At 66.8% G+C, this 56952-nt stretch carries 50 protein-coding genes and 1 pseudogene (2 of these 51 running past the window's edge); 20 read left to right on the top strand and 31 right to left on the bottom strand.

The genetic code is table 11. The annotated features are described in order from the left end of the window. Positions 1 to 122 carry the 3' portion of a heme ABC transporter ATP-binding protein gene (locus ACV229_RS08140; protein ID WP_448082598.1) on the top strand. Its footprint begins 700 nt before the window's first position, so only the last 122 of its 822 coding nucleotides appear in the window; the start codon falls outside the window, past its left edge; its stop codon occupies positions 120 to 122. 36 nt (positions 123 to 158) lie between these two features. Here ACV229_RS08140 and ACV229_RS08135 read toward each other — a convergent pair whose 3' ends face one another. After that, a complete protein-coding gene (locus ACV229_RS08135; protein ID WP_448082597.1) occupies positions 159 to 770 on the bottom strand; it encodes a trimeric intracellular cation channel family protein in 612 nt (203 codons plus the stop codon). Between the two features lie 11 nt (positions 771 to 781). Continuing rightward, positions 782 to 2902 carry a penicillin-binding protein 1A gene (locus ACV229_RS08130; RefSeq protein WP_448082596.1) on the bottom strand — a complete coding sequence of 707 codons (2121 nt, stop codon included), beginning with the start codon at positions 2900 to 2902 and terminating at the stop codon, positions 782 to 784. Between the two features lie 669 nt (positions 2903 to 3571). Here ACV229_RS08130 and ACV229_RS08125 point away from each other — a divergent pair. Continuing rightward, positions 3572 to 4135 carry a hypothetical protein gene (locus ACV229_RS08125; protein WP_448082595.1) on the top strand — a complete coding sequence of 188 codons (564 nt, stop codon included), beginning with the start codon at positions 3572 to 3574 and terminating at the stop codon, positions 4133 to 4135. Between the two features lie 112 nt (positions 4136 to 4247). Here the strand turns inward: ACV229_RS08125 and ACV229_RS08120 are convergent, their stop codons facing one another. From ACV229_RS08120 to ACV229_RS08100, 5 genes are all read right to left on the bottom strand, one after another. Beyond that, entirely contained in the window at positions 4248 to 5084 is an 837-nt protein-coding gene (locus ACV229_RS08120) for a bifunctional allantoicase/(S)-ureidoglycine aminohydrolase (protein WP_448079196.1), read from the bottom strand. Positions 5085 to 5788: 704 nt separating this feature from the next. Then, complete coding sequence (locus tag ACV229_RS08115) at positions 5789 to 6226, bottom strand: hypothetical protein (RefSeq protein ID WP_448082594.1); 438 nt, start codon at positions 6224 to 6226, stop codon at positions 5789 to 5791. Between the two features lie 405 nt (positions 6227 to 6631). Beyond that, a complete protein-coding gene (locus tag ACV229_RS08110; RefSeq protein WP_448082593.1) occupies positions 6632 to 7291 on the bottom strand; it encodes a methyltransferase family protein in 660 nt (219 codons plus the stop codon). 295 nt (positions 7292 to 7586) lie between these two features. After that, entirely contained in the window at positions 7587 to 7751 is a 165-nt protein-coding gene (locus tag ACV229_RS08105) for a hypothetical protein (RefSeq protein WP_185732302.1), read from the bottom strand. A 279-nt stretch (positions 7752 to 8030) separates the two neighbouring features. Beyond that, a complete protein-coding gene (locus ACV229_RS08100) occupies positions 8031 to 8450 on the bottom strand; it encodes an HIT family protein (protein WP_448082592.1) in 420 nt (139 codons plus the stop codon). A 285-nt stretch (positions 8451 to 8735) separates the two neighbouring features. Between ACV229_RS08100 and ACV229_RS08095 the strand changes: the two genes are divergently transcribed. Beyond that, positions 8736 to 9932, top strand: coding sequence for a hypothetical protein (locus tag ACV229_RS08095; protein WP_448082591.1), 1197 nt, complete (start codon positions 8736 to 8738; stop codon positions 9930 to 9932). Between the two features lie 352 nt (positions 9933 to 10284). After that, positions 10285 to 11703 carry a serine hydrolase domain-containing protein gene (locus tag ACV229_RS08090; protein WP_448082590.1) on the top strand — a complete coding sequence of 473 codons (1419 nt, stop codon included), beginning with the start codon at positions 10285 to 10287 and terminating at the stop codon, positions 11701 to 11703. Between the two features lie 94 nt (positions 11704 to 11797). Here ACV229_RS08090 and ACV229_RS08085 read toward each other — a convergent pair whose 3' ends face one another. From ACV229_RS08085 to ACV229_RS08070, 4 genes are all read right to left on the bottom strand, one after another. Continuing rightward, positions 11798 to 12421: a glutathione S-transferase family protein gene (locus ACV229_RS08085; protein WP_448082589.1), complete on the bottom strand. Its 624-nt coding sequence runs from the start codon at positions 12419 to 12421 to the stop codon at positions 11798 to 11800. 263 nt (positions 12422 to 12684) lie between these two features. Beyond that, a complete protein-coding gene (locus ACV229_RS08080) occupies positions 12685 to 13155 on the bottom strand; it encodes a DUF2269 family protein (RefSeq protein ID WP_448082588.1) in 471 nt (156 codons plus the stop codon). Continuing rightward, a complete protein-coding gene (locus tag ACV229_RS08075) occupies positions 13152 to 14405 on the bottom strand; it encodes an SDR family oxidoreductase (protein ID WP_448082587.1) in 1254 nt (417 codons plus the stop codon). Before ACV229_RS08075 ends, ACV229_RS08080 begins: the two co-directional genes overlap by 4 nt. A 188-nt stretch (positions 14406 to 14593) precedes the next feature. Continuing rightward, positions 14594 to 15127 (bottom strand): GbsR/MarR family transcriptional regulator, encoded by a 534-nt coding sequence (locus tag ACV229_RS08070; RefSeq protein ID WP_448082586.1) that lies wholly within the window; start codon positions 15125 to 15127, stop codon positions 14594 to 14596. A 326-nt stretch (positions 15128 to 15453) separates the two neighbouring features. Here ACV229_RS08070 and fabV point away from each other — a divergent pair, with 326 nt between their 5' ends. After that, positions 15454 to 16656 carry an enoyl-ACP reductase FabV gene (gene fabV, locus ACV229_RS08065; protein WP_448082585.1) on the top strand — a complete coding sequence of 401 codons (1203 nt, stop codon included), beginning with the start codon at positions 15454 to 15456 and terminating at the stop codon, positions 16654 to 16656. Positions 16657 to 16726: 70 nt separating this feature from the next. Here the strand turns inward: fabV and ACV229_RS08060 are convergent, their stop codons facing one another. Further along, positions 16727 to 17431 (bottom strand): SDR family oxidoreductase, encoded by a 705-nt coding sequence (locus ACV229_RS08060; protein WP_448082584.1) that lies wholly within the window; start codon positions 17429 to 17431, stop codon positions 16727 to 16729. A gap of 347 nt (positions 17432 to 17778) precedes the next feature. Between ACV229_RS08060 and ACV229_RS08055 the strand changes: the two genes are divergently transcribed. Continuing rightward, positions 17779 to 18375, top strand: a complete 597-nt coding sequence (locus tag ACV229_RS08055; protein WP_448082583.1) for a TetR/AcrR family transcriptional regulator — start codon at positions 17779 to 17781, stop codon at positions 18373 to 18375. A gap of 22 nt (positions 18376 to 18397) precedes the next feature. Here the strand turns inward: ACV229_RS08055 and ACV229_RS08050 are convergent, their stop codons facing one another. The 4 genes and pseudogenes from ACV229_RS08050 to ACV229_RS08035 form a co-directional block, all read right to left on the bottom strand. Then, on the bottom strand, positions 18398 to 18982 hold the full coding sequence (locus tag ACV229_RS08050) for a hypothetical protein (RefSeq protein ID WP_448082582.1): 585 nt from the start codon (positions 18980 to 18982) through the stop codon (positions 18398 to 18400). 291 nt (positions 18983 to 19273) lie between these two features. Then, positions 19274 to 20068 carry a YhfC family intramembrane metalloprotease gene (locus ACV229_RS08045; protein ID WP_448082581.1) on the bottom strand — a complete coding sequence of 265 codons (795 nt, stop codon included), beginning with the start codon at positions 20066 to 20068 and terminating at the stop codon, positions 19274 to 19276. A gap of 110 nt (positions 20069 to 20178) precedes the next feature. Further along, positions 20179 to 20763 (bottom strand): annotated as a pseudogene (locus ACV229_RS08040) (class I SAM-dependent methyltransferase); the annotation flags it as partial. Then, positions 20764 to 21168, bottom strand: a complete 405-nt coding sequence (locus tag ACV229_RS08035; protein ID WP_448082580.1) for an OsmC family protein — start codon at positions 21166 to 21168, stop codon at positions 20764 to 20766. 776 nt (positions 21169 to 21944) lie between these two features. Here ACV229_RS08035 and ACV229_RS08030 point away from each other — a divergent pair. Then, positions 21945 to 22385 carry a hypothetical protein gene (locus ACV229_RS08030; protein ID WP_448082579.1) on the top strand — a complete coding sequence of 147 codons (441 nt, stop codon included), beginning with the start codon at positions 21945 to 21947 and terminating at the stop codon, positions 22383 to 22385. A 198-nt stretch (positions 22386 to 22583) separates the two neighbouring features. Here ACV229_RS08030 and ACV229_RS08025 read toward each other — a convergent pair whose 3' ends face one another. From ACV229_RS08025 to ACV229_RS08005, 5 genes are all read right to left on the bottom strand, one after another. Next, positions 22584 to 24821: a TOMM precursor leader peptide-binding protein gene (locus tag ACV229_RS08025; protein ID WP_448082578.1), complete on the bottom strand. Its 2238-nt coding sequence runs from the start codon at positions 24819 to 24821 to the stop codon at positions 22584 to 22586. 95 nt (positions 24822 to 24916) lie between these two features. Beyond that, positions 24917 to 25273, bottom strand: coding sequence for a BMA_0021/BMA_0022 family TOMM bacteriocin (locus ACV229_RS08020; protein ID WP_448082577.1), 357 nt, complete (start codon positions 25271 to 25273; stop codon positions 24917 to 24919). Between the two features lie 19 nt (positions 25274 to 25292). Beyond that, the gene (locus tag ACV229_RS08015; protein ID WP_448082576.1) at positions 25293 to 25637 is read right to left on the bottom strand and encodes a BMA_0021/BMA_0022 family TOMM bacteriocin; all 345 of its coding nucleotides are present in this window, start codon (positions 25635 to 25637) and stop codon (positions 25293 to 25295) included. A gap of 33 nt (positions 25638 to 25670) precedes the next feature. Continuing rightward, positions 25671 to 29735: a TOMM system kinase/cyclase fusion protein gene (locus ACV229_RS08010; protein WP_448082575.1), complete on the bottom strand. Its 4065-nt coding sequence runs from the start codon at positions 29733 to 29735 to the stop codon at positions 25671 to 25673. Beyond that, the gene (locus tag ACV229_RS08005) at positions 29732 to 30733 is read right to left on the bottom strand and encodes an FHA domain-containing protein (protein ID WP_448082574.1); all 1002 of its coding nucleotides are present in this window, start codon (positions 30731 to 30733) and stop codon (positions 29732 to 29734) included. The genes ACV229_RS08010 and ACV229_RS08005 overlap by 4 nt, the downstream gene beginning before the upstream one ends. Before the next feature lie 763 nt (positions 30734 to 31496). On the opposite strand from ACV229_RS08005, the gene ACV229_RS08000 reads away from it, so the two are divergent. Beyond that, positions 31497 to 32135 (top strand): 2-hydroxychromene-2-carboxylate isomerase, encoded by a 639-nt coding sequence (locus tag ACV229_RS08000; protein ID WP_448082573.1) that lies wholly within the window; start codon positions 31497 to 31499, stop codon positions 32133 to 32135. 703 nt (positions 32136 to 32838) lie between these two features. After that, positions 32839 to 33531 carry a phosphatase PAP2 family protein gene (locus ACV229_RS07995; protein WP_448082572.1) on the top strand — a complete coding sequence of 231 codons (693 nt, stop codon included), beginning with the start codon at positions 32839 to 32841 and terminating at the stop codon, positions 33529 to 33531. Positions 33532 to 33636: 105 nt separating this feature from the next. Here the strand turns inward: ACV229_RS07995 and ACV229_RS07990 are convergent, their stop codons facing one another. The 3 genes from ACV229_RS07990 to ACV229_RS07980 all read right to left on the bottom strand — a co-directional run bounded on the left by ACV229_RS07990 (position 33637) and on the right by ACV229_RS07980 (position 36368). Then, positions 33637 to 34296: a glutathione S-transferase family protein gene (locus ACV229_RS07990; RefSeq protein WP_448082571.1), complete on the bottom strand. Its 660-nt coding sequence runs from the start codon at positions 34294 to 34296 to the stop codon at positions 33637 to 33639. A 169-nt stretch (positions 34297 to 34465) separates the two neighbouring features. Then, positions 34466 to 35536 (bottom strand): MBL fold metallo-hydrolase, encoded by a 1071-nt coding sequence (locus ACV229_RS07985; protein WP_448082698.1) that lies wholly within the window; start codon positions 35534 to 35536, stop codon positions 34466 to 34468. Between the two features lie 178 nt (positions 35537 to 35714). Next, a complete protein-coding gene (locus tag ACV229_RS07980; protein WP_448082570.1) occupies positions 35715 to 36368 on the bottom strand; it encodes a peroxiredoxin in 654 nt (217 codons plus the stop codon). 519 nt (positions 36369 to 36887) lie between these two features. Here ACV229_RS07980 and ACV229_RS07975 point away from each other — a divergent pair. Next, positions 36888 to 37361 carry a hypothetical protein gene (locus ACV229_RS07975; RefSeq protein ID WP_448082569.1) on the top strand — a complete coding sequence of 158 codons (474 nt, stop codon included), beginning with the start codon at positions 36888 to 36890 and terminating at the stop codon, positions 37359 to 37361. A 67-nt stretch (positions 37362 to 37428) separates the two neighbouring features. Then, positions 37429 to 39594: an Agd3-related carbohydrate deacetylase gene (locus ACV229_RS07970; RefSeq protein WP_448082568.1), complete on the top strand. Its 2166-nt coding sequence runs from the start codon at positions 37429 to 37431 to the stop codon at positions 39592 to 39594. 104 nt (positions 39595 to 39698) lie between these two features. Here ACV229_RS07970 and ACV229_RS07965 read toward each other — a convergent pair whose 3' ends face one another. Together ACV229_RS07965 and ACV229_RS07960 are read right to left on the bottom strand one after the other, a co-directional pair. Beyond that, complete coding sequence (locus ACV229_RS07965) at positions 39699 to 40640, bottom strand: LysR substrate-binding domain-containing protein (RefSeq protein ID WP_448082567.1); 942 nt, start codon at positions 40638 to 40640, stop codon at positions 39699 to 39701. Positions 40641 to 40652: 12 nt separating this feature from the next. Next, on the bottom strand, positions 40653 to 42098 hold the full coding sequence (locus ACV229_RS07960; protein WP_448082566.1) for a purine-cytosine permease family protein: 1446 nt from the start codon (positions 42096 to 42098) through the stop codon (positions 40653 to 40655). Between the two features lie 366 nt (positions 42099 to 42464). On the opposite strand from ACV229_RS07960, the gene ACV229_RS07955 reads away from it, so the two are divergent. The 4 genes from ACV229_RS07955 to ACV229_RS07940 all read left to right on the top strand — a co-directional run bounded on the left by ACV229_RS07955 (position 42465) and on the right by ACV229_RS07940 (position 47454). Next, positions 42465 to 43613: an aromatic ring-hydroxylating oxygenase subunit alpha gene (locus tag ACV229_RS07955; protein ID WP_448082565.1), complete on the top strand. Its 1149-nt coding sequence runs from the start codon at positions 42465 to 42467 to the stop codon at positions 43611 to 43613. A 37-nt stretch (positions 43614 to 43650) separates the two neighbouring features. Next, positions 43651 to 45111, top strand: a complete 1461-nt coding sequence (locus ACV229_RS07950) for an NAD-dependent succinate-semialdehyde dehydrogenase (RefSeq protein ID WP_448082564.1) — start codon at positions 43651 to 43653, stop codon at positions 45109 to 45111. Positions 45112 to 45255: 144 nt separating this feature from the next. After that, complete coding sequence (locus ACV229_RS07945) at positions 45256 to 46221, top strand: PDR/VanB family oxidoreductase (protein ID WP_448082563.1); 966 nt, start codon at positions 45256 to 45258, stop codon at positions 46219 to 46221. A gap of 162 nt (positions 46222 to 46383) precedes the next feature. Next, entirely contained in the window at positions 46384 to 47454 is a 1071-nt protein-coding gene (locus tag ACV229_RS07940; RefSeq protein ID WP_448082562.1) for a PAS domain-containing protein, read from the top strand. Positions 47455 to 47628: 174 nt separating this feature from the next. On the opposite strand, the gene ACV229_RS07935 is transcribed toward ACV229_RS07940, so the two are convergent. Next, on the bottom strand, positions 47629 to 48708 hold the full coding sequence (locus tag ACV229_RS07935) for a tartrate dehydrogenase (protein ID WP_448082561.1): 1080 nt from the start codon (positions 48706 to 48708) through the stop codon (positions 47629 to 47631). A 191-nt stretch (positions 48709 to 48899) separates the two neighbouring features. Here ACV229_RS07935 and ACV229_RS07930 point away from each other — a divergent pair, with 191 nt between their 5' ends. Next, the gene (locus tag ACV229_RS07930) at positions 48900 to 49808 is read left to right on the top strand and encodes an HTH-type transcriptional regulator ArgP (RefSeq protein WP_448082560.1); all 909 of its coding nucleotides are present in this window, start codon (positions 48900 to 48902) and stop codon (positions 49806 to 49808) included. A gap of 66 nt (positions 49809 to 49874) precedes the next feature. Here the strand turns inward: ACV229_RS07930 and ltaE are convergent, their stop codons facing one another. The 3 genes from ltaE to ACV229_RS07915 form a co-directional block, all read right to left on the bottom strand. Further along, on the bottom strand, positions 49875 to 50888 hold the full coding sequence (gene ltaE, locus ACV229_RS07925) for a low-specificity L-threonine aldolase (RefSeq protein WP_448082559.1): 1014 nt from the start codon (positions 50886 to 50888) through the stop codon (positions 49875 to 49877). Positions 50889 to 51106: 218 nt separating this feature from the next. Beyond that, entirely contained in the window at positions 51107 to 51631 is a 525-nt protein-coding gene (locus tag ACV229_RS07920) for a hypothetical protein (RefSeq protein WP_448082558.1), read from the bottom strand. A gap of 13 nt (positions 51632 to 51644) precedes the next feature. Beyond that, positions 51645 to 51983, bottom strand: coding sequence for a hypothetical protein (locus ACV229_RS07915; protein WP_448082557.1), 339 nt, complete (start codon positions 51981 to 51983; stop codon positions 51645 to 51647). A gap of 564 nt (positions 51984 to 52547) precedes the next feature. On the opposite strand from ACV229_RS07915, the gene ACV229_RS07910 reads away from it, so the two are divergent. From ACV229_RS07910 to ACV229_RS07900, 3 genes are read left to right on the top strand one after another with little or no spacing between them, the layout of a single operon-like run. Continuing rightward, the gene (locus ACV229_RS07910; RefSeq protein WP_448082556.1) at positions 52548 to 53960 is read left to right on the top strand and encodes a cytochrome ubiquinol oxidase subunit I; all 1413 of its coding nucleotides are present in this window, start codon (positions 52548 to 52550) and stop codon (positions 53958 to 53960) included. 32 nt (positions 53961 to 53992) lie between these two features. Continuing rightward, on the top strand, positions 53993 to 55000 hold the full coding sequence (gene cydB, locus ACV229_RS07905) for a cytochrome d ubiquinol oxidase subunit II (protein WP_448082555.1): 1008 nt from the start codon (positions 53993 to 53995) through the stop codon (positions 54998 to 55000). Next, positions 54972 to 55139, top strand: a complete 168-nt coding sequence (locus tag ACV229_RS07900; protein WP_448079233.1) for a hypothetical protein — start codon at positions 54972 to 54974, stop codon at positions 55137 to 55139. Before cydB ends, ACV229_RS07900 begins: the two co-directional genes overlap by 29 nt. 106 nt (positions 55140 to 55245) lie before the next feature. Here the strand turns inward: ACV229_RS07900 and ACV229_RS07895 are convergent, their stop codons facing one another. Further along, entirely contained in the window at positions 55246 to 55842 is a 597-nt protein-coding gene (locus ACV229_RS07895) for a hypothetical protein (protein ID WP_448082554.1), read from the bottom strand. Between the two features lie 215 nt (positions 55843 to 56057). Between ACV229_RS07895 and ACV229_RS07890 the strand changes: the two genes are divergently transcribed. Then, a protein-coding gene (locus ACV229_RS07890; protein WP_448082553.1) for a LysR substrate-binding domain-containing protein crosses the window boundary here: on the top strand, positions 56058 to 56952 show its 5' portion. Its footprint extends 14 nt past the window's final position; only the first 895 of its 909 coding nucleotides appear in the window; the start codon lies at positions 56058 to 56060; its stop codon lies beyond the right edge, outside the window.

Below are 56952 nucleotides of genomic sequence, written 5' to 3'. Positions count from 1 at the left end.
TCGTCGCGCACGGCGCACCGCGCGACGTGATGACACCCGCGCATATCGCGCGCTGCTACGGATTTCCGGTAAGGATGGTCGAGACCGGCGACGGCTCGCCGCCAGTGATGGTGCCTGCATGAGGGCCCATTCACGCCGGCAACGGGCTTGCGCCTCCGTCAATGCTCGACGTCGGCGACACCAAACGTGCGCATCTTCCAGCCGAGCCGCACCGCGAGCATCCGTATCGTGAAGCCGGCCACGAGCGCGACCACCGTCGCCACACCGGCATCGACACCCAGGTGCTGCATGCCGACATAGAGCGTGCCCGTGAAGAACGCGACGCTCGCATACAGCTCCTCGCGCAGGATCAGCGGCATTTCGTTGCACAGCAGGTCGCGCAACATCCCGCCGCACACGCCGGTAATCGCACCGGCGAGCACGACGATGATCGGCGCGCTGCCCGTCTTCGCGCCGATGTCGCAGCCGATGATCGTGAACGCCGCGAGGCCGACCGCGTCCACAGTGACGAACAGCGTCTTCATTCGCGCGACACGTCGAGCGACGCCCGATGCGCACGTCGCCGCGGCCAGCGTGATCACGAGATACTCGGGATGCGCGATCCAGCCGAGCGGATAGTGGCCAAGCAGCACGTCGCGCACGGTGCCGCCACCGAGCGCCGTCACCGCGCCGACGAGCGCGAGCCCGAAGCGGTCCATGCCGCGCCGCATCCCCATCAGCGCGCCCGACATCGCTTCCGCGACGATCGCAATCAGATAAAGCGTATGCATGTCGCGTCGCCTCAGTCGTCGGTACGGAACAGGTCGAGCACGCGCTCGCGCTCGGCCGCGTCGACCGCGGCGGGCATCGCATCGCGCGGTGGCACATGCATGGCGGCGTCGGCATCGGATGCGACGCTCGACGGAGGTGCGCCCGCACACGCGAATTCGCTGCGCACGAACGGCGGTACGTCGGACGTGCACGTGCCGCGCGTGTATTCCGCGTAGACGAAATCGCCGTCGACGACCGCGACGTCTTGCGGCTGCACGGCGCCGGCCGGCGCGCGTCCAACGACTGCCGTCTTCATGTAGTCGACCCATACCGGCAGCGCGAGCGTCGCGCCCGTCGCGCGGCCCACGCCGCGCGGCGTGTCGTAGCCGAGCCATGCGACCGCGACGACGCCCGACGAATAGCCGGCGAACCACACGTCCTTCGAGCCGTTCGACGTGCCGGTCTTGCCGGCCGCATCGTCGCGGCGCAACGCGAGCGCGCCGCGCCCGGTGCCCGCGCGCACGACGTCGCGCAGCATGCTGTCCATCACGAACGCGTTGCGTGCGGAAATCACGCGCGTGCCGGCCGCGGGCGGCGCTTCGAACAGCACGCCGCCGTGCCGCTGCTTCACCGATGCGATCAGGCGCGGCTCCAGCCGCATCCCGCCGTTCGCGAATACCGCATACGCGCTCGCCAGCTCGAGCGGCGTGACCGCGCCCGCCCCGAGCGCGAGCGGCAGCGACGCGGGATTGCGGCGCGCGTCGAAACCGAAGCGCATCGCATGCTGCTGCACGTATTGCGGATCGGCCGCCTGCATCAGGCTGACCGCAACGAGATTCTTCGAGCGCACAAGCCCGCGCCGCACCGCGATGAAGCCTTCGTAGCGGTTGCCGAAATTGCGCGGTCGCCACGGCTGCGCGCCGGTTTCCGCGCGGGTCAGCGTGCGCTGCGTGTCGTCGACGAGCACGCCCGGGAAATAGCCCTTCTCCAGCGCAGCCGAATAGACGAACGGCTTGAAGCTCGAACCCGGCTGGCGGTATGCCTGCAGCGCGCGATCGAACACGTTGCGGCTGAAATCCGCGCCGCCGACCAGCGCCAGCATGTCGCCGCTCGCGGCATCGATCGACACGAGCGCGCCTTCGAGCCCGTTGCGCGCATCGCGCGCCGCCGGCGGGCGCCGCAGCACGCGTGCGAGCGCGGCTTCGGCCGCGCGCTGGTCGCGCATCGAGATCGTTGTCGTGACGTCGAGACCAAGCGTGTACGCATCGTCGTGAAAGCGCTCGACCATCATGCGCCGCGCGCGTTCGGCGACGTAGGGCGCCGCGAGAATGCCGGGCGGCGGCGTGGTCGACAGCGCGATCGGCGCATCGACGGCCGCGCGATACGCGGCGTCGTCGAGCTGGCCGAGCGCATGCATGCGGCCGAGCACGTAGTTGCGCCGCGCGGTCGCGCGCGCCGGATTGACGACCGGGTTGTACGCGGACGGCGCCTTCGGCAGGCCGGCCAGCACCGCGGCCTCGCCCGCGCTCAGCGCGTCGAGCGGCTTGCCGAAGTACACGGACGCGGCCGCCGCGAAGCCATACGCGCGCTCGCCGAGGTAGATCTCGTTCATGTACAGCTCGAGCAGCTTGTCCTTGCCGTATTCGCGTTCGAGCTTGACCGCCATCAGGATCTCGGCGAGCTTGCGGCTCAGCACCTTGTCGCGCGTCAGGTAGAAGTTGCGCGCGACCTGCATCGTGATCGTGCTGCCGCCTTGGCCCGGCTGGCCGGTCACGAGATTCGCGAACGTCGCGCGCCCGAGCCCGCCCGGGTCGACCGCGCCGTGCCGGTAGAACTGCGCATCCTCGGCCGCGAGCAGCGCGTGCCGCATCAGCGGCGGAATGCGCTCGAGCGGCACGAATTCGCGGCGCTCGACGCCGTATTCGGCGAGCAGGTCGCCGTCGCGCGAAAAGATCCGCAGCGGCAGCGCCGGGCGATAGACGGCGAGATGCTCGACGGACGGCAGTTGCGTCCAGATGCGGTGGATCGTCCACGCGCCGATGCCGGCGCACGCGACCGTCAGCCCGAGCAGCACGCCCGCGAGCGTGCGCCAGATGCGGCGGCGGCGCGGCGGGGCGGAGCCCGGCGGCGGGGAAGCGGTGGTGTCGGTCATGTCGGGTTCCTTCTTCGATGCGGCGACGGCATGGCGCGCAAGCAGGCGCCATCCATCGCGAAAGGCGCGCATTGTCGAAGGGATACCGCGAATCCGGAACAATCTTTAGCCAATGTTGGGCTGGCTAAATTTTATTTAGGGATAGGGCGCGGGCGGTTGGCGGCGCTCGCTTATGTGCGATACGTCGTGAACCACAAACGAAACTCACTGTTCTGAGAGAGAATCAATATAAGCGCCATCCCAATAGGTTTCCGCCTTCACACCCGAAACAATAGAGACGAAATAGTAAACTACAGAGAACGGAATCTGGAATTAATATCGACGCACTTGCTCAGCTTCTCATTGCCCCAGCAGTTCTTGCGGTACCTCTCAAATACGCCTTTGATTTTTTTTGACGGCGTGCGAAAGGAAAGGCGCGGCGAGAAGGGACTTGCATTTGTATGCTGGCACGGGCCACATCGACGTCCGCTCAATTTGCCTGGCTGGGTAAGATTTGTCGCTTCGAAGATCAGGAACTGCCTCCGGAGTCGGGGTAGCCAGCCGACACAGAATACGCTTTCAACAAACAAGGCCATTGGTTTCATCTTCAATAGCGGGCAAGTTCCGCTCAATGCTGATGACCTTTTCAAATCCAAGCCGCTCAGACTACTCCTCTCAGGCGGTGGCGAATTGACTGACGTCAGGGTCCGTTTCGAAAGCGACCAGATCGCTGGCATCAGATTGACAGGGGGAAAAAAGTTTTTGCGTCGGCCAAAACACCACTTGACCGAGAGAGCCATTGAGTTTGCATACATGGCACCCGGTCACGGTGTGGCCGTGGAAATCGAATACAGTGCACGAGGTCCGGTAAGCTTTAACCTTTCAGGACCGGTGAACGGGATGCGGCGCTCGATTCAGCAACAAGTCCTGTTTGAAGTGGATATTGAAAGCGGCCAACATCGACAACGGCAGCGGAGATCTGCAGTTGTAAGACTATGGTTCGGAGGACTGTTGATGGTGGCCGCAATTACCAAGACACTCATTGATATTCTTGTCAATAGCGACCATTTCACTCCCGCTAAAGACTGGACCTACTGGCTGTCTATGGGGTCTTTGGCGGTAGGTGAATCGATGGCCCTTATGGCTTGGGACCACTTCAGGCAACCGAAGAAGATTCCGGCCGCACTTCGATACTGGGATCCTGCGAAGAACGAGCCCGTCATTCCGGTTGACCAACGAACAGCCGGTCAGTAAATCATCCTCAGTCTCCGTACCGTGTTCCCTGACAATCCTCGGCGATCCAGACAAAAAAAGCCCGCCGGCTTGCACCGGCGGGCCTGTCCTGCGGACACGCAATACGCGCGGTTCAGCGCGGCGCGTTCAGCGTCAGGTTCATGTGACGGTTCACGTCCTTGTACAGCAGGTAGCGGAAGCGGCCGGGGCCGCCCGAGTAGCACGCCTGCGGGCAGAACGCGCGCAGCCACATGAAGTCGCCCGCTTCGACCTCGACCCAGTCCTGGTTCAGGCGATAGACGGCCTTGCCTTCGAGCACGTACAGGCCATGCTCCATCACGTGCGTTTCAGCGAACGGAATCACGCCGCCCGGCTCGAACGTCACGATGTTCACGTGCATGTCGTGGCGCATGTCGCTCATGTCGACGAAACGCGTCGTCACCCAGGCGCCGTTGGTGCCCGGCATCGGGATCGGTTCGACGTCCTGCTCGTTGGTCACGAACGCTTCCGGCAGCGGGATGCCGTCGACGGCCTGGTAACGCTTGCGGATCCAGTGGAATCGCGCTGCGGCGTCGCTGACGTTGTGCAGCGTCCAGTTCGCGCCCGGCGGGATGAACGCGTAGCCGCCCGGCTTCAGCACGTGCTTCGAGCCCTGCAGCGTCAGTTCGGCCTCGCCTTCGACGACGAACAGCACCGCTTCGGCTTCCTTGTCCTGCTCGGGCTTGTCGCTGCCGCCGCCCGGGTTCACTTCGACGATGTACTGCGAGAAGGTTTCGGCGAAGCCCGACAGCGGGCGCGCGATCACCCACAGGCGCGTGTTGGTCCAGAACGGCAGCCAGCTCGTGACGATATCGCGCATCACGCCCTTCGGAATGACCGCGTACGCCTCGGTGAACATCGCGCGATCGGTCAGCAGATCGGTCTGCGGCGGGTGGCCGCCATGCGGCGCGTAATACGTTGTCTTAGACATAAGCATCCAGGCAATGGGTTGGTCCGGTTCCGGCGCACACGATATCCGGGGCGCACGCGCGTGGGGTACGCATGCGGCGGCGGGACACCGGTGCCGTGAACACTTGAAAGCGGGTCGGCTTCCGGTCGGTCGGCCAGGTCTCGCGACGGGCCCGCCCGGTTCGGCGGGTGGGTGCGGCTATGCTCAGCGGCCCGCTCGATCACGCCGGTACGCAGCGGCGTCGGGCGGCATGGCACGGCGGGCACGATCTGATTCCGTACGCGAGCAGCATTGACGATATCGGAGTCGGTCGCGATTCACCAATTAAATGTTGCGATGGATTGCATTCGATTTTGCACTACCTGTGCGGCGCGTGAGCGTGTGCGAGCGCTTGAGCACTTGAACGCCTGAACGCGTGAACGCGTGAATGCGTGAATGCGTGAATGCGTGAATGCGTGAATGCGTGAATGCGTGAATGCGTGAATGCGTGAATGCGTGAATCAGTATGCCGCGCGCATCGCAATGACGACGGCGGGATCAGGACACACGCTCATGGCGTGCGGATCGGGAAACGATCGGAAGGGCTGGTGAAGCGTGGGAAACGACGAGGCCCGGGATCGCAAGCGGTGATGCCGCCCGGCCGGGCCATTCGGTTGCGTGGCCGCTTCACGCGATCCGGTGCGCAGGTTGCGCACCACTCGCGTCAGCGTGCCACGCGGGGACGATCAGTCCCAGTCGCGGTGATGATGATGCTTGCGATGACGATAGCCGTGACCGTCGCCGTCGCCGCCGTACGAGTTGCGCGACAGGTTGCCGCCGAGCGCCGCGCCTGCGCCGCCGCCGACGGCTGCGCCGAGCAGGCCGCCCGAGCGGCCGCCCATCGCGTTGCCCGCTGCAGTGCCGGCACCGCCGCCGAGCGCGCCGCCGATGATCGCGCCAGTACGCTCGTGACGGTTCGCCGTCACCGCGCCACCTGCGCCACCGCCGATCGCGCCGCCGATCACCGAGCCGGTGCGACCGCCGACCGCGCCGCCGACTGCCGCGCCGGCTACCCCGCCGAGCGCGCCGCCGAGCGCGTTGTTCAAATCGCTAGCCGATGCCGGCAGCGCAGTCGCGCCAGCAAGAGCGGCGACGACGAGGGTGGGGGCGATCTTCTTCCACATGCCCGTTTCTTCCTTGTTCGCAATCTGTTGATCGAGGGTTCGCTCGTTATGACGATTTGTACTGACCGGCCCGTTCGAAGCACTGTATCGGGCGCCGGACGAAATCATTTCAATGAGCTTGCGGCGAAGAATAGCACCGGTCCCCGGCGCTTGCCCCGAACATTCTGGTAACAAGTTGTTTACCAATCGGAAAGGCTTACCGCATGCATCGCGCCCGGTCTGGAAACCCGCGCCGGCGCGGGTTTCCGCATGGTCGACTCACGTTCCGACCCCGCTGGATCGCCGCTTCGCGGCGTTGTGCGAATGCAACCGGCGATGCGGATCGGCACGTCGCGCGTCACGCCGGCGTGACGTCATGCAGCGGCACGCGTTATCACGCACACCGCTGCACCGGTTCGCACAGGCTCAGTAGATGCCGGGAATCAGCCGCCAGGTCCGCGCGAAATACGCGTCGTATTCGGCGCCGAAATGCGAGCGCAGCAATGCCTCTTCGGAACGGATGCGCGCGACGAGCGGCACGAGCGTCACCACGGCCAGCAGCACGCCGACGCCGGAGCGGAACGCGAGCGCCCAGCCGAGCGCATTGACGAGCAGGCCGAGATAGCTCGGGTTGCGGATATGTCGATAGATGCCGTCCGTCACCAGCGTGTGGCCGGGCTGGATCGCGACGAGTCCGCTGAAGCGGCGGCCCAGCACGAACACGGGCCACATGCGCAACACCCCGCCGGTGCAGTACAGCACGACACCGGCCCAGCGCAGCGTGTCGCCGTCGAACGTCCAGAAATCGAGCCGGTCGGTGTATGCGGGCAGGAACGCGGACGCGAAGCCGATCACCGCAAACACCGCGAGCACCCAGCGGTTGTCGCGCGCCTCGCGTTCACCGGTGCTCAGGTTGCCGGGACTGTACAGCGCGACGACCACCATCACGAGCGTGACGATCACGATGACGGTCAGCGGCGGATGCGAAAAAAATGCGGCAAACCCGCCGATGCCGAGGATCGCGAGCCCCAGGTAGACGAGCGTGGAGACGATCGACAGGATCGCGACCTTCGGTGATTGCGTCATGGCTGCCTCGCTTGAGCGCACGCTTTCCGCAGGAGTATAGGACGCGAAGCCTGTGCCGCATGTGCGGCACAGGCTGAGGTCAGGGACAGGAAAAGTGGATCGGCAGGCTGGCGCGCGGCGTCAGCGCGCACATGCCGGCGTGGTGGAGCGAATGGCGCCCGGCACCGCACACGCGTTCACGCGCAATATGCCAAGCGCGATGCGCGAGCCGATGGCGTCGCCATCCGCGCAAACGACGCGCGCCGCCGCACTTGACGCGGCGGCGTCGTGTCCCCGGCGGGCATCGTGCATCGCGTCAGCGAACGTGGAACACGCCGCCGATACCGATGCTGACCGGCGGCGCGTAGTAGGCCGGTGCATAGCCGTAGTAGGCCGGCGCCGGCGCATAGCCGTAAGGCGGTGCGACGACGCAGCCGCACAGGCCGCTGATCAGGGCGAGCGTAACGAGAAGTCTGGACATGGGCTGGTTCCCGGCGCGAAAGACGCATGACACTTTGCGAAAGCCGCCTCGCCGTGACGCGAGGCGCACCCGATACGAAAGGGTCAGTCCGCCCTCCATATCACTCGATGATTCGATGCACCGAGTGTAGCGGCCGGCTCCCCGCACCGAGTTTCGCGCGGCGTTACACGTGTTACCTGTTGTGACCGCTGAAATAATGAATCCGGCCAGCCGAGGCCCGCCCTGTGCGCCGCCGCGTGCATGCCGAACGGCATCGCCCGGCGCGCCGCTCGTCCGCCGTTACACGAACTGTTCGCGGATGCGCTTCGCGATCGATTCGAGGGTCGCCGCATCGGCGATGTCGCGTGCGTGCATCCGCAGCGCAACATCCTCCCAGCGCGGGATCACGTGGAAGTGCACGTGCGCGACGGTCTGGCCGGCCGCGCGGCCGTTGAACTGTCCGATGAACAGGCCGTCCGGCTTCAGCGCGCCGCGCACCGCGGCCGCGATGCGCTGCGTCATCCGGATGCACGACGCGGCGGATTCGGCGGACAGGTCGAAGATTTCCGCCGCGGCTTCCTTCGGGATCACGAGCACGTGCCCGTCCGCCTGCGGCATCAGGTCCATGATCGCGAGCGTGGTGTCGTCCTCCGCGACCTTGACGCACGGCAGTTCGCCGCGAAGGATTTTTGCGAACGGGTTGTTGTTGTCGTAGGACATGGCAGTTTCCGATTAACGATGGCAGGGAGAGTCGGTCGATTCGGGACGATTATCGGCCGACGGCGGCAGCGATTTCAACCTGTCAGGCGGCACGGCCTTTGCCGCGAACAATCGACGTCGGTTCGCATGCAACGCACGAAAACGGCTGGAATAACCGCGTGCTGCAATCCGTTTACTCCGGACGTCGGTTCACGCCGCAACTTCTCGAACCGGCGCTGGACACCCGTCGACTGCGCTGGCCGGCAGCCGGGATGATTGCTCGTGATCGTCAACCGGAGTCATGCCATGGACTCTCTCCCCTCCTGTCGTTCCCCCGATCCGCCCACTGTCTCCGCCAGAGCGCCGACCTTCGCGCGCAACTCGCATGCGATTGCGCGCACGCTACGCCGCGCGGCGTGCGGCGTCGGTCTGGTTGCGCTGTCGTCGACGTTCGCATGGGCCGGCAGCGACGTGATCCTGCCGCCTGCGTTTGTCACCTCGACGACGGTGCCCGCAAACGGCGATGTCAATCCTTACGGCATCGCATTTGTGCCGCAAGGCGTGCCGGCATGGAGCACGCTGAAACCGGGCGACGTCGTCGTGTCGAACTTCAACAACAGTTCGAACGTTCAGGGCACCGGCACGACGATCGTGAAACTGACGCCGGGCAGCAACCAGGCGACGACATTCTTCCAGGGCAGCAACCTCGGCCTCACGACCGCGCTCACGGTGTTGCGCAACGGCTTCGTGCTGGTCGGCAACGTGCCGACGATGGTTGTCGGCATGAAAACCGTCGTCGAGCAAGGCTCGCTGCTCGTCATCAATCCGCAGGGCCAGCTCGTCACGCAACTGGTCAGCGCCTCACTGCTGAACGGGCCTTGGGACATGACCGTCATCGATCGCGGCCAGCGCGTGACCGCGTTCGTGTCGAACGTGCTGGGCGGCAACGTCTCGCGGATCGATCTGCTGTTCGACCCCATCAACGGCGTGACGATGCTGCAAAGCTCGCGCGTCATTGCGTCGGGCTATACGACCAAGCCCGATCCGAATGCGCTCGTCCTCGGTCCGACCGGGCTTGCGTACGACCCGAACATCGACGTCCTTTATGTCGCATCCACGGCTGACAACGCAGTGTTCGCGATCCAGAACGCCGCGTCGACGAAGGGGAATCCCGGCCCCGGCAGGCTGATCTACTTCGACATCAAGCACCTGCGTGGCCCGCTCGCGCTGGCGCTCGCGCCGAACGGCCATCTCGTGACCGCCAACGGCGACGCAGTGAATCCGCCTCCCGATTCGCAGCATACGAGTGAACTCGTCGAATTCACGGTGGACGGCCACTTCGTCGCGCAGATGCAGGTCGACATGGCGGTAGGCGCGGCATTCGGCATCGCATTCGGGCTGAACAGCCGCGGCCACCTGCAATTCGCGGCCGTCGACGACAACACGAATACCGCGACCGTCTGGACGCTGCGTCTGGACAACGACGATAACAACAGCCAATAACGCGGTGAACGAACGGGCCGCGCACGCCGCACCGCGCCGACCGCCCGCTCGAACGCTGCGGATGCGCATGCCGGCGACGGAGCCGACCGAGGCCGACACCGTTCGCCGCCGCGCGCATCGCCTGGCCGGCCCGCGGCAACGCCTGCCGCGAGCGGGCTTTTCCTTTGTGCCTGCCGGGACGCGCTTTCAACCAGCGCGCCATTGACATACGCGATACGCACACGCCGGGCAGCATGACCCCGCCCAACGCCCGCGCGGTGCCCCCACACGCGCCCGCGATTGCCACCGCTCGCCCAGACCTGCGACACTGCCGGTTCGTGGCCCGCCCGCCGACAACCGAGGACGCTCCCGCATGACGATCCCCTACAGGAAGCTGATGCTGCGCGGCACCGCGCTCGTGCTGGCCGCGGGCCTCGCCTATGTCGGCTACACGCTGTCCCGCCTCGCGCCGATCGCGACCGGCTATGCGGCGAAGGCGCTGTGCTCGGGCGTGTTCGTGTCCGGCCGCCCGGCGTCATCGGTGATCGACGTGGACATCATGGCGGGCGTCCACCCGCTGCTCAAGCTCGTGCATCCGTCGGTCGATGCCGAACACCATCTTGCACGCGCGACCTTCGCCGGATTCGCCGAACGCGAAGCCGAATTCCGGCCGGGGCTCGGCTGCACGCTCGCGCTCGCGCTCGGGCCATCGGCGAGCGCGCTGCCGGTTGCCGGCGAACCTGCGGCCGACCCGCCGTCGGCGCCGATGGCGCTCGCCGCGCCGCCCGCCGCCGTGGACGCGCGCAAGCTGCAGGCCGCGATCGACAGTGCGTTCGTCGAGCCCGATCCGGCGCGGCCGCGCCGCACGCGCGCGGTCGTCGTGCTGTATCGCGGGCAGCTGATCGCCGAGCGCTATGCGCCCGGTTTTTACGCGGACATGCCGCTGCCCGGCTGGTCGATGACCAAGACCGTGACCGCCACGCTCATCGGCATGCTCGTCGCGCAGCACAAGCTCGCGCCGGACGCGTCCGCGCTGCTGCCCGAATGGCGCGGCGGCGGCGACCCGCGCACGCGGATCACGCTCGACGAACTGCTGCGCATGACGAGCGGCCTGCGGTTCAACGAGGACTACGACGACCCGCTGTCCGACGTCGCGGTGATGCTGTTCACGCAGCCCGACACGGCCCGGTTCGCGTCGGCCAAGCCGCTCGCCGTGGCGCCCGGCACGCACTGGCATTACTCGAGCGGCACGACCGCGATCCTCGCGCGCGTGATGCGCGAGGCAATGGGCGGTACCGAGGCCGACTATCTGGCGTTCCCCCACCGTGCGTTGTTCGCACCGCTCGGGATGCGTCACAGCGTGTTCGAGCCGGATCCGGCCGGCACGCTGGAAAGCGCATCGTTCATGTACGCGAGCGCGCGCGACTGGGCGCGGTTCGGGCAATTCCTGCTGCAGGACGGCGTGTGGGACGGCAAGCGCCTGCTGCCCGACGGCTGGGTGCGCTACATGGCGCGCGCGACGCCGCAGGCGCCGCGCCGGGATTTCGGCGCACATCTGTGGGTGAAGGTGCCGGAGCCGTTCAACGACAGCGATCCGCACGCGCCGGCGCTGCCGGCCGACGCGTTCCATGCGGTCGGGCACGAAGGCCAGTTCGTCAGCGTGGTGCCGAGCCGGCAGCTCGTGATCGTGCGGCTGGGACTGTCGCGGCCGGAATCCGCATGGAATCACGAAGCATTCGTCTCGCGCGTGCTGGACGCGGTGCCGGCGGTGCCGGCAGTGCCAGGCGCGTGACGGCGGGCCGGCACGCGGCGCCGCCGCGGGGTTCCAGCGCCGGCGCGCGTCGAACGCGCGCGGGGCCGGCAACGCGGCCGCGGCGCGCCGTGCGTCAGGGGTTCGCGCTGCCGCAGTAGGTCTTGAAGCCGTCGCGCGTCGCGAGACGCTCGACATAGCGGTTGAGCGCCGGAAAATCAGGATGCTCGAACGGCGTGCCGAACCAGCGGTTCACCGACAGGCCGATCGGAATGTCGGCAAGCGTGAAGCGGTCCCCGGCGACGAACGCGCCGGTCGCGTCGAGCTGCGCATCCAGCACGCGCATGTGCTTCGTCCAGTTCGCGATCGATTGCGCGATCGCGGCGGGGTCCTGGTGGTCGGGCGATTTCCGGACGAGGCCGAGAAACGCGGACGCCCACGAACGGTTCAGGTCCGATCCCTGCCAGTCGATCCATTGATCGATCCGCGCGCGGGCCTGCGGCTCGGCCGGATACAGCAACGCGTCGCCGTAGCGGTTCGCGAGGTAGCGGATGATCGTGTTCGATTCCCAGAGGACGAAATCGCCGTCCTTGATGACCGGCACGAGGCCGTTGGGATTCAGCGCGAGATAGGCCGGATCGTTGGTCGAGCGGTAACCGGCCCCCCACTCCTCGTGTTCGAACGGCAGGTTCAGTTCGGCGCACAGCCACAATACCTTGCGCACGTTGATGGACGGGGTCTTGCCGAGGATTTGCAGCATGCAGGCTCCTTGTGAGGTCGGGTGCAGGAATTCCGGGACGTTTGGGCGTCCCGAATTCTGTTCCGTCGAATTTATACACGACCTCGTGAAAAACGACATGCCGGCAGTTGCGAAACAGATGGACTACCCCCGCGTATCGCGCGGGCGACGAACCTCAGTACGTCGTCGCGGTGAATCCAGCTCATCACTTGCTTGCCGTCGCCCAGGCGTCCGCCCAATCCCGGCGTGCGGGCCGTCAGCAGGCTGTCCACACATCGCCCCGCCTACATCGGCTTCAGCACCATCAGGAAATACACGAGCAGCATCGCGAAAAACGCGGGATAGCCGAGCAGCTCCCAGGTCTTCGCGTACCGCCAGTACTTTTCGGGCAACTCGATCGCACCGTTCGCGTGAGCGTGCCGCGCGATCGCGGCCAGTTCGATCTGCAGCCATACGACCGGCAGCCAGCAGGCGCCGGCAAACAGGTACAGGCCGAGCGACGCGACGAGCCACGGCGTGTGCCACGGCCAGCCGGCCGTATGCGCGAGCCACAGTCCGGACGCGGGCTGGAAGATCACCGCCGGCGTCGTGAACCACCAGTCCGCGCGCACCACGAGCCGCGACACCGCAGCGATCGCCGGCACCGAGCGCGTGCGGTTCGCGAAGAACAGGTAGAACGCGGTGCCGAGGCCCGTGCCGACCAGCAGGACCGACGACAGGATGTGCAGCGCCTTGACGACGAGATAGAGGTTCACGGACGCACCTCTTCGCCGAACAGGATCACCAGGATCGCGAGGATCGGCAGGTTCTTGAGCACCGGCCCGAACGGTTCGGCCAGCAGCCCGGGCATCGCGACGGCGATGATTGCGGAATACACGGCGATCAGCGCGATCTGCGCGCCCCACAGGCGCCGGCCGGGCGCGGCGACGGTCGCGACGCCGAACGCGAAATCGAGCGCGCAAGCCGCGTACAGCGCGACGTAGGCGAGCGCGCCGGTCACGTGGGCGCGCGCCAGCAGCGCGAGGCTGTCCGACAGCGGATGGACGAATGCGCTCGCCACCGCCGTCCAGATCCACACGATCGCAAGCGCCCCCTTCAGCAACCCACGCCGCCACGTCGCGAGCGCTTCCGCGCGCAGCGCCGCCGCCTCCGCGCCGATGAACGTGCCGAGGCCCCGCGGCGGCCGGCCGAGCGCCGCGGTCGATGCGGCCACTTCGCCGGTATTGCCGGCGCGCAGCATCGTCCACGTGTCGCGCGTGAGCATCGCACCGGGAATCCGCCCGGACAGCGTCGCGGCGGCCGCGAACAGCGCGCCGGGCAGACTGACGCGCACGGCAGGCGGAAACCCCATCGCCTGCCGGTAGGTCGCGAGCATCTCGCGGTACGCGACTTCGTCTGCGCCGACCAGTTCGACGATCCGATCGCACGTGGCAGGCCGATCGATCAGCCGTGCGACCAGTTCGGCCAGATCGTCGACGTGAACCGGGCGCAGCAACTGGCGCCCGCCGTCGGGCAACACGTGCACGGGCACGCTCGCGAGCATCCGGAAGAATCGCGCGGATGCGCCCGACGCGCCGTAGACGAGCGCCGGCCGCACGATCCGGAAATCGACCGGCAGCGTCTGCAGATACCCATCGGCGGCGAGCTTGCTCGCGAAATACGCGGTGTCGCCACGCTCGGCGCCCAGCGCGGAAATCTGGACGATCTGCCGAACACCGGCGCGGCAGCACGCGTCGAACAGCGCACAGGGCGCCGCGCGATGCACGGCGTCGAACGTCGCGCCGCGCCGCTCGGACAGGATGCCGACCGCATTGACTACCGCGTCGATCCCGTCGAGACGCGTGCGCCAGTGTTCGGGCCGCACGTCGTGCACATAGTCGATCGCGACCTCGCCGGGACCGGCCGCCCGATGCACGCCGCGCACGACGCGATGGCCGCCGGCCTCGAGACGCGCGCACAGCGCACGTCCGATGAACCCGTTCGCGCCGCAGACCAGGATGTTCAAGCCAATGCCTCCGCTGCGCGCGCCGGCTGCACATCGCGTGGCTGATAGCACGCGATCGCGATCGAGGCCGTGAACGGGAACGCCAGCAACGCTGGTTGCACTCATTTTCATCCTCTATTTACAGTTATTTCTGTACAGACAGAAATTCAAATCCCGAAAAAAGCGGGCTGCCTGCCCGCACGCCCTGCTTACTTCGACGGCTTGCGCCTGACGGTCTGGCTGATCTTCGCGCCGATGCCGAGCGCCTTCATCAGCGTCTCCGGCTTGAGCCGCAACATTTCGTCCGACCACGTCGTGAGCGTCTCGACGAACTGCAGCGTGTCGCGGATGCGCTGCTCGGTCTCGCGGCGCTCGTCGGCGATCTCCGGGCTCGCGAGGCAATCGCGCAGCACGTCGAGCGTCGGCTCGATCTCGCGCTGGCGGCGCCCTTCGACGATCAGCTTGAACAGCTCCCAGATGTCCGTCGACGTCTCGAAGTGATCGCGCCGATCGCCCATCACGTGCACCACCTTCGCGAGCCGCCATGCCTGCAGCTCCTTCAGGCTCGTGCTGACGTTCGAGCGCGCGACGTTCAGCGTCTCCGCGATCTCGTCGGCGGCAACCGGCCGGCCGAGCAGGTAGAGCAGCGCGTGAATCTGCGCGACAGTGCGGTTGACGCCCCAGCGGGAGCCCATCTCGCCCCAGTGGAGAATGAATCGTTCGGCAATCGGTGTGAGTTCCATGTCGGGAAATCTAGGTGTTTCAGTTATTTCTGTCAAGACAGAAATAACTGCAGCGATGCAGCGTTGCGATCATGCGGCGCGCGCGGGTCGGCCCGTTCACATCGGGCCATTCACGAATGGACACAGCGCGCCGATTCCGATGACATCCGAACCGTGAGCGGCATCCGGGCCGGCAAGCACCGCGCTTCGCGTGCAGGGATCCGTCCCCCGCCGGCGCCGCGGCCGCCGCCGCGATTGCCCGCGCGCCGCCGCGTCGGCCGCCGCTTCCATTACAATGCGCGAACTTCGCCGTTTCCAGGCCTTCCGCTTTTACACAAGAGGTTTCCATGATCATCAAACCGCGCGTGCGTGGCTTCATCTGCGTGACGACGCATCCCGTCGGCTGCGAAGCCAACGTCAAGGAACAGATCGGCTACGTGACTTCGCACGGCCCGATCGCGAACGGCCCGAAGAAGGTGCTCGTGATCGGCGCGTCGACCGGCTACGGCCTCGCCGCCCGGATCACCGCCGCGTTCGGCTCCGGCGCGGACACGCTCGGCGTATTCTTCGAGCGCCCCGGCACCGCGACGAAGCCCGGCACGGCCGGCTGGTACAACAGCGCCGCGTTCGAGAAGCTCGCGACCGAGAAGGGCCTGTATGCGCGCAGCATCAACGGCGACGCGTTCTCCGACGCCGTCAAGCAAGCGACGATCGACACCATCAAGCGCGACCTCGGCAAGGTCGACCTCGTCGTCTACAGCCTCGCCGCGCCGCGCCGCACGCATCCGCGCACGGGCCAGGTCATCAGCTCGACGCTGAAGCCGATCGGCAAGACGGTCAGCTTCCGCGGGATCGACACCGACAAGGAAGTGATCCGCGAAACCGTGCTCGAACCGGCGACGCAGGAAGAGATCGACGGCACCGTCGCGGTGATGGGCGGCGAAGACTGGCAGATGTGGATCGACGCGCTGAATGAAGCCGGCGTGCTGGCCGACGGCGCGAAGACGACCGCGTTCACGTATCTCGGCGAGCAGATCACGCACGACATTTACTGGAACGGCTCGATCGGCGAGGCGAAGAAGGATCTCGACAAGAAGGTGCTGTCGATCCGCGAGCAGCTGGCCGCGCACGGCGGCGATGCGCGCGTGTCGGTGCTGAAGGCGGTCGTCACGCAGGCGAGCTCGGCGATCCCGATGATGCCGCTCTACCTGTCGCTGCTGTTCAAGGTGATGAAGGAGAAGGGCACGCACGAGGGCTGCATCGAGCAGGTCTACGGGCTGCTCAAGGACAGCCTGTACGGCGCGCAACCGCACGTCGACGACGAAGGCCGCCTGCGCGCGGACTACGAGGAGCTCGATCCGGACGTGCAATCGCGCGTGCTGAAGCTGTGGGACCAGGTCGACGACGCCAATCTGTACGAGCTGACCGACTTCGCCGGCTACAAGACGGAGTTCCTGCGCCTGTTCGGCTTTGCGATCGCCGGTGTCGACTACGACGCCGACGTGAACCCGGACGTGCCGATTCCCGGCATCGTCGACCTGACGGCCTGAGCGGCGCACGCCGCTCGATGGCCGTCGCGCGCCGCGTGGCGCACGACGGGCCGCACGATGCGCGGTGCGCTCAGGACACCGCGCCGTCGTGCAGATACACCCCTTCCGACAGCGCCTGCTTCACTTGCCGGGTGCGCTCGTCGGTGACGACCTCCTCCGCACCCGCCTCGACCGCGTCGTATGCCTGACGCACGACATCGGCCGGCGCCGCCTTCGGCACCTGCAGATCCCGCGTCAGATCGGTGTCGATGAACCCCGCATGCAACCCGATCACCTGCGTATGCTGCTCGCGCAGCGAGTGACGCAGCCCGTTGGTCACCGCCCACGCGGCGGCCTTGGACACGCCGTAGGTCGACAGCTGCGACCGGTTGATCCAGCTCGCGACCGACAGCACGTTCAGCAGCGCGCCGCCGCCGTTGTCGCGCAGGATGTCCGCGAACGCGCGTGCCATCGCCAGCACTCCGAACACGTTGGTTTCGAAATGATCGCGCAGCGCGACAACCGCGCCCGGCTCGACCAGGCTGCCCGCATGCGCGATGCCCGCGTTGTTGATGAGCAGCGTGACGTCGCGGCACGCATCGGCCGCCGCCGCGACGCTCGCCGGATCCGTGACGTCGAGCTTCACGGGCACGACGCCCGGCAGCGTCACCGCAGCCGGATCGCGCGCACCCGCATACACCTTCTTCGCGCCTCTTGCGAGGGCCTCTTTCGCGAACTGCAGGCCGAGCCCGCGGTTCGCACCCGTGACGAACACGACTGCGCCTTCGATCTTCATGGTCCTTCCTTGTAGCGTCGCTGGATCGCACGCACGCCGGCACGCGGCACGCACGAAATCCGGTGGAAACGGTTTGCGTTGGATACCGATTGGCCGCGCCGCGCAGCGGGGAGCCCCAGGCGATGCCGAAAGACTTCCCTGCCGCGCGCGCGCCCCAAAAGACTGCGAGCGCCCGACACCCAGCCTGCCACATCCCCTTCGCGGCTCACGCGAAGTCGGCTACACTCGGCGTCAATGGCGATCACCATTGTCTTGCGGCGGATTGTGTCAGCCGGTTTTGGCGTTGTCAATGGTGATCGCCATTGTGATTTTCAATGGACGTGATCGCAGAAAACAGGGAGTGATCAATGGGCGTATCGAGGCAGCAGGCGGCCGAGAACCGCGGCGCGATCGTCGCGGCGGCCGAGAGACTGTTCCGGGCGCGCGGCGTCGACGCGGTCGGGCTGACGGAATTGATGAAGGAAGCCGGCTTCACGCAAGGCGGCTTCTACAACCACTTCAAGTCGAAGGATGCGCTGGTGGCCGCCGTGATGGACAAGGCGATGCAGGATCGCGCGGAAACGCCCGCGGGCGGCGCGCTGACGGCGCAGGTGACGCGCTATCTGTCCGCCGAGCATCGCGACAACGTCGGCGCCGGATGTCCGCTTGCGGGCTTCGCCGGCGACGCGCCGCGGCTGGGCGTTGCCGCGCGCGAATGCTATGCGGGCGGCCTTGCCGCCTATCTCGACCGGCTCGCCGAGCGGGTGGCGGCGCACGGCAAGCCGGCGCCGGACAACCGGCGCGACGCGCTCGCGGTATTCAGCCAGATGGTCGGAGCGTTGCTGCTGTCGCGTGCGATCGCCGACGTCGATCCGGCGCTCGCCGACGAGATCCTCGACGCGGGGCGCACGTCGCTCGCCGACGCGCTCGCCAACCCGCTCGACCATCCGGCCGCGCCGGCGTGACGCGGGCGGCGGCGGCCGAGCGTCATTGCACGGCGCGCGCCGCGCCCCAGAGATCGCGCGTGCCCAGCGCCGCGTGCCACGCGTCGAATTGCGCGCGCCACGATTCGAACGGTTCGCCGAGCGGGTGACGCGGGTCGCCGCTCAGCGAGTACGCCATCCCTTCGATCAGCCACCGCGGCCTGGTCGCCACGGCCACGTTGCCGAGCACTTCCGCCTGCCGGAAATGGATCAGCTCGTGCGCGAGGTAGAACGTCCGCCAGCCGCGCGGCGCGACCGCGACGCCCAGGTTGCCGACGGCCAGCGCCGCACGCTTGCCGAGGCCGAATGCGTCGGCGCATGCCGGCGTCGTGCAGAACACCACGCGCGGCGTCGCCTGGAACGGTCCAACGGCCGCCGCCGCGTGCGCGTAGCCGTCGCGATACAACTGCTGCGCGTCGCCGAGCTTCGCGGTGTCGTCCGTGCAGATGTCCGGTTGCGGACAGGTGACGCCGGAGATCAGCGTCGGCGCGACGACGCGCAGCGGCTTCACGAATGCGTACGCCGCGATCGGCAGCGCGATAAGGAGGCCGGTGACGGCGATGGCGATGGCGACGTGTCTGCGTTTCATCGGATTCGGCAGTGGTTCGTTCTGTGACGGTTGAAGATGCCGGCGCTTCGGCGGCGCATGCGGGATGCAGCTCGCGCGTGACGGTCGGATGCGCGCGCGGCGTAGCGGATACGTTGCCGGCGGACGATGGCTTCATCGGCTCGTCAGGTCAGTCCGACGCATTGCACACGATATCGCGTTTCACTCGGTTCGGCGCATTGCGCGCCCTGTACGCATTCGCCATCGCTCGCATCGGCCGAGCCAACGACGTGAATGCGCGTCACTACGTTTCGATCACGACCACGCCGCACATCACAAGGACGCGTCGCGTCTCGGGCACACGGCGCCGCGATCCGCCGGTCGGCTGCAGCGAACGCCGCCCCACAGGATCGCAGCGCTGACGACGAACAGCATGGCCTCGATCCACACCGCATCGACGTGCCAGTAGCGTGCCAGGAACACCACCACCAGGTCGACCGCGAAGTGAATCGCGATCGCGTAGACGAGCCAGCGGTTCCGGTTGCGGACGAACGCCTGCAGCACGACCAGCGACAGCCCGACATGCACGGCCATCGCGCTCACGCGTTCGACGAGCGCGAGCAGCGGCGACGCGAGCGTCATGCCCCCGAACTGCAGGTTGATCAACGCAATCGCATGCGAGCGCGTGACGTGTCCGTGCGCGGCGAGTTCGTACGCGACGCTCAACGCGAGAAAACCGATGCCGACCAGCAGCATCGCTTCCAGCCCGCCATGCCCTAGCCCGACCATGACGGCCGTGTTCGCGTCACGATGCTTCGCGAGCAGATAACGAAACGCGACCCACCGGCCGCACTCCTCGAACAGCCCGGCCGTGAACGCGGCCAGCACGAGCAGCGGCGCGTGCCAGTGCGGATCGCGTCCGAGCCACTGCGTCAGCGGGATCTGCCACGACATGCGCAGCACCGGCTGGAACACGAAGAAGATCAGCATCCCGCAGAAGAACGCGTTGAACGACACGTGCGTGCGTCGCCGCCACGCGGCCGCCACGAGCGGCGGCCCGATCAGCGCGACGACGCCGACGACAAACGTGACGAACACCATGGACGAAGCGACGGGATGGATGGGCATGACGGTCGAACCGGGTCGGGATCGACGACAGTGTATCGGCACGCACGTCCACGCGGGAGATCAAGCCGTGCCGTGTCCGCCACGCGCCGTATGCTGCCGCCCCGCTGCGCGCGCTTCACGATCAGACGATGCACGCGCTTGCCGGAAGACTGGTTGATCGTTTCGGCGCTTGCAACGATCTCCGCGTCGCGCATCCGATCGGTGACGACGCGTGCGTCGAACGACGCATACAGCCGTCCGGCCGGATCGCGCCGGCTCTCGCCTTCCGACACGCGCCAGCTCAGGTACAGCACCCCGCCCGGCTTCACGATGCCGAGCAGGCGGCTGCATGCATCGCCGACCTGCTCGGGCGGCAGATGCATGATGACCGTCTCGCACAGCACGTTGTCGAATGATGCGTCGTCGATCCCGTCGAGCGCCGGGAGCATCGCGTTGAAGAAATGCAGATGCGGATAGCGCGTCCGCGCCTGTTCCAGCAGTCCTGGCGATGCGTCATAGCCCACCGCCGGAAAGCCGTTCGCGTTCAGCCACGCGACGTCCCGTCCGGCGCCGCAGCCGATATCCGCCGTTCGCCCGCCCGGCGCGAAATGCTGCGTCAGCAGCGCATGCATGTCGGCCGGCGCGGGCTGTTCCTGCCATTCGTCGGCAAACGCCTGCGCCGCCGCGTCGTAGGTGTCGATCGTGATCCGGTCCATTCAACCCTCCGTTCGTAACGTCGATTCGATTGAAGACAGCACGACCTGAACCGGCTTGCCGAGCGTGCGCGCGACCGGTGATGCGAGCACAGCGGCGCGCACCAGCTCCCGCTCGTCGTCGCGCAGCATCGCGTCGAAGCGCACGCTCGCATTGAAGCGAGTCGCGGTGTCGCACCGCTCCATGGTGACGTCGACCGTCGCCGCCGGCAGCGCGGTGCCCGCGCGGTCGGCAGCCATCCCGATCGACATGCAGATGCATGCCGCCAGCGCGCACTCGAGCAGTTCGTGCGGACGCATGCCTGCATCGCCGCCAATGCCATCCTTGCAGGTGTCCGAGACGATCCGGTGGCGGCCTGCCGTCAATGCGACGCAATAACGCTCGCGGTGTGTCGTGGCAGTCGCCATGTCGGTCTCCGGTTCTGGGTCGGAGACAGATTACGCGCTGCGCGCGAGCTGGAAAAGATAAGCGCCTGTTCCGGTATCGACGGTACTACGCGCGGCACGCGGCTGCCAGCATGCACCGCGATCAGCTCGCAGAACTGACCCCACGATTTCAGCCGTGGATCACCCGCCTTTATTGTCGTGTAATCGCATGTAATTGAGTCGGCAATGCGGCCGGTCTAATCTTTGACTCGAGCGGGAATCTCTTCATACAACCTCATGAATGGGGAGGAGACAAGATTCGAAACCATTCCCGACACCGAGGTTCATTTCGATAACAGTCGATAAAGGATGGCGGCGCGGCGTATCGTTAGCTTTCATCTCGACAATCTGCCGGAAAAAGCAATTCGGGGTTGAGCATCCAAGGGGAGACCAATGACGATATCCGAAACGCGGAAATGAACGTTTCCGACGACCAGTCCCGGCAGCACCTCTGCTCACCCGAGGGCCACAACCCGCCTTCAAGCGGCGGCAAATAATCTGCAACGCAGACTACTCTTGAGAAAAACAACTCAAGTGAAAATCCAGGAGGCGCTTACGGATATATGCAATTGGACAGCGGCAAGCTTCATTGATTCATGAATTATCTGATGCATCCAAGAAAATCTCCTCGATTTTTTGTTGGGAGAGTGCCCTCGGAATATTGTGATTTGATCCCGGGGATGAGCAGGTGTTTTTTGTTTTGCTTTCGAGTCAAATGGTTTGACGAGAATCTCATTTTTATTTTCCGAGAGGCAATCATGTCGAAGACTATCAATATTCTTGTTGCGGTAAATGTGACAGGCGCGACGAACGAGGCTGGTGATAGCAATGGTAACGTGGGAGATTACGTATACATGATGGACGACTCCGACACCATATACCCTCATGGGACGAGCGGCGGTGACGGCACGCATGAATTGGTTACGTTCTGTGAAAGCGGAGACAAGATCAGGTGGCATGCTTATTCCATCGATCCTTCGCAGACCGTTGCAATTACCGGCGTTACTGGGCAGATTATCAGCCAGTTGGATTTTCATCCTTCGCAGGAACCAGGATACAACGGCGCCGTCTGGTCCGGGACTGTCAACGGGGCAGGAACGAAGGTTCAATACTCGTTGAGTCTGCAGCTGAATGGCAAGACCAATGGGTGGTTTGATCCGTTTGTAACGTCAACATACCCTCAAGCCGCTAAGCGCTGATCAGGCGAGACGGGTCGATCAACCTGGTCCGATCGCAAGTTTGGGCCTTTTCCCGACCCGTCACCGCCAGCAAGCTGTTGAGCAACGCCTGGTTTCCGGCAGTTCGCGTCGGCGTGATCCGCTCGAAGTAACGGACTTGTGACAGGCGGACCGCCCTTGCCCGCACACATGCTCGCGCGAGCCGGACGGCGGTCCCTCTCAGAGAAACAGCAGCGCCTTGTTCAACTCCGATTCGCAGCGCTGCTGCGCGCGCCACCCCAACGCCACCGGCACCGAGTAGAGACGTCGCGCGCCAAAACGCGGCCAGAAATGGCAAAGCCCCGGCGCGATGACTTGCGCAACGGATAATCCGATGTCGGGCCGCGTCTTGTCGACGACGAGCACATCCATTCCGGCCGACGCGATTCGCGCTGCGCAATGCGCGATCGCCTCGGACAACGTGGCGGCGTCGATCGGCTGCCATGCCGAACGGGTCGTGCAGCGCACACCGTTCGCCGGATACAGGAATCCGGTATCTGAAAGCATTGCGCGATCCCACGGGTGCGGCGCGTCCGCCGCGAGATCGAGCAACTGGTTGACTTCGGTGAGCGCCCGCTGCACGGCGATACGCGCGTCCGGATGACAGCCGAAACCGATCGAGAAGCGTCCCTCCACCGGATTTTCGGCAAGCGCGGCAACGGCCGGTACGCCGAGATCGTGGGTAATATCGAGCGCCCACATACGCCATCCGAGCGTTTCGTATTCCTGCACGAGCGCATCGAAATACGGATCCTCGAAACTCGACAGATCGATGCCGGGGCGAGGGATCTGGTTGTACCACCAGATCGCGACCGCGTCGCGCTCGATCAATTCGAGCGTGCCTTGCAGGATGGCTTCCTCGATGCACGATCCCGCCGCACAGCCGTTCGGATTGTGCACGCATGCAACACCGGCTTGCGCGCTTTCGGGCGTCTCCGCATAGCAGTAGCTCAGTGGAACGAGACGGCGTGCGCCCGTCACGAGAGACCACGCCGGCGTCCAGTCGATGACGTCGCGTGCCGTAAAGCGCGGCGGCACCTGCTTTCGAACGTCGCCGGTCAGTACGTTGATCGCGTCGCGATCCTCGAATTGACGATCGCTGAACTGCTGTAGATCGTTCACATGGATCGGTGCGGCGTCACATGCCGGATCGGCGAGCAGGGCTTCGATGCTGCCGGTCACCGTCGCCTCGTCACCCTGATGAACACTGCTGAATCGCTCGAGCGCTTCGCACAACGCGCTCACGCGGGCTTGCTCGTCGGTGCGGCCTTTGCCGGAGCAGATCCTGTCGAACCGGTTGCCGCGCGGCACGGCGGCTGGACACACGAGAAATCCGGACGCATAGACCTTGCGCATGCCGGCGTGCCGCTTCGGCATCGGGTGCAGATAGGCGATCGCGCCACTGATCGGCGAGACCAGATGCGCATGGCGCTCGAATACCTGTTGCGGATCGGCGGTACGGTAGCCGCCGTCCGCACTCCTGAACGGCGTGCGATCGGCGAGCCGCGGCGCGCGCGCCGCCTGCTCGCGCATCCACGCGGGATTGCCGCAGCGCGGACATTGAGGCCGCCTGAGCACACGGTGCTGCTCCGTGGCCAGCGTGTCGATGCGGTGCGACACGATACGCGTTCGTGCACGTTCCGCAGCGGTGGGGTTGACCGCTATCTGCTCGACCGTAGCCGCCACGAGCGCCGCCGCGGCGACAGCGCCGGCGCGCGACACAGCCGGCGGCAGTTGCGTCGCGCCGTGGCCGTGATGCCGCGCGAGCAGCGCCTCGACGGGCCGGTTGATGCGAATCCAGTAACGCACGCATTCGATGCACGGCGCGTCGCCAAGCGCTGCGGCGTCAGTCAGCAGCGGCCCGATCAGCGCCTGGACGCCATTGGCCGCCACGACGAGCAGCGCCCCGCCGGCCAATGCAATGCGGGCCGCGAAATCGGCGAGGTCGTCGCGGTCGTGGGAACCGGCGATCGCGATGGTCAGTTCGGCGTCCGGCGCAACGTCGATGCCCGCGGTCGCAAACGCCTGCCTGAACGCGGCATCGTCGGCGCCAAACGCTGCAACCGCGACACGAAGCTGCGCGATGCGCGCGCAAGCGGTGTCGCCGTCGAGTCCGGCGCGCTCGAAAAAGCCGCGCGCCGAATCGTCGCCCTGCGGCAAGTCGGCGCGCACGTAGCCGCGCCGCACCAGATGATCGAGCCCGGCGAGCACTTCCCGATCTCCGAACGTGCCGGCGAGCGATGTCACGATCTCGGCGATCGTCATCCGCGCCCGCAAGCAGGCCGCGATCCGCACGAAGATGGCACCGGACAGCATCGCGCGCCTGAATTCGTCGACGACGAACAGCGTCTCGGGCCCCGCATCGAGCACCAGCAAATGCGGCTTAAAGCGCAACACACGCGAAAAATCGTCGAGCATCGTCTGGTTCCGTCCAAGAAATCGCTGGCGAAAACCCGCGCGACCCGTCCGTCCGGCACGGACCGCGCGGTCGTGCGCGGCGCAGCCGCGCGAGGTCAGCAGCAGGTGAACAGGTAGCTGGCCCCGGCGTCGCAGTAGGCCGCGAGTGCAACAGACTCTTCACCGAGGCTCGCCGGCTGCTCCGGTATGCCGACCGTCATGACGTTTCGCGGCAGGTTCCAGCTTCCGTTACCGCTGCCGTTCCAGCCGTAGCCGCCTCCCGGTTTGACGATCTCGAGATCGATGATCCACGGACATTGGTAACTGAAATACTTCGCGAGCGCGTCGAACGGATTCTTCAGCAGTTCGTCCTTGAACTTCTGGTCCCGCCACGAAAGCGCGATCGCGCGCAAATAGACCTTCTGGAACTCCAGCATCGATTCGAGCGTCGGATTAGCGTTGTTCTTTGCCATGTCGAATTCCCTGATGTCGTCAATCCATGATGTAGATGTGATTCGCGTTATAGGCGGCCAGCGCCTGCGCGAATTGCGTCTCGTCCTCCGGCGCGGGCGGCAGGAACAACGTGAGCCGGTTTCTTGGGCCGGCGGTCCAGTCGCCGTTGACGCCCGGCGTCCATTCCGACGATTTGGTCTGCACCTTCAGGTCGAGCTGAAACGGATAGTCGTAGCCGAAATGATCGCTCAGCGCCTTGACCGGATCGGACTCGAGTTCATCGAGAAACGCCGGAGAGTGCCATGCGAGGGCGATCGCCTGGATGATCGTGGCTCGGTATTCGAGAAACTGCTCGTACGTCGGCAAACGAAGTTCTTCGGTCATCGGTCTGTTCTCCTGATAGACAAATTGGACGACTTACAGCAATGATTGCAACATCTGTTCGGCGCGCCTGACGATGCGGACCATGCCCGCCGTTGTTGCAATTCCGAGTGCGCGCCGGCATGCGGCCCGCGCGGCGTCGCCGCTGCGTCGCCAATCGGCCTGGCGCAAGTATTCGCACTTCTTCAGCAGCAGCTGTGCTTCGTAATACCGTTCTCCGGTCGAATCGCACCATGCGAGGCATTGCTCGATCTGCGCGAGCGCGGCGGCGTAGTCGCCGCGCTCGGCATCCATCTCGGCGATCAGCGACGCGTAGTAGGTCAGGCCGAGCAGCCCGCCCGATTGCCGCTGCGCTTCGAGGTGCGCGGCGGCCCCCGCGCGATCCGCGATCGTCCATGCATGAACGATCGCCGCATAATGCTCGACCGCGCGCAGCCGATGCGCGTCCGACAGGCGGAGCAGCGCTTGCGACGTGGCGCGAGCCGCGTCGCGGTCGCCAGCCAGCTGCTGCGTGCGCGCGAGGTACATCATCGTGACGCCGAGTGTCGGCAGATGGTCGATGCAGGTCGCGCAGTACACGGCGTCGCGCGCCATCGCGAGCGACGCCTGCGGATCGTCGTCGACGCACCAGAGCACGCTCGCGAGCGACGCCATCGTCCATGCACGCGTATCGAGGCCCAGGATGCGCCGGTGGTCCGCATCGCGCCGCGCGTCGTAGCCGGCAAGCGCCGCTTCGAAAGCAACCCGGGCGCGCGAATAGTGGCCGTCGATCCACAGACTCATGCCGCGCATCGCGTCCGCCGCAACCTGGATACCGGCATCCCCGCGATCGGCGGCAAGCGCGTCGAGCCGCATGCTGATTCCGTGCACGGTGGTGCGATCGCCGGCGACGTGATAGTAGGTCGACAGCGTCCACAGTGCACTGACGGCGAGCTCCTGGTCGCCGAGCGCCTGCACTTGCCGCAGAAGCTGCTCCGCATGCTCGCGCACCTGCGGATCGGCCCAGCCGAACCGCGCCATCGTCGCGTGCGTCAACGTTGCGCGAAGGCGTGCGCTATCGTGCTCGCGTTTCTCGTAGTCGGCGTCGGCAAGCCAATCGGACACGGACTGCCCATAGCGGATCGCGTCGTCGTATCGGGAGCGCTCGAGCGCGCGACGCGCCGCGTCGATGCCGTGGCCGATCGCGTCGGCGGAGGCGCCAGCCCGCGCGAAGTGCTGGGCAACGCCGAACTTATGCGCGCCGGCCCCGTGATCGGCTTCCCCGGCCAGCGCGCGGCCAACGCGCGCATGGTTGCTGCGCCGCACCGCGGGCGGCATGGATTCATAGGCCGCATCGCGAATCAGCGCGTGGCGGAACGAATAGAACACGCGGTCGCGCCGATGCTGCGCGTACACGATCCGCTCTTCGATCAGGAGCCGCAGATGCGCATCGAGTGTGACCCGGTCGTACGGTGACGCATCGGCAAGCAGTTGCGCCTCCACTTCGAGCCCGATGGTCGCGGCGAGCTGGGCGGTATCGCGCGCGTCGTCGATCCGGTCGAACGCGAGGCCCAGCATGCCGCCGAGACTGACCGGAAGCGGATAGGGGTCCGTTGCCCTCTGCCCCGGAAGCAGGCCGTGCGCGTCGGCCGTCGGGCCATTCGTCGCAAGCTCGCGCACGACTTCCTCGATGAACAGCGGAATGCCCGCCGTGCGGCGGGCGAGCAGGCCGAGCGAATCCGGATCGAGCGTCCGCTGGCCGAGCAGCGTCGAGACAAGACGCTGCGCGTCGTCGTGCGACAGGCGACGCAGCGCGAGGCGCTCGGTCGAACCACGCCAGCGATCGAGCCTGTCGAGGCGCGACGTGAGCACGACGCAGATGGCCCGCGCCCGCGGCGAACGCTGCAGGAACGCGAGAAAATCCTCTGTCGAGCGGTCGATCCACTGGACGTCCTCGACGACGAGCAGGACCGGCGCGCCATTGCCGAGCGATACGATCAGCTGCTCCAGGACGTCGAACAGCGCGTGCTGTTCGCGTGCGCTCGACCACAGGAATCCGCTGGCGTCGCAGGGCAACCCGAGCCAGGTCGCGAGCGCCGCACGAGCCGCCGCATGATCGCATTCGAGCGGCGCGATCATCGCGTCGATCGTTGCAAGCACAAGATCGACGGGGCAATCGGCGTCGATGTGCCAGTGTGCACCGATGAACCGCAAAACCGGAAACAGCGCATGATTTTCCCGCTCGGGCAGGCACGCACAATGCGCAACCGCATGGCCCTGCGTCCGCACCGCCTCGCATAGCTCGTGCACGACGCGCGACTTGCCGATTCCCGCCTCGCCGACGACGAGCGTGCGTACGCCTTGCGGCGCAGACTCGCCGCGCGCCGCGCGACGATGTCGTGCGAGCGCCTCCTGCCACGCGCGCAGCAACGCGTCGAGCTCGCGGGCGCGGCCGACCATCGGCGCCGTCATGCCGACGTCGAGCGAGTCGAACGGGGTGTCGACGCGACGCTCGCCGAGCAATTCATGCACCGGCTGCGGCGCGAGGCCCGCGCGCGTCAGCCACAGCAGGGTCGGCCGACAATCGGCATGCCGTTCGAGGGACAGCCGAGCGTCGTCGCTGATCAGAATCTGCCCGGGCGCGGCAAGACGCAGCAGCCTCGAAGTCGCGGCGGGCGTCGACCCGCCCGACATGCGTGACGCGTGAGCGAGAATCTGCCCGACGTGAATCGCGGCAGCGACCTCCACGCGCCAGCTTTCGCCGGACGGGCGCCCACCGGCTGCCGGCTGAGCCGGCAGCCGCGCACGCTCGGTAACCCGCACCATGTCGAGCGCGGCGCGCGCCGCGCGGCGCGCGGGCCTGTCGATATCGCCCTGCAGGCCGAAATGGAACAGCAGCGTGTCGCCGAGGCGTGCGCCGACCTGCGCGCCATAACCGACGGCGATGTCGGTACACGTCGTCAGCCATTGCGCCTCATAGCCGTCGAGCAAGTCCCCGTGATCGGTTCCCGCATGCCGCTGCCAACCCGCTCCGGCAATCGTCAAGCAGCAGCATAGCGTGGTGATCTGCCGGTATTCTCCAGCCGTTCCGGTCACCTCTGCGCGCGGCGCGAACGTATGCGCGCGCCGGCTCGCACGGCAGGAATCGAACTGGCCGACGAGCGCGGCGAAGTTGACCGCGCGAAATTGCACGGCGAGTTCGTCGGCGGACGCGGCGCGCTGTTCCGGATTCTTGCTCAACGCGCGGCGCAGCACCGAGCCGAGCGGATGCGACGCGATCGACGGAGGCAGCGCGATATCGACCGGGCTGAGTTGCTGATAAAGAATGTCGGCCACGCTTGCGCCTTGCATCACGACATCGCCCGTCAGGCATTCGATGACGACCAGGCCCCATGCGTACAGATCGCTCTTGAGCGTCGGCGCCTCGTTGCGCAATTGCTCGGGCGCGCAATATTGCGGCGTGCCGAGCACCTCCGTTGCCTGCGTCGACGTCCGGCTCCCCATGCCCTGCGTGTCGGGCAACAATGCGCCAATGCCGAAATCGAGGAGCTTCGCGTGCGGCCCGTCATCGGCCATCACGATCACGATGTTTTGCGGCTTCAGGTCACGATGCACGATGCCTCGCCGATGCGCGGCCGCGAGCGCATCGAGCAGTTCCGCCATCAACCGGCCCGTGTCCACGGCCGACAGCGGCCCCTCTCCAGCGAGCCGGTCGCGCAAGGTCCGGCCCCGCACGAGTTCGAATACGGCGAACAGGCGCCCGTCGGGCGCTTCTCCCTTGTCCAGCAGGGCCACGATGTTCGGGTGGCGCAGCCCCTCGCACAGATGCGTCTCGCGCCGAAAGCGCGCACGCTGGCGCGCGCGCTCGGACGCGGTCCTCGTCGCGTCATCCCGCATCAGCTTGATGGCGACGTCTCGTCCCGTATCACCGCAGGTGGCGCGAAACACGACGCCATTTCCGCCTTCTCCCAGTAGCGGGCCGAGACGGTAGCGGCACTTGCCGGCGAGTTCGGCGAACGGCGCGGCGGCGAGCGGCGGAGCGCTCCGTTGCGGTTCAGGCGTTCCCGTCACGATTGACTCGCGGTAAGCGGAAATCAACACGGCCGACTCTCGCGCTTTCACGAGCACTGGACGACCGAAACCGGCGACAGGCGATGCACGCCGATACGCTGGTCGACGCCCGGCACCGATTGGCACTCGAGATGCTCGCCGCGAATGATGCGAAACGGAAAATCGCCGAAGCGGACGCTGCCGCGCCGACGCTCGACGAGCTGGCTGGCGGTGAGCCCCGGCAGGGCCGCGAACTGGGCGCGCGCGCGGTGAATCTGCACGTTGACATGAGAGGAATCGATGCCGAGCATGCGCGCCAGCTTGTCGAGTTCGATCCAGCCTTGCGTCGCGGCGTCGTAGCCGGCCTGCATGTCGACGGAGCGCGACCGGGCGAGCGTGACGAGGCAGTAGTGATGGGCGCGCTCGCCGAGATCGACCATGCCTCCGCGGACATGCAGCAGCCCTCGCACGTGCTCTTCGTTCCGGCTGACATGGAATTCGAGCCATTGCGCCGGCACGGCGAGGTCGACGGGCGAGCCAAGCTGCATCGTCGAGCCGCTGCGCACGAGCGCCAGGCGCCACGCGAAGTCTCCCGCCGAGATTTCATCGCCGTGACGCAGCGTTCGCGGCGGCAACGTGTCGTCGCACAGCCAGTCACCGGCCGGCGATTTGACGATCGTGACCGGCCGGGCTGCCAGCGCAGGCAGTATCTGACTCGCTTCGAGCACGACCGGACGCGCCGCGCCGCGTATCGGCCAGAGCGTATCGGCAGGGTCGTCGAGCGAATCGACACGCCACGGCGCGAGGCCCGCGCTGCCGAACCGGATCACGTCGCCTTGCGTCAGCACCGCGTGCTCGCCGTCGCGCAACAGCGCACCCGATAGCGACGTGCCGTTGCTGCTGTGATCGTGAAGTTCCCAGCGCCCCCCGATCCAGCGGATATGGGCATGGACCCGGGAAACCGACGGATCCCGGATGACCGTGTCGCAGCGCGCGGCATCGCGGCCGAACACGTGGTACGCGTGGAGCAGGCACGCTTGTCCGGAAAGATCGTTCTTGAGTGTCGCCATGGCCGCCCCGCTTCGGATTCGCCCGGATCGCTCGCGTGAAGCCTCGAAGCGGCCGGGCGAGCGATTTATTCAACAATCGCGAACAATGTCGGAATGTTCGCCGCCCTGTTACCTGTTTCCGTCAGCTATCTCGTGAATCGCTGCTCGTTCGGCACACGTCTTTTCGATCAATTGAATTATCGAACACTTTGTTATTTTAAAACCGAGCAAGCTGATTAAAATCCTGCCAAATAAATCTGGCCACCGCAACAGAAAGACACTCGTCAGGATTGAATATTGCAATGTTTTACATTCGCAACGGGTCGCTCGAAAAATAGAGGGTCGAAATATTCACGTCGCCGCACAAGACAAACCAATCATTATTATTGGCGGTCGATGTGATTGCGCTTGCCACCCCACCGGCCGCCCATCCTGATCTGCCGATGACGTGAAACGGATTCGCGATCCGATCGGTGCCCGACCGACGGATTTCCATTACGCGAGAATTTTCAGATCCAACAGAAAATAATAAGTTCCAGAAAACCAGCCTGAACAATTTCAGAAATTCATATAATTACATTCGGAATTTTAAAACCGGCTTCGGCATCGTTCGCGCCGTAATGCCTGCATCACGCGGCGCGGCGCGCTCGCTCGGGCTCATGTGCGGCGCACGCTGCGCAAATCCCGCCCGCATGCGACACTGGCTCGCATCCGCGCCGCGTCGACGCGCCGTTCCCGCGCGCCGCCAGCGCGCCCGCCCGACATGCCCAACAGGACACCCGCGATGCCTACCCCGAACACCGCCACGTGGTATTTCGATTTCGTTTCGCCGTTCGCCTATCTGCAGATCGAACAGTTCGAGCGCCTGCCGCCGACGCTGACCGTCGAGCTGCGTCCGATCGTGCTCGGCGCACTGCTCACGCACTGGGGGCAAAAGGCGCCGGCCGAAATCGCGGCGAAACGCGTGTTCACCTATCGCCATGCGCAATATCGCGCCGACAAGCTCGGCATCCCGTTCCGGATGCCGCCCGCGCATCCGTTCAATCCGATCAAGGCGCTGCGGCTCGCGATCGCGATGGGCGGCACGCTCGACGCGACCCGGCGCATCTTCCGGCACATCTGGCGCGACGGGCACGACATCACGTCGCCGGAAGGATTCGCCGCAATGTGCGACGCCGTCGGGTTTCCGGACGGCGTGAGCGCCGTCGAAGCGCAGCCGGTGAAGGACACGCTGCGCGCGTACACCGACGCCGCGATCGCGCACGGCGTGTTCGGCGTGCCCACGTTCGAGCTGAACGGCGACCTGTTCTGGGGCGAGGACGCGACCGCGATGTTCATCGACTGCGTCTCGTCGCGCGCGTGGCTGGAGTCGCCCGAAGTGCAGCGCATCAGTGCGTTGCCGGAAGGGATCCGACGCGGCTGACATCCGCGTGTCCGCCGGCCCGGCTGTCGGCGCGACGCGTGGAAGTCCGTTGCGCGCGCAACTTGTATGGCATGCGCCATCGTGTCGGCTGTCTTGACGTCGTGGCGCAGTGGCGTACAGGCGTCGTATGCGGCGCACGGTGCGCCGATGCGACAGCGAGCAACAAGCGGTGACGGATCACGGCAATTGTCAGCGCAATCGCGGTCAATACAGCCATCGCCGCTGAATCGACCCGGTCGGCCGCGCGGATTTCAGCCTCAACGTATTCGACCCTGCGCTGCCGGCAACCTGAACAGGCCCCCACCTCGCGCTTGCCCGTCTTTTCTTTTATTTTCGATCGGCGCAGGCACGCATGTGCGCCGCGCGGCAGATTCCGACGTGCCGCAAAGCGCATTCGTTCATTCGATGCAATGAACGTGCGCGCGCAACGAATTCTCCAGTTGACCCAATTATTTTCGCAACGCCCGCATCCGCATTGGCGTGGCCCGCGCGCAATCCGCGCGCGCCGCGCCACACGGCGCTGACGAATCCGGCCCCATCACGCGAGCCCGTTCCCTCAGGGGATTCCCGGTATTTTTTCGCATTTTCTTCGAAAAAACGGGTGACATACTTGCCCCCCATTGCGCTTGCACGTCGAGCGCGCTCTTTCTATCCCGCCGGCCGCCCATGTCATGCGCTGCGCGTCCGCCGGGGCCTGCGGAACATGAACAGCTTCGACACAACCATCCAGGTTTTCCTCACCCACATCACGTTCAGCCCGCTGCTGAACCATGCGATCCGCGTCGTCGCGGGCCTGTACACGTTCAAGGGCTTCATGCTGATTCCGGTGCTGTGCTGGCTCTGGTTCCAGCCCGGCCCGCGCAGCGAATGGCGGCGCGAGATGGTCATCGCGACGATCGCGAGCGGGCTGGCCGCGCTCGCGAGCGGCCGGCTGCTCGCGCACTATCTGCCGTTCCGCGTGCGGCCGATCTACAACCCGGACCTGCATCTGCACTTCCCGTCCGCGGGATTGCGCGCGGCGACGCTGCAGTCATGGAGTTCGTTTCCGAGCGACCACGCAATGCTGTGGATGGCAATCTCGACCGGCATCTTCCTGATGTCGCGCCGCATCGGCGTGCTCGCGCTGCTGTACACCGTCGTGTTCATCTGCGTTCCGCGCGCGTATCTCGGCTTTCACTATCCGACCGACCTGCTCGCGGGCGCGGCGATCGGCATCGCGATCACGCTGCTGATGACGCGCGACGCGATCCGCACGCGCTGTGCGCGGCCGGTGCTGCACATCATCGAGCGCTTTCCCGCGCCGGCCTATACGCTCGCCTTCCTGCTGTGCTTCGAGCTGATCACGCAGTTCGACGAACTGCTGACGCTCGCGCAGTCGGCATCGCACACGATGTGAGCAGGACGGACACCACGATGCTGCCACTGCTGCTGTCACGACGAACCACCGCGCACTGCCGGCCGCGTGCGGCCGCATCGCGCGCCGCCACCGGCAGCCAGCGCGTCAATCGCGATCCGGCGCGCCGAGCGGAAAGAACCCGCGATACGGCCGCGCCTCGTCGACCGCTCGCGCGAACGATGGCCGTGCGAGCAGACGCTTCCGGTATGCGATCACGTGCGCAAACGACGGATCGATCCGATGCGTCCAGTCCGCGTAGAACAGGAACGGCGCGGCGCCACAGTCGGCGAGGCTGAAGCGGTCGCCGGCCGCCCATTCGCGATCGGCCATCCTGCCGTCGAGCCACGCGTATGCGGTGTCGAGCATCGCACGCGCATCGGCGACGCCGCGCGCGTCGCGTTCCGCGGCCGGGCGCAATGCGTCATACACGATCTTCTGCTGCGGCGTCGATACGTAGTTGTCGAAGAAGCGGTCCATCATGCGGACCTCCAGCGCGGCATGCGGATCGCCGGGCAACAGCCGGACGGGCCCCGGATGATTCAGGCCCAGATATTCGATGATGATCGTCGCCTCGAACAGCGTGCGTCCGGCGTCGACCAGCACCGGAAAGCGCTTGATCGGCCACAGCGCAGTCAATTCCTGCATCGGCTTCGGATCGTCGTGCGCCAGCACGCGATATTCGAACGGCGTGCCGTTTTCGTACAGCGCGGTCAGCACCTTCTGGCAATAGGACGAGAAAGGATGGGCGTAAAGCGTCGGCAGCATCGGATGGCCTCTTCAACGGGGTTCACGGTCACAACGGGCATGCGCCAGGGTCTGTTTGCACGAAGCGCCGCGTCGCGCGCGGCGCATTCCTGTCGGTATACGTGACGACGGATGACGCGGGCCGGAATCGACATCCGGCCCGAAAGAAAAACACGAAAAGTCGCGCCCGCTATTGACGGCCGTTGACGACCGCGCGCCCCTCGGCCCGCCAGCGCAGCATCCCGCCGCCGAGATTCGCGACCGCGTCGAAGCCCGCCTTGCGCAGGATCACGGTTGCCTGTGCGGACCGGCCGCCCGCCCGGCACACGGTCACGACCGGCCGCTCGCGCCCGAGTTCGCCGGCGCGTGCGGCCAGTTCGCCGAGCGGAATCAGCGTCGCGTCGGGCAGGTGCCCGAGCGGCCCCGTGAATTCGGCGGGTTCGCGCACGTCGACGACCTGCACCGCGGCCAGATGATCCTCGAGCCACTGCGGATCGATTTCCCAGAACCCCGCGAACGTGTACACGAGCGGCGCCCAGTCGGGCTCGGCGTGCTGCTCGGGCGCGCCGACCGCGACGCCGCACTTCAGGTTCGCCGGCACCGCGACGTCGATCTGCCGCGGGTGCGGCAGCCCGAGGTTCGTCATGTAGCCTGCGAAATCGTCCTCGCTCAGGTCGCCGCCGAGGCGCGGATTGAAACGCCGCTCCTCGCCGACACTCGTCACCGTCAGCCCGCGATAGTCGTGCGCCGGATACAGCAGGCAGCTTTCCGGCAGCGTGAAGAGCCGGCCGTGGACGGCCCGGTACATCGCGCGCGGATCGCCCTGCTGGAAATCCGTGCGGCCCGTGCCGCGGATCAGCAGGCAATCGCCGGTGAACGCCATCGACTCGTCGTCGAGCACGAGGCTGATGCAGCCGTTCGTGTGGCCCGGCGTCGCGCGCACGGTCAGGTAGCGCCCGCCGAACGGACAGCGATCGCCGTCGCGCAGATAGCGGTCCGCGCCCTCCGCGCCGCTCGCCGCCGAAAACGCGATCGCGCTGCCGGTGCGCTGTTTCAGCAGCCATGCGCCCGTCACGTGGTCGGCGTGCACGTGCGTGTCGATCGTCACGCCGAGCCGCAGGCCGAGCTCGTCGAGCAGCGCCGCATCGCGGCGCACCTGCTCGAACACCGGATCGATCAGCACCGCTTCCCGGGTTGCGCGGTCGGCCAACAGATACGTGTAGGTAGACGATTGCTGATCGAAGAGTTGCCGGAAAATCACCACGATGTCGCTCCGTCGCCAGTCCCCGCGCGCGGCACGGCCGGCGCCACGCCGCCGGCCAACCGCCCTGCCTCCCGCCGGACCGGCCGCGCCGCCTGGCCGGCCGGTCCGCCCCGTCATGCCATCATGCCGCCCGGTGCGGCGCGGGCCGCGTCACCCTGGCCCGCGGCCCCGCGCATCAGCGCGGCTGCGTCACGTATCGCAGATACGGCTTCAGGGTCTTGAAGCCCTGCGGGTATTTCTTCTTCGCGTCGTCGTCCGACACCGACGTCGGGATGATCACGTCTTCACCCGGCTTCCAGTTCACCGGCGTCGCCACCGTATGCTGCGCGTTGAGCTGCAGCGCGTCGAGCAGGCGCAGCACCTCGTCGAAATTGCGGCCCGCGCTCATCGGGTAGACCAGCATCGCCTTGACCTTCTTGTCCGGCCCGACGATGAACACCGAGCGCACCGTCGCGTTGTCGACCGCCGTGCGCGTTCCGCCGCTCGCATTCGGGTGGATCATGTCGTACAGCTTCGCGACCGTCAGGTTGTCGTCGCCGATCATCGGATAGTTGACCGCGTGCCCCTGCGTCTCCTCGATGTCCTTCACCCATTTCTGGTGGTCGCTGACCGGGTCGACGGAGAGCCCGATGATCTTGGTGTTGCGCTTGTCGAATTCCGGCTTCAGCCCGGCCATGTAGCCAAGCTCGGTCGTGCACACTGGCGTGAAATCCTTCGGGTGAGAGAACAGGATCGCCCACTTGTCACCGATCCACTCGTGAAAACGGATCGTGCCCTCGGTGGTCTCGGCGGTGAAATCAGGCGCTTCTTCTCCAAGTCGAATCGACATGTCTTCCTCCATGGTAGGGAACCCTCATGACGCCCGCGCCGCAGCCGGAGCGGCCGCGCCGTGATTCGTCGAACGTAACGCTGGCGATTGTCGCGAATGCCGGGACGCGCGCTCGCGCAGCCCGGCCGCGCACGGATGCGCCGCGCGCGATCGTCGGAGCGCGGGACGCACGCCGTCCCGCGCGCGTTTATAGGGTAGGTCAAAAAGCGCGCGTCACGGGCGGCCGTTCGCGGCGGCCGGCGCCTGGCGCCCCCTCCGCACCCGCCGTTTCCATCGGATGCCGGCGCAACGATGCGCAGTCGCAACGTGTGCGTTCGCACGGAGCGCGACGCCATTCCCGGCACTCGCGCCGACCGGCCCGCCCGCCGGCCGATTCCGGCTCCGCGCGTGGATCACGCATGTAACGTTTTTACCGGGTTGGCACGCGACGCCCGCGCGAGAAATTGAAATTTTTACGGCAAATCAATACGTTAGAAGCGATGGCACGTTGCTCGCTTGCCATCAGCAGCAGGTTCGCCAATGCGCGACGCCAGCGTTCCGGTGCCATCGCGAGCGCATCCGCAAGAACACGCCAACACCGCCGATGCCGCACCAGATCAGGCTGCCGGCATGCACGGGATATCCATTTCGCTGAACCAGACGATTCAGGGGGCCGCTGTCCGGCGCGATACGCCGGGCAGGCCGCCGGACGGATGGTCGTTTTTGCAACGTATCGAACAACGCCAGTCGTTTCAGGAGGACACCATGAAAGTGCGAGGAACGAACGGGTCGCTACGCGTGTGGGGCGCGTTGCTGACCGGTCTTTGCGCGGGCGCCGTTGCGGTCGCCGCGCTCGGCTCCCCGGCGGCCTTCGCCGGCGGAAAGCCACGTCACGTCGGCCACGGCTCGCTGCCGGTGAAAGGCAGCATCGCGGCCAGGTTCCCGACGCTGCTGACCGGGCCGCATCCGAGCGAGGCCAAGAACGCAGGGAAGTTCAAGCCGCAACAACTATAGGCACCAGGCTCACTTCATTGTCGGGGGAAAGGTTTCTTGATTCGGTAACCGATGCGTGAGGTTTGCCATGAGTGCACCACGAACGTTTTTCCATCCGTCCGGGCCCGTGCTGCGCGGGCTGGCCGCCGCGGGCCTCTGCGCCGCGGCCCAGGTCGCCCAGGCCGTGCCGGCGGACGCGCAGATCGACCTGAAGGTCCTCGTGCTGGCCAGCCAGCAGGCCGGCAACAGTCCTGAACTGCAGGCGACGCAGACGATCCTCGATCGTCTCGGCGTGCCGTACACGATCTACAGCTACGACACCAACAATCCGACGCTGCCCGCGCTCGAATCGGGCGACCACGCGAAGTACCAGGGCATCATCATGCCGATCAGCGACGCGCGGTACATGAACCCGTTCTCGGGCGGCGCGCTCGCGACGACGCTCGCGCGCTACCAGTTCAAGTACAACGTGCGGCTCGCGAGCGTCTACACGTGGCCGGGCGACACGGGCTGCATGCAGTACGTCGGCTATCGCGACACGACCGCATCGCCGCTCAACACGACGCTGACGGCCACCGGCAAGACGCTGTTCCCGTACATGAACGCCGGCGCGAGCACGGCGAACCCGCTGACGGTGCAGAACGCGTGGACGTACTTCATGTCGCCCGCGAGCCCGCTGCCGGCCGGCACGACGACGACGACGCAGATCCAGGGCACCGCGTCGACCGGCGTCACCTATTCGGTCGCGTCGACCTGCCTGTTCGGCAACACGACGCCGCTCACGGGCGACAGCACGTCGCGCGAGATCATGGCGGTCTCGTTCGACAACAACCCGTTCCTGATGCATTCGATGACGCTGTCGTACGGCATCGTCAACTGGGTCACGCGCGGGCTGTTCGTCGGCGTAAGGCACGTGTACATGGATCCGCAAGTCGACGACAACGGGATCCCGGACGAAATCTTCCCGTATGCGGTGTCGGACTATACAGGCGAGTGGTACGACGTCAGAAACGGCAACTGCCAGCCCAACAACCCCTGCGTGTACACATCTACGACGCCCCCCGGCCAGTGCCCGCTGGGCAGCCCGGTCGGCTCGGTCAACCCGAACACGGGCACGACCGCGTGCGAGTATCGCACCGTCGGCGCCGATTTCGACAACCTGATGAACTGGCAGGACACCGTCAACTCGAATACCGCGAATGCGGGCGCGCTGAAGTTCACGCTGGCGTTCAACGGGTCGGGCTACGGGACCGCCTACGGCGGCCTCGGCAACTACCCGACGACGGGCACCGACACGCTGTCGACCGAGACGAATGCGAACGAATACGATTTCAAGTGGATCACGCATACGTACGATCACATCCTGCTCGATCCGCCGTTCACGACGACGGCCGCGCAGGTCACGACCGAACTGCAGAACAACGACAACGTCGCGCAGACGTTCGGGTTCGAGAACTACAACACCAGCGTGATCGTCACGCCGGAGATCTCCGGGCTCTACAACGCGACGACGCTCGGCGCGCTGCAGTCGTTCGGCATCACGGTGCTCGTGTCCGATTCGTCGAAGCCGACGCCGCCGGTCGGCACGCCGGGCTGCCCGATTAACAACAACGGTGTCGCCTGGCCGCTGCCGCCGTTCAACGCGGGCAAGTTCAACTGCGTGAACCAGAACATCTTCGAGATCCCGCGCTATGCGACCGCGCTGTTCTACAACGTGTCGCAGCCGTCGGAATGGGTCGCCGAGTACAACTACTTCTATGGGGCGAACGGGATCGATCCGACACGGTGGGGCGTCGACCAGACCTACGCGCAGGTGCTCGACCACGTGTCCGACACGCTGGTGTCCTACCTGCTCACGTACGACATGCGGCCGCTGATGTTCCACCAGCCGAACTTCCGCATGTACAGCGGCACGAGCACGCTGCTCGGCGACCTGCTGACCGCGGTGATGACGAAGTACAACAAGTACTACAAGGGCCTGCCGCTCCGCAGCCCGTACCTGTCCGACGCCGGCGTGCTCGGGAAGCAGCGGCTCGTGTTCGACACGTCGAGCGTGGCGGCCACGCTTGTGCCGGGCAAGTCGATCACGGTCAGCGCATCGCGCAGCGACGGGCAATCGGTCGTCGTGCCGGTCACGGGCGTGACGTTCGGCACCGTGCATGAAACGTACGGCGGTCAGGTCAACTCGACGGTCACGCTGCTCCCTGCGACCGCGTACACGACGCAGATCACGCCGGCACCGGCGTGGCAATAGCTTGCCGACAGGCATCGCGCGACGGAGGCGCGGACTGAAGACGCCCGCTGCAAAGCGGGCGTTTTTTTGCCGGCGCGCGGCAGGCGGCGCGGCGACGCGTTCCGTCAGTCCTGCATCGCCGGTTCGCGCCGGGCCTGCAAATCGGACGCCCCGAGCGCCTCCTTCAGGAACTCGACGCACGCGCGCACCTTCGCGGATTGCGCGAGCCGCGCCGGATAGACAGCCCACACGTTCGCGGGCTGGGTGACGCCGGGCAGCACGCGCTGCAGCCGGCCCGCGTCGATCAGCGGCTGCACGTCCCAGATCGAGCGCAGCACGATCCCGCGCCCGGCGAGCGCCCATTGCACGGCGACCTCGCCATGATTGCTCGACAGCGGCCCCGTCACCTGCACGGACACCGTCTCGCCCCGCGCGTCGAGCCGCCATACGCCGAACGGATGGTCGCGCTCCTTGATCGCGAGACACGCGTGCGAGGCGAGATCGCCGACCTGCTTCGGCACGCCGTGCCGCGCGAGATAGTCGGGCGACGCGCACAGCACGCGGTGGTTCGACGCGAGCTGTTTCGCGATCAGGTGGCCGGCGATCTCGTCGCCGATCCGCACGTCGACGTCGAAGCCCTCGGCCGCGACGTCGACGATCCGGTCGAACAGCTCGAGCCGCACGTTGAGCTGCGGATAGCGGTCCGACAGCCCGGCCAGCGCCGGCGCGACGACGTTGCGGCCGAAGCCGAAGCTGCTCGATACGCGCAGCGTGCCGCGCGGCACGCGGCGCGTCGTCGACACGTCCTCGACCAGGTGCTCGACGTCGTCGAGGATCTTCTCGGCCCACGCGTAGACGCGCTCGCCGGCGTCCGTCACCGCGACGCGGCGCGTCGACCGGTGCAGCAGGCGGATGCCGAGGCTCGCCTCGAGCATCCCGACCCGCTTGCTCACGTATGACGACGACATCGCGAGCGCATCGGCCGCCGCGCTGAAGCTGGCCTTGCGCGCGACCATGCAGAACACGCGCAGGTCGCCGAGTTCGGGCGCGACGGCCGCATCGTTCATCGCGTGCTCCGGTCAGTTCAGGCCGCGATCGGCTGCCTCGACGAGCTTGCGTTCCGCTGCGGTATCGAGCGAGCGGCATGCCCACAGATAGACGAGCGCGGCGACCGGCAGGCCGACCAGCATCGCGATGTCGGTGCCGCCGAGCGCGCGCGCGACGGGGCCGCTGTACATCTCGGTCTTGAAGAACGGGATCATCGCGACGAAGCCGACCGCGTACGCGGTCAGGCCGCGCCAGTTCCAGCGGCCGTAGATGCCGCGCGGATTGAAGATCTCGCGCACCGAGTAGTGCGTATGGCGGACGATGAAGAAGTCGACGAGGTTGATCGCGGTCCACGGCGTGAACAGGTAGCCGAGGATGCCGAGGAAGTCGCCGAACTTGCCCATGAAGTCGTCGGACGCAGCGAACGCGAGCGACGTCGCGACGAACGCGACGATCAGCAGGCTGACGATCCGCTTGCCGGCGCTCGACTTTAGCGGCTTGAACGAATCGGTGATGCTGAGCAGCGTCAGCGACGCGCCGTAGAAGTTGAGGCCCGTGATCGCGAGCAGACCGAGCAGCGACAGCAGCAGCGTGACCGAACCGAAACCCGGATAAATCGCGTCGCCCGCGCGCTGCACGGCGTCGGCGATCTCGATCTTCGCGTTCAGCGCGGCGGCGGCGGTGCCGACCAGCATCATCCACACGCCGCCGATCAGCGCGCCCGTGAAGGTCCACCAGAACGTCGCGCGCACGCCGGTCGTCGGCGGCAGGTAGCGCGAATAGTCGGACACGTAGATCGACCACGACAGCTGGTACGCGGCGGCCGCGAACAGCTGCACGAGGAACGGCGTCGCCTTGAAGCCCGCGAACGACAGTTGCGCGGCCGGGAACGGCACCTTCACGCAGATGCCGACGCTGAACAGCGTCAGCGCGATCAAGAGCGCGATCGCGAGCCAGCGCTGCGCCTTGTGGATCAGGTCGTAGCCGAACACGGCCAGCGCCACCGCGATCGCCGTGAACACGATATAGCTGACGTGCGGCTCGGTGCCGAGCAGGTGATGCGCGGTCTGCCCCGCCATCAGCTGGTTGAACGAGTTGTAGCCGACGTAGGTGACGAGCGCGACGACCCACACGAGCAGCGCGCCCATGTAGCCGAACTGCGGCCGCGACTGGATCATCTGCGGCAGGCCGAGCTGCGGGCCCTGGCTCGAGTGGAACGCCATGAAGAACGTACCGAGCAGGTTGCCGATCAGCACCGCGATCGCGCTCCACAGCAGGTTGCCGCCCATGCTGACGCCGATCGCGCCACACGCGATCGTCGCGAGATTCGCATCGCCGGTAAACCACACCGGCCACAGATGCCATGCCTTGCCGCGCCGCTCCGCGAGCGGCACGTAATCGATCGAACGCGCCTCGATGCGCGATTTGCCCCGGCCGGCGTCCACCGCCAGCCCGGGGGCTACTGCGTCCTGTCTCATGTCTCCTCCATGTGCGCCCGGCGGCACCGGTCGCGCGCCGGCCGCCGGCCGGGTTCGAGCCCGGCGGCGGCACGGCTATCGATCTCGTGCCGACGGCGTTACCTTCAGTTAACGATGAACTACTGGTTAACAATGGTACGCAGTTCAATTCGGCGACCGTACTAGCGCATCCGCCTATTGACGTCTTCCAAAATAGTCGACGCTTGTGATTAAACGCAAATATCAGACAAATTCCGCCATCGCCGGCGATCGCACCGCGCCAATCTCGGGATAACCCTGATCCAAATCAAGCCGCACATCCCCTATATTTCGTTAACCGTTAGTTTTAACGTAACTGCCAGTTAATCTTTAGAGCCCGACGCCATCATGACCTACCTCCCGATCGAATTCCACCAGAAGGCGAAGCTGCCTCAACTCCCGGCCGATTTCTGCGCGAACCCGGAACTCGCATGGACGATCCCGAAGACCTATTACACGTCGCAGGAGGTCTTCAAGGCGGAGGAAGAGAAAATCTTCGCCGACACGTGGATCTGCGTCGCGCACCGCAGCGAGCTCGCGGACGCGAACCAGTACGTGACGCGCGAGGTGATCGGCGAAAACATCCTGATCGTGCGCGGCAAGGACAAGGTGCTGCGCGCGTTCTACAACGTGTGCCCGCACCGCGGCCACCAGTTGCTCGAAGGCAGCGGCAAGGCGAAGAACGTGATCACCTGCCCGTACCACGCGTGGACCTTCAAGCTCGACGGCGCGCTCGCGCACGCGAACAACTGCGATCACGTGCTGGAATTCGACAAGGAAAACTCGAGCCTCGTGCCGGTCAAGGTCGAGGAATACGCGGGCTTCGTGTTCATCAACCTGAACCCGGACGCGGGCACGGTCGAGGACCAGCTGCCGGGCATGCAGGACCGCATGCGCGCCGCGTGCCCGGTGATCGACGACCTGAAGCTCGCCGCGCGTTTCGTCACCGAGACGCCCGCGAACTGGAAGTCGATCGTCGACAACTATCTCGAGTGCTATCACTGCGGCCCCGCGCACCCCGGCTTCTCCGACTCGGTGAAGATCGACCAGTACACGCACACGCTGCACGGCAACTGGACGGTGCAGTTCGGCCATGCGCAATCGTCGGAGCGCTCGTTCAAGCTCGACCCGTCGATCACCGATGCGAGCTTCCAGGGCTTCTGGGCATGGCCGTGCACGATGTTCAACGTGCCGCCGGGCGCCGACTTCATGACCGTGATCTATGAATTCCCGGTCAACGCGGAAGTCACGCTGCAGCACTACGACATCTACTTCCTGAACGAAGCGCTGACCGACTACCAGAAGAACCTGATCGAGTGGTACCGCAACGTGTTCCGCCCGGAAGACATCCGCCTCGTCGAGAGCGTGCAGAAGGGCCTGAAATCGCGCGGCTATCGCGGCCAGGGCCGGATCATGGTCGACCAGCGCCGCAGCGGCATCAGCGAACACGGCATCGCACACTTCCACAACCTGCTCGCGCAGAAGTACCAGGACTGAGCCGGCCCGCACCAGGACAACCGAGGACAACCCCGACATGACTTCCCTTGAACAACCGGGCCTGCTGCGTGAGCAGGCATACATCGCCGGCCAGTGGCGCGGCGCCGACGACGGCGCGACGCTGCCCGTCACCAACCCGTCGACGGGCGAGCTGATCGCGCATGTGCCGAACATGGGCGCGGCGGAGACGCGCGCCGCGATCGACGCCGCGCACGCGGCGTTCGCGAGCTGGCGCAAGACCACCGCGAAGGAGCGCGCGCGCCTGCTGCGCGCGTGGTTCGAGCTGATCATGGCCCGCCAGGAAGACCTCGCAGCATTGATGACGCGCGAACAGGGCAAGCCGCTCGCCGAAGCGCGCGGCGAGATCGCATACGCGGCGTCGTTCGTCGAATGGTTCGCCGAGCAGGGCAAGCGCATCGACGGCGACGTGATCCCGAGCCCGAACCCGGACCAGCGCCTCGTCGTGACGAAGGAGCCGGTCGGCGTGTGCGCGGCGATCACGCCGTGGAATTTCCCGGCGGCGATGATCACCCGCAAGGCCGCGCCGGCGCTCGCCGCGGGCTGCACGATCGTGATCAAGCCGGCCAACGAGACGCCGCTGTCCGCGTTCGCGCTCGCGGCGCTCGCCGAGCAGGCGGGCATTCCGGCCGGCGTCGTCAACGTCGTGACCGGCAAGTCGCGCGAGATCGGCGCTGAAATGACGTCGAGCCCGCTCGTCAAGAAGCTGACCTTCACGGGCTCGACCGAAGTCGGCCGGCTGCTGATGCGCCAGTGCTCGGACACGGTCAAGAAGATGTCGCTCGAACTCGGCGGCAACGCGCCGTTCATCGTGTTCGACGACGCCGATCTCGACAAGGCTGTCGAAGGCGCGCTGCTGTCCAAGTACCGCAACGCGGGCCAGACCTGCGTGTGCGCGAACCGCTTCTTCGTGCACGACGCCGTGTACGACGAATTCTGCCGCCGCTTCGCCGCGCGCGTCGCGGCGTTCAACGTCGGCGACGGCTTCGATGCGGACGTCAACATCGGCCCGCTGATCAACGAAGCCGCGCGCGACAAGGTCGACGGTCTCGTGCGCGACGCGGTGGCACAGGGCGCGCGCGCGCTGGTGGGCGGCGCGCCGCATGCGCGCGGCGGCAACTTCTACGCGCCGACCGTGCTCGCGGACGCGAAGCCCGGGATGGCCGTGCTGACCGAGGAGATCTTCGGGCCGGTCGCGCCGATCGTGCGCTTCACGACCGACGACGAAGTCGTGCGGCTCGCGAACGATTCGATCTACGGCCTCGCCGCGTACTTCTACAGCCGCGATATCGGCCGCGTGTGGCGCGTCGCCGAGCAGCTCGAATACGGGATCGTCGGCATCAACAGCGGCCTGATCTCGAACGAAGTGGCCCCGTTCGGCGGCGTCAAGCAGTCGGGCATCGGCCGCGAAGGCTCCAAGTACGGGATCGACGACTTCCTGTCGATCAAATACCTGTGCATGGGCGGCGTGAGCGCCTGATGCCGTGACGGGCGCGGCGGGTTTCGGCCCGCGCGCCCTTTGTCCGTCCCTTTGACCCTGTCCGAACGACCCCAGCGATACCCGCCGCGCGCCGCCGATCCGATCCGAAGTGACGTGATCCGCTCGCCGGCAAAGGAATACCTGATGAATGCCCGTGAATCGATCTCCGTCGACGTCGTCGCCGTCGAGACCCTGACCCCGCTGATCAAGCGCTTCACGCTCGCGCTGCCCGACGGCGCGGCCCTGCCGCCGTTCAGCGGCGGCGCGCACGTGCTCGTGTCGATGCAGGACGGCGACGCGTGGCATCACAACGCGTATTCGCTGCTCAGCTCGCCGCACGACACGCGGCACTACCAGATCGCCGTGCGCCGCGAGGAAGCGTCGCGCGGCGGCTCGGCGTTCATGCACGACCGCGTGGCGGCCGGCACGCGGCTCGCGATCGGCTCGCCCGCGAACCTGTTCGAGCTCGACCGCCGCGCGCGCCGCCACGTGTTCATCGCGGGCGGCATCGGCATCACGCCGTTCCTCGCGCAGCTCGCCGAACATGCGCCGGGCGGCGACGTCGAGCTCGAACTGCATTACGCGTACCGCAGCCCCGAGCATGGCGCGTTCGTCGATGAACTGAAGGCCGGCCCGTATGCTGCGAACGTGCACACGTACGTCGACAGCCTCGGTCAGCGCCTCGACCTGCTGCGCCTGTTCAAGTCGCTGCCGGCCGACGCGCACGTATACGTGTGCGGGCCGCAAGGACTGAACGACGCGGTGTACGCGAACGCGGCGCTGCTCGGCTGGCCGAAGGCGCAACTCCATTCCGAGCAGTTCGCGGCGACCGACACGGCCGGCCAGGCGTTCACGGTCGTCCTCGCGCGCTCGGGCATCGAGCTCGAGGTGCCCGAGGACACGACGATCCTGCAGGCGATCGAGCGCGCAGGCGTGAAGATCGAATCGCTGTGCCGCGAAGGCGTGTGCGGCACCTGCGAGGTCGCGATCCTCGAAGGCGAGGCCGACCACCGCGACCAGTATCTCGACGACGACGAGAAGGCCGCGCAGAAGACGATCCTGTTGTGCGTATCGCGTGCGCGCACGCCGCGTCTCGTGATCGACCTGTAAATTTTTCCTCGCGCCGTATCCGTTAAACTACGGCGGATACAGGGAAACCCGGCGCGCGATCCCCTCCCGACGCGGCGGCATGGCCCGCGGCCCGCACGTTGCGGCCGCGGGCCATGCCGCCCTTGTCGTTTGGCCGCGCGCCGCCGTCACAAAGAGGAATGGATGTCCGAGGATACGTTCGCGTTCCGTCTCAAGGTGCTGCTCGAGCACAAGAAGCTGAGCCTGCAGCAGGTCGCCGACGTGGTCGGCATCTCGCGGCCGGCCGTGCACAAGTGGACGCGCGGCGGCGAGATCGACTACTCGAACCTGCGCAAGCTGGCCGCGTTCCTCGACGTCAACTGGGTCTGGCTGCGCTACGGCGACGACGCGGTCAAGGATCTCGGCCTCGGCGCGCAGACCGAGCTGCCGATGACCGACCTGCGCCGCCGCTACACGGCCGAGATCGTGTCGAGCGAGGCGCGGATGAAGCAGGCGCAGGAAGCGGCCGGCATCGTCACGTGGGAATGGAATCTCGTCAGCGACGAGCTGATCTACTCGGCCAACTGCGCGAAGCTGTACGGCCGCGAAATCCACAGCAACGAGGAATTCTGGGAAATCCTGCACCCCGAGGAGCGCAGCTGGCTCAACAGCCAGGCGCTGCAGCAGGCGGTCGCCGCGCGCGAGCCGTACGTGTGGGAATTCCGGATCGTGCTGCCCGACGGCACGGTGCGCTGGATCGAATCGCGCACCGCGACGCTCGTCGACGATGCGGGCCGGCCGACCCGGATGGTCGGCACGACGATCGACATCAGCGCGCGCAAGGCAGTCGAACAGCGGCTGCGCGGGCAGATCGCGCTGCTTGCGGACGCGGAACGTCTGGCCGGGCGCGGCGCATGGCAGTGGCGGCCCGCGCAGGACGCGGTGTCCGTGTCGGATGAATGGTGCCGGCTGTTCGGCGTCGAAGCGGCCGCCGCACCGTGCCGCCATGCGGAGCTGCAGGCGCGCGTGCATCCGGACGACCGCGCGGCGCGCGAAGCCGCGGTGCAGGATGCGCTCGCGCGCCAGGGCGACTATCGCGCACTGTACCGCGCGCTGCTGCCAGACGGCACGTTCCGGCTGCTGCTCGAACAGGGCCACGTGCAGCCTGCCGATGATGGCGAAGGGCTGCAGCTCATCGCCGTGTGCCGCGCGGCGGAGCCCGCCGACGCGATGGCGTTTGCCGCGCAGCCGGCAGCGGCGGTCACGCCGCACTGAGCCGAACGCACGCGGCGTTCGGCGTTCGGCGTTCGGCGTTCGGCGTTCGGCGTTCGGCGTTCGGCGTTCGGCGTTCGGCGTTCGGCGTTCGGCGTTCGGCGTTCGGCGTTCGGCATTTGACGATCGGCCGGACCCGGCGCTTCGAATCCGGCCTTTCACGTGTCCGCTCCGGCGTCAGAGCGCCGCCGCGACCGCCTTGCCGACGGCCGTCGTATCCGCCGTGCCGCCCATGTCCGGCGTGCGCGGCCCGTCCACCAGCACCGTCTCGATCGCGCGCATGATCGCATCGTGCGCGTCCTTGAAGCGCGCATCGCCTTCGCCGAGGAAATCGAGCATCATCGCGCCGGACCAGATCATCGCGATCGGGTTTGCGATGTTCTTGCCGAAGATGTCGGGCGCCGAGCCGTGCACGGGCTCGAACAGCGACGGGAACGTGCGCTCCGGATTCAGGTTCGCCGACGCCGCGAGGCCGATCGTGCCCGTGCATGCGGGACCGAGATCGGACAGGATGTCGCCGAACAGGTTCGACGCGACGACGACGTCGAAACGGTCCGGCTGCAGCACGAAACGCGCGGACAGGATGTCGATGTGCTGCTTGTCCCACGCGATGTCCGGATAGCCGGCCGCGACCGCCGCGACGCGCTCGTCCCAGTACGGCATGCTGACCGCGATGCCGTTCGACTTGGTCGCCGCGGTCAGCTTCTTGCGGGCACGCGTGTTCGCGAGCTCGAATGCGTACTTGAGGATGCGGTCGACGCCATGGCGCGTGAACACCGCCTCCTGCAGCACGAACTCGCGATCGGTGCCTTCGAACATCTTGCCGCCGACCGACGTGTATTCGCCTTCGGTGTTCTCGCGCACCACGTAGAAATCGATGTCGCCGGGCTTGCGGTTCGCGAGCGGGCACGGCACGCCGGGCAGCAGGCGCACGGGGCGCAGGTTCACGTACTGGTCGAATTCGCGGCGGAACTTCAGCAGCGAGCCCCACAGCGAGATATGATCGGGCACCTTGTCGGGCCAGCCGACCGCGCCGAAGTAGATCGCGTCGTAGCCGCGCAGCGTGTCGAACCAGTCGTCCGGCATCATCTTGCCGTGCTGCAGGTAGTAATCGCAGCTCGCCCATTCGAAATGCGTGAACTCGAGGTTCAGCCCGAATTTCGCGCATGCGGCCTGCAGCACGCGCACGCCTTCCGGCATCACTTCCTGGCCGATCCCGTCGCCCGCGATCGCGGCGATCCTGAATGTCTTGCTCATCGTTCGTTCTCCGTTGCGTCTGGTCGAGGCGGCTGCGTGCAACGAGCGCACGCGCCGCATGACCGACAGGATGCCGGAAAGCGCGCCGCGGATAATCGGCCGGACCGTGGACGCATTCCGCACGCATCGTGGACAATCGCGTGTGGCCTGCCGGCCGATTACTTGTTCACTTTCACAGGACTTCACCCGACATGTCGATGACGATCGATCCGAAGCAGGCCGCCGCGCTGCTGGCCGTCGCCGACACCGGCAGCTTCGAGCAGGCGGCCGTCCGCCTGCACGTGACCGCCTCCGCCGTCACGCAGCGCGTACGCGCGCTGGAGGCGAGCCTCGGCACGCCGCTCGTGCTGCGCACGCGGCCGTGCCGGCCGACCGTCGCGGGCCAGCGCGTGCTGCAGCACCTGCGCCGCGTCGCACTGCTGCAGGCCGACCTGCAGAGCGCGCTCGCCGCCGAGCGCGCATCGCCGATCTCCGTCACGATCGCGCTGAACTCCGACAGCCTCGGCACGTGGTTCCTGCCCGCGCTGACGTCGGTGCTGGCCGGCGAGCGTATCCTGTTCGAGCTGATCGTCGAGGACCAGGACCACACGTTCGCGCTGCTCGAAAGCGGGATGGCGGTCGGCTGCGTGACGACCGAGCCGAAGCCGATGCGCGGCTGCGTCGCGACGCCGCTCGGCACGATGCGCTACCGGCTGCTCGCCGCGTCCGCGTTCGCCGCGCACTGGTTTCCGCGCGGCCTCAACCGCACGAGCGCGCGCCGCGCGCCTGTCGTCGCGTATTCGCGGCGCGACACGCTGCAGTCGTCGTTTCTCGAGGAAAAATTCGGCTTGCCCGTCGGCGCGTATCCGTGCCACTACGTGCCGGGCACGCACGCGCATTTCGCGGCCGTGCAGCACGGGCTCGGCTATGCGATGGTGCCGGCGCCGCTGCTCGGCGACACGCCGCTCGACGCGCACGGGCTCGTCGATCTCGCGCCGCGGCATCCGACCGACGTCACGCTGTACTGGCACGCGTGGACCGTGCAGTCGCCGGCGATGGCGTCGCTGTCCGCGCGCGTGGTTGAAGCGGCGCGGCGGCTGCTTGCGCCGCTCGCGCGCTGAAGGTTTCGCGCGCGTGCGAAGCGCATCACGAGCAGCGTGCCGTTACGCCGTTACGCCGCTTCGCGATTACCCGCGCCGCTGCGCGAAGTACGCACCGACCGCGTTGACGAACGTATCGATGTCGTCACGCGACACGTCGCAGTGCGTGACGAAGCGCGACGCATAGAGCATCTGCGTGAGGATCCCGCGCTCCTTTAGCCACGCCTCGAGCGGTGCGAGATCGGCTTCGGGGAACTGCGCGAATACCATGTTCGTCGCGTGCGACTGCACCTTCACGGGTTCGATGCGCGCGAGCCCTTCTGCCAGACGCGCGGCATTCGCGTGATCGTCCGCGAGCCGCTCGACGTTGTGCTCGAGCGCATACAGGCAGGCCGCCGCGAGAATGCCGGACTGCCGCATCCCGCCGCCGAGCACCTTGCGCCAGCGATGCGCACGCTCGATCAGCGGCCGGCTGCCGACCAGCACCGAGCCGACCGGCGCGCCGAGGCCCTTCGAGAAGCAGATCGACACCGTGTCGAACGGCGCGCACAGCTCGGCGATCGAGCGGCCCGATGCGACCGCCGCATTGCACACGCGTGCGCCGTCCAGGTGCGCGGAAAGCCCGCGGCCGCGCGCGACCGCGACGGCCTCTTCCGCGTAGCCGGTCGGCAGCACGCGGCCGCCGATCGTGTTTTCGAGCGCGAGCAGGCGCGTGCGCGCGAAGTGGTTGTCGATGGGTTTGATCGCGGCGACGATCTTGTCGATCGGCAGCGTGCCGTCGAGTGCGTTCTCGATCGGCTGCGGCTGGATGCTGCCGAGCACCGCCGCGCCGCCGCCTTCGTATTTGTAGGTGTGCGCGAGCTGGCCGACGATGTATTCGTCGCCGCGCTCGCAATGCGCCATCAGCGCGGCGAGGTTGCTTTGCGTGCCGCTCGGAAAGAACAGGCCCGCCTCCTTGCCCGCGCGTTCGGCCGTCGCGGCCTGCAGGCGCAGCACGGTCGGGTCGTCGCCCCACACGTCGTCGCCGACTTCGGCGGCAGTCATCGCGGCCAGCATCGCCGGGCTCGGACGCGTTACGGTATCGCTGCGTAAATCGATCATCGTTGTTCCCTGAGTGAACGTGTGCCGATACGGATCCACCGATACCGGCGGTGCAGAAACGAGACTCAGAGTGTACGCAATTCGCGGTGCGCTTGCCGGGCGTCCGACGGGCCCGGTGGCGTGCGCGCCGCGCGTGCCGGCAACGGATGCCGGAAGTTCGGGGGCGCGCCGCATCGTGCGATGACGTTGCGGCGCGCCGGCCACATCGCAGCGCGCCGTCAGTAACGCGGCGGCGACGGCTGCACGCCGGGCGGCGGCATCGGCGGCGCGGCGCGCTGCGCGCCGCCGTAGCCGCCGCTCATCCCGCCCGGCACCGGCACGCGGTTGCCGTTCGCGTACATGCATTGCAGATACCCATAGTCATAGCGGCGCTGCACGTCGTACGCGGAGCCCTGCGCGGCGCCTGCGCCGACCACGCTGCCCGCGAGCAGCCCCGCGCCCGCGCCGACGGCCGCGCCCGAGCCGCCGTTGAATGCAGCGCCCGCCGCGGCGCCGAGCGCCGTGCCGACGGCCGCGCTGCCGAGCGCGCTCGCCGTCGACGCCTGCCCGGCGCTCACGCCGCCCGATTGCTGGAACGCGTACTGGCGGCAGTTCGCGTCGTCGACGCGGAACTGGTCGAACGACTTGCCCGTGCCGGGCAGCGCCATCACGGTCGGGCCGGTCGGCACGTACGCGCATGCGCTGACGAGGCCGGCCAGCACCGCCAGCGCAGGCCAGCGCGCATATCGGATCGCTTTGTTCATGGTCGCTCCTCCATCACTGCGGCTGCGCCGGCACCGACCGCCAGCCCGACTTGCAGTCCTTCACGTACGGGTAGTAGTGCTTCGACGCATCGCAGTAGTACCAGACGTCGCCGGCACCGTTTCCGGAGGGCCCCTGCTGCGCCTGCCCTTGCTCGACATACTCCGGCGGCGGAGGCGGTGCGACGGGCACCGCGATGACGGGCGGCGGATAGTAATAGGGGGCGGGCGCAACGGGGTAGTAATACGGGTAGCCTGCGCCGACCCAGACCCCGACACGGCCGGCGTGGGCGACGCCGGCCGTGCCGATCGCGACGGCGGCGACAGCGCCCAGCGCGAGCTTCGAAGCATTCACGTCTCGATCTCCGAAAAAAACCGGTTCGCGATCGCGAACCCGACGCACTCAACGCTACGCTGCGCGCGATCCGGCATCCATTACGGGCACGCGCGGCAATGTTGCACGGCGTTACCGGTGTGACAGAGGCCGCGCGCGGCGGCCGCCTGCGCACGCGCGTGCGTTACCGGCTAACGCGTCGAAACGGCCGGCCGGCCGGCGCGAACGGCCCGGACAGCCGGCATTGACGGATTGTTCAGACCCGACGCCGCGGCGGCATCGCAGCACGCGCGGCGGCATACGGCGATCCTACTCCCGACCGCGCGTTCCCGATGATGCGACGCGCCATATTGACGCAGGTGCGGCAGACCGCCACGGCGCGCCCGCGCGCGCCGCGCTCCACGTTCTTGATACGAATCAACGATTTATCCCATAAAGACCGCGTCCGGTCTGGACATCTGCGACGAGTTGGCACATTTCGCGCCGCAACATCGCGTCCCATACTCCAGCCAACCCTGCGGCCATTCGTGGCCAGGGTCCGTCGGCAGGCCCGCCGGCGGGTATCGACAGCTTCGGTCAACTGGTATGGACACCGCATTTTCGGCCCTCGATCTGGCCCGCCTGCAGTTCGCATTCACCGTCTCCTTTCACATCGTCTTTCCGGCGCTGAGCATCGGCCTCGCGAGCTTCATCGCGGTGCTCGAATACCGCTGGCTCAAGACGGGCAAGCCGTACTACAAAACCCTTTGCCTGTTCTGGTCGAAGATCTTCGCGGTCGCGTTCGGGATGGGCGTCGTCTCCGGCGTCGTGATGAGCTATCAGTTCGGCACCAACTGGTCCGGCTTCTCGAGCTTCGCCGGCTCGGTCACGGGGCCGCTGCTGATGTACGAAGTGATGACCGCGTTCTTCCTCGAAGCCGGCTTCCTCGGCATCATGCTGTTCGGCTGGAACCGCGTGAGCCCGCGCGCGCACTTCGGCGCGACGCTGATGGTCGCGATCGGCACGCTGATCTCGACGTTCTGGATCCTCGCGTCGAACAGCTGGATGCAGACGCCGCAGGGCTTCGAGATCGTCGACGGCCGCGTCGTGCCGACCGACTGGTTCGCGATCATCTTCAACCCGTCGTTCCCGTACCGGCTGCTGCACATGGCGATCGCCGCGTTCATCGTGGCCGCGCTCGTGGTCGCCGCGACCGGCGCATGGCACCTGCTGAAGGGCCGCCGCGACAAGGGTGTAAAGAAGATGTTCTCGATGGCGCTGTGGCTGCTGCTCGTGCTCGCGCCGGTGCAGGCGCTGATCGGCGACCAGCATGGCATCAACACGCTGAAGCACCAGCCGGCGAAGATCGCCGCGATCGAAGGCCTGTGGGAAACCGAGAAGGGCGGCACGCCGCTGAACCTGTTCGGGATTCCGGACATGAAGGCGGAAACGACGCGCTACGCGGTGAAGGTCCCGCACCTCGGCAGCCTGATCCTCACGCACACGTGGGACGGCGAGATCCGCGGCCTGAAGGAATTCCCGCCGGAGGACCGGCCGAATTCGACGGTCGTGTTCTGGAGCTTCCGGATCATGGTCGGCCTCGGCTTCGCGATGATCGGGCTCGCCGCGCTCGCGTGGTTCCTGCGCCGCCGCGGCAGGCTGTATGACGCGAAGTGGTTCCAGCGCTTCGCGCTCGCGATGGGCCCGACCGGCTTCGTGTCGCTGCTCGCGGGCTGGGTGACGACGGAAGCGGGCCGCCAGCCGTGGGTCGTCTACGGCGTGATGCGCACCGCGCAGGCCGTGTCGCCGCTGACCGTGCAGCAGGTCAGCATCTCGATGATGACGTTCGTGATCGTGTACTTCCTCGTGTTCGGCACCGGCGTCTACTACATGCTCAAGCTGATGAAGGCCGGCCCCGCGCTGCCCGACGTCCCGCACGACGGCAAGCCCGACACGCGCCCCGACCACACCGCACGCCGTCCGATGTCGGCCGTCGACGAACTGATCGAGACCGTCTGAGCCGCCCACCCTATCCGCAAACGAGAAAACCTATGGACGTCACCGTAATCTGGGCCGCGATCATCGCATTGGGGCTCTTCATGTACGTCGTGCTCGACGGCTTCGACCTCGGCATCGGCATCGTCTTCCCGTTCTTCCCGGACGAGAAGGAACGCGACCTGATGATGAACACGGTCGCCCCCGTGTGGGACGGCAACGAGACCTGGCTCGTGCTCGGCGGCGCCGGCCTGTTCGCGGTGTTCCCGGTCGTGTATTCGACCGTGCTGTCGGCGCTGTACCTGCCGCTGATCTTCATGCTGGTCTGCCTGATCTTCCGTGGCGTCTCGTTCGAGATCCGCGCGAAGGCGCGCCGCACGAAGCACCTGTGGGATCTCGCGTTCATCGGCGGCTCGGCCGGCGCGACGTTCTTCCAGGGTATCGCGCTCGGCGCGTTCCTGCAGGGCATCGACGTGAAGAACGGCGTGTTCGCGGGCGACGCGTTCGACTGGCTCACGCCGTTCAGCCTGCTGACGGGGCTCGGCCTGATCGTGACCTATGCGCTGCTCGGCTGCTGCTGGCTCGTCGCGAAGACCGAAGGCGACCTGCAGCGCCGCCTGCATCGCGTCGTGTGGCCGCTGACGGTCATGCTGCTCGCGTTCATCGCGATCGTCAGCCTGTGGACGCCGCTGCAGGATCCGGCGATCGCCGAACGCTGGTTCGATTCAGGGCTGTTCTGGCGTCTGCTGCCGGTGCCGTTCCTCGTCGCGGGATGCGCGGTGTGGATGTATCGCGCGGTGCGCAGCCGGCACGACATGACGCCGTTCGTGCTCGCGCTCGCGCTCGTGCTGCTCGGCTATGTCGGCTTGCTCGTCAGCCTGTTCCCGTATGCGATTCCGCAGAACATGACGATCTGGGAAGCGGCGGCGCCGCGGGAAAGCCAGACCTTCACACTGGTCGGCGCAGCAGTTATCCTGCCGATCATCATCGCCTACACGACGATGGGTTACTGGGTATTCCGAGGCAAGGTGCGCCATGAAGACCAGCACTACTACCACCACTGAGCACGACGCCGCGCCGCGCTCGAAACTGCGCGGCTGGATGTGGTTCGTGCTGCTGTGGGCAGGCGGCGTCGCGGGCGCGGTGACGCTCGGCTATGCGTTCAAGATCTTCATGAACCTGACGCTGTTTGCGGTGAAGTAAGTCCGTCGTGCCGCGTCGCGCGTCATCGCGCGCATCATCGCGCGCGGCACGCAAGCATGCGCGGCGCGTGTCCGCGTTTCGCACGATGCGGCCCTGGGCACACCAGTCATTGCCCGCACGGCGCCGCGCACATCGCCTTGTCCACTTCGGCGAAAAACGTCTGATAGAACGCCGGCTCGACGACGGTCTTGGTGCGCGAATCGCCGTTGCTGTCCCACACCGTGCGATCGAACCGCGCGCGCACGGTCGTGTCGCGCGAGCCGTGCGTCGTGCGGACCGCCACGATCGCGGCCACGCGCTCGTGATCGGGCTTCGCCGGAATCCATCCGATGCGGGCCTTCACCGCGCCGCGCAACAGTTGCCGCCACGTCGGTATCAGCGTGTCGCTGCGGCCACCTTCGACGAGCCCCGTATCGCGATCGACCGTCACCGGCGCGTAGCCTTGCGCACGCAGCACGTCGGCGACCGCATCGAGCGCACGCGCCTGCGTGGCGCCCGCAAAGCGGCGATCGCTCAGCATGCGCAGCGTCTGCTGCTCCGCATCGGTCAGGTCGACCTCGGTCTGGCTCGAGCTGTAGCGCACCAGCGACCCGCCGCTGCCGATCTGCCGCTCGTTCGCCGGTTTGCCCGCACATCCGGTCAGCGCGGCGATGAGGCACGCGCCGGCGAGCGCCAGTGCGCGACGGCCGCGTGCCGGCGGCATCACGGGCGCGCGATGCGACGCCCACGGCCGCGATGTTCGTGTCCGGCGGCCTCGGCGGGCCGCGCAAAAGCGGCGGGTTCCGGTTGATCGGACAACGGGCGGCGATATGATCGTCATCGTGGCATTCTCCTGTCGGCGCCATCATAGGGACGCGCCCTGCCCTCGACAAACGACATTTTCTGACCGACTGTGTAGCTTTTCTTCGCGATCGCACGATGCGCCGACTGCCGCCCCTGAACGCGCTGCGCAGCTTCGAAGCTGCCGGACGCCTGCAAAGCCTGACCCTCGCCGCCGACGAGCTGAACGTGACCCAGAGCGCGGTCGCGCAACAGATCCGCGTGCTCGAATCGTTCTTCGGCATGAAGCTGTTCGAGCGCGACGGGCGTTCGCTGCGACTCACGCCACGCGCGCGGCACTATCTGGTCGACGTCGCGAGCTGCCTCGGGCGGCTTGCGCAGGCGACCGGGCAGATGTTCGATTCCGTCGCCGGCCCGCCGATCCGTGTCGATGCGTCCGCGTCGTTCGCGCATGGCTGGTTGCTGTCGCAACTGGCCGCGTTCCAGGCCGCACATCCGGGCATCGACGTGCAGCTCGCCGCGACGCCCGACGCCGAGCAGGACCGGCTCGACGAGACCTGCGACGTCGTGATCCGCCGCTATACGCCGGAGCTGCGCCGCAAGGGCTTCGTGTCGCGGCCGCTGCTCGCGGGCGTCGCGGTGCCCGTCTGCGCGCCCGGCCATCCGCTGCTCGAGCGCTTGCGCGTGCCGTCCGACCTGCGCAATGCGCCGCTGCTGCATTACGAGGGCGTGCCGCAAGCCTGGCAGTACTGGTTCCATCAGGCCGGCACGGACGTCACCGAGACGCTGCGCGGCCCGTTCTATCGCGATTTCTTCCTGCTGCTCAAGGCGGCCGCCAGCGGGCTCGGCGTGTGCCTCGCCACGCGCGCCGTCGTGCGCGACGACCTCGCAAACGGCCGGCTCGTCGCGCTGTTTCCGGAGGTCCATCTCGAAGGGCCGCCGTTTCACTGCCTGTATCGCGACGATGACGACGACCGGCCGCTGCGCACGTTCGTCGACTGGCTGTTCGCGCGCGCGGTGGAAATGGATGGGC

The organism is Burkholderia sp. MR1-5-21 (assembly GCF_053427715.1).
Note: the sequence above shows the minus strand (reverse complement) of the source record. Positions and strands in the feature narration are given on the sequence as shown.

What these genes read in the sequence shown, in the direction of transcription:
- ACV229_RS08135 (WP_448082597.1), bottom strand. Translation starts at nt 770, where the DNA reads ATGCATACGCTTTATCTGATTGCGATCGTCGCGGAAGCGATGTCGGGC.
- ACV229_RS08130 (WP_448082596.1), bottom strand. Translation starts at nt 2,902, where the DNA reads ATGACCGACACCACCGCTTCCCCGCCGCCGGGCTCCGCCCCGCCGCGC.
- ACV229_RS08120 (WP_448079196.1), bottom strand. Translation starts at nt 5,084, where the DNA reads ATGTCTAAGACAACGTATTACGCGCCGCATGGCGGCCACCCGCCGCAG.
- ACV229_RS08115 (WP_448082594.1), bottom strand. Translation starts at nt 6,226, where the DNA reads ATGTGGAAGAAGATCGCCCCCACCCTCGTCGTCGCCGCTCTTGCTGGC.
- ACV229_RS08110 (WP_448082593.1), bottom strand. Translation starts at nt 7,291, where the DNA reads ATGACGCAATCACCGAAGGTCGCGATCCTGTCGATCGTCTCCACGCTC.
- ACV229_RS08105 (WP_185732302.1), bottom strand. Translation starts at nt 7,751, where the DNA reads ATGTCCAGACTTCTCGTTACGCTCGCCCTGATCAGCGGCCTGTGCGGC.
- ACV229_RS08100 (WP_448082592.1), bottom strand. Translation starts at nt 8,450, where the DNA reads ATGTCCTACGACAACAACAACCCGTTCGCAAAAATCCTTCGCGGCGAA.
- ACV229_RS08095 (WP_448082591.1), top strand. Translation starts at nt 8,736, where the DNA reads ATGGACTCTCTCCCCTCCTGTCGTTCCCCCGATCCGCCCACTGTCTCC.
- ACV229_RS08090 (WP_448082590.1), top strand. Translation starts at nt 10,285, where the DNA reads ATGACGATCCCCTACAGGAAGCTGATGCTGCGCGGCACCGCGCTCGTG.
- ACV229_RS08085 (WP_448082589.1), bottom strand. Translation starts at nt 12,421, where the DNA reads ATGCTGCAAATCCTCGGCAAGACCCCGTCCATCAACGTGCGCAAGGTA.
- ACV229_RS08070 (WP_448082586.1), bottom strand. Translation starts at nt 15,127, where the DNA reads ATGGAACTCACACCGATTGCCGAACGATTCATTCTCCACTGGGGCGAG.
- fabV (WP_448082585.1), top strand. Translation starts at nt 15,454, where the DNA reads ATGATCATCAAACCGCGCGTGCGTGGCTTCATCTGCGTGACGACGCAT.
- ACV229_RS08060 (WP_448082584.1), bottom strand. Translation starts at nt 17,431, where the DNA reads ATGAAGATCGAAGGCGCAGTCGTGTTCGTCACGGGTGCGAACCGCGGG.
- ACV229_RS08055 (WP_448082583.1), top strand. Translation starts at nt 17,779, where the DNA reads ATGGGCGTATCGAGGCAGCAGGCGGCCGAGAACCGCGGCGCGATCGTC.
- ACV229_RS08050 (WP_448082582.1), bottom strand. Translation starts at nt 18,982, where the DNA reads ATGAAACGCAGACACGTCGCCATCGCCATCGCCGTCACCGGCCTCCTT.
- ACV229_RS08045 (WP_448082581.1), bottom strand. Translation starts at nt 20,068, where the DNA reads ATGCCCATCCATCCCGTCGCTTCGTCCATGGTGTTCGTCACGTTTGTC.
- ACV229_RS08035 (WP_448082580.1), bottom strand. Translation starts at nt 21,168, where the DNA reads ATGGCGACTGCCACGACACACCGCGAGCGTTATTGCGTCGCATTGACG.
- ACV229_RS08030 (WP_448082579.1), top strand. Translation starts at nt 21,945, where the DNA reads ATGTCGAAGACTATCAATATTCTTGTTGCGGTAAATGTGACAGGCGCG.
- ACV229_RS08025 (WP_448082578.1), bottom strand. Translation starts at nt 24,821, where the DNA reads ATGCTCGACGATTTTTCGCGTGTGTTGCGCTTTAAGCCGCATTTGCTG.
- ACV229_RS08020 (WP_448082577.1), bottom strand. Translation starts at nt 25,273, where the DNA reads ATGGCAAAGAACAACGCTAATCCGACGCTCGAATCGATGCTGGAGTTC.
- ACV229_RS08015 (WP_448082576.1), bottom strand. Translation starts at nt 25,637, where the DNA reads ATGACCGAAGAACTTCGTTTGCCGACGTACGAGCAGTTTCTCGAATAC.
- ACV229_RS08005 (WP_448082574.1), bottom strand. Translation starts at nt 30,733, where the DNA reads ATGGCGACACTCAAGAACGATCTTTCCGGACAAGCGTGCCTGCTCCAC.
- ACV229_RS08000 (WP_448082573.1), top strand. Translation starts at nt 31,497, where the DNA reads ATGCCTACCCCGAACACCGCCACGTGGTATTTCGATTTCGTTTCGCCG.
- ACV229_RS07995 (WP_448082572.1), top strand. Translation starts at nt 32,839, where the DNA reads ATGAACAGCTTCGACACAACCATCCAGGTTTTCCTCACCCACATCACG.
- ACV229_RS07990 (WP_448082571.1), bottom strand. Translation starts at nt 34,296, where the DNA reads ATGCTGCCGACGCTTTACGCCCATCCTTTCTCGTCCTATTGCCAGAAG.
- ACV229_RS07980 (WP_448082570.1), bottom strand. Translation starts at nt 36,368, where the DNA reads ATGTCGATTCGACTTGGAGAAGAAGCGCCTGATTTCACCGCCGAGACC.
- ACV229_RS07975 (WP_448082569.1), top strand. Translation starts at nt 36,888, where the DNA reads ATGCGCGACGCCAGCGTTCCGGTGCCATCGCGAGCGCATCCGCAAGAA.
- ACV229_RS07970 (WP_448082568.1), top strand. Translation starts at nt 37,429, where the DNA reads ATGAGTGCACCACGAACGTTTTTCCATCCGTCCGGGCCCGTGCTGCGC.
- ACV229_RS07965 (WP_448082567.1), bottom strand. Translation starts at nt 40,640, where the DNA reads ATGAACGATGCGGCCGTCGCGCCCGAACTCGGCGACCTGCGCGTGTTC.
- ACV229_RS07960 (WP_448082566.1), bottom strand. Translation starts at nt 42,098, where the DNA reads ATGAGACAGGACGCAGTAGCCCCCGGGCTGGCGGTGGACGCCGGCCGG.
- ACV229_RS07955 (WP_448082565.1), top strand. Translation starts at nt 42,465, where the DNA reads ATGACCTACCTCCCGATCGAATTCCACCAGAAGGCGAAGCTGCCTCAA.
- ACV229_RS07950 (WP_448082564.1), top strand. Translation starts at nt 43,651, where the DNA reads ATGACTTCCCTTGAACAACCGGGCCTGCTGCGTGAGCAGGCATACATC.
- ACV229_RS07945 (WP_448082563.1), top strand. Translation starts at nt 45,256, where the DNA reads ATGAATGCCCGTGAATCGATCTCCGTCGACGTCGTCGCCGTCGAGACC.
- ACV229_RS07940 (WP_448082562.1), top strand. Translation starts at nt 46,384, where the DNA reads ATGTCCGAGGATACGTTCGCGTTCCGTCTCAAGGTGCTGCTCGAGCAC.
- ACV229_RS07935 (WP_448082561.1), bottom strand. Translation starts at nt 48,708, where the DNA reads ATGAGCAAGACATTCAGGATCGCCGCGATCGCGGGCGACGGGATCGGC.
- ACV229_RS07930 (WP_448082560.1), top strand. Translation starts at nt 48,900, where the DNA reads ATGTCGATGACGATCGATCCGAAGCAGGCCGCCGCGCTGCTGGCCGTC.
- ltaE (WP_448082559.1), bottom strand. Translation starts at nt 50,888, where the DNA reads ATGATCGATTTACGCAGCGATACCGTAACGCGTCCGAGCCCGGCGATG.
- ACV229_RS07920 (WP_448082558.1), bottom strand. Translation starts at nt 51,631, where the DNA reads ATGAACAAAGCGATCCGATATGCGCGCTGGCCTGCGCTGGCGGTGCTG.
- ACV229_RS07910 (WP_448082556.1), top strand. Translation starts at nt 52,548, where the DNA reads ATGGACACCGCATTTTCGGCCCTCGATCTGGCCCGCCTGCAGTTCGCA.
- cydB (WP_448082555.1), top strand. Translation starts at nt 53,993, where the DNA reads ATGGACGTCACCGTAATCTGGGCCGCGATCATCGCATTGGGGCTCTTC.
- ACV229_RS07900 (WP_448079233.1), top strand. Translation starts at nt 54,972, where the DNA reads ATGAAGACCAGCACTACTACCACCACTGAGCACGACGCCGCGCCGCGC.
- ACV229_RS07895 (WP_448082554.1), bottom strand. Translation starts at nt 55,842, where the DNA reads ATGCCGCCGGCACGCGGCCGTCGCGCACTGGCGCTCGCCGGCGCGTGC.